This window comes from Mycolicibacterium bacteremicum (genome assembly GCF_002086115.1).
Lineage (GTDB): Bacteria > Actinomycetota > Actinomycetes > Mycobacteriales > Mycobacteriaceae > Mycobacterium > Mycobacterium bacteremicum.
Genome location: NZ_MVHJ01000012.1, coordinates 1 through 56,410, shown reverse-complemented (window position 1 = coordinate 56,410; position 56,410 = coordinate 1). Strand labels below are relative to the sequence as shown.

The following is a 56,410-nucleotide window of genomic DNA, read 5'->3' as shown; positions in this document are numbered from 1 at the left end:
TAGTGGAAATCGAACAGCCGCTCGACGCGGGGCCGGAAGAAGATGAGCGGATCGAACGGGCAGAGCAGGGCGGTGCCGCTGTCGCGCCGCGGGATCGACCGGCCGGGAAGCACATACGCCGGCGCACCCCAGCCCTCGACGTCGACGGCCTCCAACTCGCCGGCCGCCACCAGTTCCGCCAGCGCGGGCTTGCTCGACTTCGGGCTGAGCCGGAAGTAGTCGCGCAGGTCGGGTTCGGTGGCCACCCCGAGTGCCCCGGCGGCCCGCAGCAACAACTCCCGGATGGCCTCCTCATCGGAGACCGTACGGGCCAGCACCTCCGGCGGCAGGACGCGTTCGGTGAGGTCGTAGTGCCGGGCGAAGCCGACCCGGGTCGCGGTGGTGAGCACACCGGCCGACCACAGCGCCTCGGCCACCCACTTGGTGTCGCTGCGGTCCCACCACGGCCCCTTGCGACCGCGCGGCTCGGTCTCCAGGTGCGCCTCGATCTGGCCGGCCGTGCTGGGACCGAGCTCGGCGAGCGCGGTGACGATGTCCTCGGCCAGCCGGCCGTTGCGCTTGACGATGTCGCGACCCCAGCGGCCGTGCTCGAATTCACGCATCCGCCAGCGCATCAGCGGCCAGTCCTCGACGGACATCAACGCGGCCTCGTGGGCCCAGTATTCGGTCAGCAGGCGTGGGGACCGGGCGCTGTGACTCCAGGCCGCGCGATCCAGGACGTCGCGGTCATAGGGGCCCAGCCTGCTGAAGACCGGCGCGTAGTGGGCGCGCACCGCGACCGACACCGAGTCCAGCTGCAGCACCTGGATGCGGGATATCAGCCGTTTGAGGTGGGCCCGGGTGACGGCGCCACGCGGTTTGGGCTCGTGAAATCCCTGCGCGGCCACGGCGATGCGCCGGGCCTGCGCTGCGGTCAGAGTCGGCACCCGGCCATCGTGCCGTACGGCACCGACACCCGCGTCAGCGCACGTAGCTGGAGAAGCGGTACCGCAGGCCCGAGCTGCTGGTCAGCCACGGCCCGGCCGTACCGATCCAGGCCTCGTCGAGCACCGGTGCCATCGCATCCTCGTCCTCGCGTGCCAGGTCGATGTCGATCTCGGTGACCTCGCACCGGTCGGCCGACGCCAGCGCCTGTCCGTAGAGCTGCGCCCCGCCGATCACCCAACCGTCGATAGCGGTGGGCAACTCGGGGACCACCTCGGCACCATCGGCGGAATAGTCCGGGTTGCGGGACACCACGATGTTGCGCCGCTCGGGCAGCGGACGCACCGCGGCCGGCAGCGACTCCCAGGTCAGCCTGCCCATCACGACGGTCTGGCCGAGTGTGAGCTCCTTGAAGCGGGCCTGATCCTCGGGCAGCCGCCACGGGATGCCGTTGGCCCGGCCGATCACCCCGGACAGCGACTGTGCCCAGATCAGCTTCACACTGCCACCGGGGCCTTGATGCCCGGGTGCGGGTCGTAGTTGACGATGGCGATGTCCTCATAGGTGTAGTCGAAGATCGAATCACGCGGCGACAGAACGAGTTCGGGATACGGCCGCGGGTCGCGCGACAATTGCAGGGTGACCTGGTCGACATGGTTGTCGTAGATGTGGCAGTCCCCGCCGGTCCAGATGAACTCACCCACCCGCAGGCCCGCCTGGGCGGCCATCATGTGGGTCAGCAGCGCGTAGCTGGCGATGTTGAACGGCACGCCCAGAAACAGGTCCGCGCTGCGTTGATAGAGCTGGCAGGACAGGGCGCCGTCGGCGACGTAGAACTGAAAGAACGCGTGGCACGGTGGCAGCGCCATCTGCGGGATCTCCCCGACGTTCCAGGCCGAGACGATGTTGCGCCGCGAGTCCGGGTCGCGCTTGAGCAGCTCCAGCGCGGCACTGATCTGATCGATGTGTTCGCCGGACGGGGTCGGCCAGGACCGCCACTGGACGCCGTAGACCGGTCCCAGATCACCTGTCTCGGAGGCCCATTCGTCCCAGATGGTGACACCGCGGTCCTGCAGCCAGCGCACGTTGGAGTCCCCGCGCAGGAACCACAGCAGTTCGTAGATGATGGACTTGGTGTGCACCTTCTTGGTGGTGATCAGCGGGAACCCGGCACTCAGGTCGTAGCGCATCTGGTGGCCGAACAGGCTGCGGGTGCCGGTACCGGTGCGATCGGATTTGGGGGTGCCCCGCTCGAGCACCAGACGCAGCAGATCCTCGTACGGGGTCACAACCGGGGCCACGGGCTCAGCTTACGTCGCCTGGCTCCCGACGACGGCGTGGCGCACCCACCCGATCGGGTAGAACGGTCCTATGCCGACTTCCACCGAGACCATCACCACTGCGGACGGCACCTGCCGGGTCACCGTGGCGACGCCCGACGGTGCGGGCCCCTGGCCCGGGATCGTCATGTATCCCGATGCCGGCGGGGCGCGCGCCACCTTCGACGAGATGGCCGCCCAGCTCGCCGGCTACGGGTATGTGGTGCTGGTACCGGACGTCTACTACCGCGACGCCGACTGGGCGCCGTTCGACATGGCGACGGTGTTCGGCGACGAGGCCGAGCGCCGGCGGCTGTTCGGGATGATCAAGACCATCACCCCCGACATCATGGCCGCCGACGCGGCGGCGTTCTTCGACCATCTGACCGCACGCGAGGATGTGATCGGCGACCGGTTCGGCACCACCGGGTACTGCATGGGCGGGCGCACCTCTCTGGTGGTCGCCGGGCGGGTGCCCGAGCGGGTGGCCGCGGCGATGTCGTTCCATGGCGGTGGCCTGGCCGCCGATGACCCGGGTAGCCCGCACCTGCTGGCCGGGGAGATCAAGGCCGTGGTGTACGTGGGTGGGGCGCAGGATGATGCGTCGTTCACCGCCGAGCAGGCGGCGACGCTGGATCGGGCATTGACCGCGGCCGGTGTCGAGCACACCATCGAGTTCTATTCGGCCGCACATGGTTTCGCGGTGCCCGACAACGCACCCTATGACGCCGCGGCCGCGCAGCGGCACTGGGATGCGATGGCCGCGGTGTTCGGCCGCGCGCTCGGCTGACTCAGGGGGTCGTGCGGCGGGCGTGCAGGAACGCCGCGAACGCCCGGAAGATGCCGCGGGAGGCGTAGATCGCGGCGACGATCGACAGGATGATCAGCAGGACGAACATCACCAGCCAGTTGCTGCGGGCATGGCTGACGTTCCACCACACGATGGCGAACAGCACCGTGCAGATGAACACCACGATGTCGCGCCAGTTGCCGTCGTAGGATGCCGCCAGCTGCCGGATCTCACGCTGCTTCTCGACGGCACCGACGATGTCGTCGATGCGGATGTCGATGGATCGCTGTAGCGCCGCGCGGCGCTCGACCTGATCGAGCGGGATCTTCTCCAACAGTTCCATATCGGCCTTGATGTTGCCGCGGATGTCGGGTCCCTTGAACGCCCCGGCCGCCAGGCCCAGTAGCGCACCGCCGGCGATCGGTGCGGCGCCCAGCGCGATTTCGGCGATTCCCGGCATAGCCCCTCCGTTACTGGGTCGACGTCGCGGTCAGTGTTGTCCGACTCGGCTTCGCCGACAGTGTGCCATCCCGTCAGGTCCAATCGGTTACGGCCGGCCAGGAATTCCGATCGGCCGGGTCGGGCGCCCACACAACGTGATCGAGCACTTCGGTGAGGTCGAGCTCGCCGCCGCCGGACAGCTCGAAGCTCACGGTCACACCGGGTGCGACCGTGATGGCCGCCTCGTCGGCCGGCCGGGAGACATGGCGGAAACCGTCGCGCCCGCCGATGTCGACGGGGACGGTGAACACCTCGATCCGGTCACCGCCCGCGCTGCGGTGCTCGGGAAACTCGTCCGATGCCCACAGCCGGATGTCCAATGTCTGCGACGCGGTGCCCCCGTATCCGAACGACAGCGTGTGCGGGCTGTTCTCGCCTTCGATGATCTCGGTCAGCGGCATGTCGAGCGGCAGCGTCTGCAGGCTCAGCGGGTATCGGATCGGCTCGCGTTGCGCGGTGTCGAGCCGGGTGGCGACCTCCTGGAGTCGGGCCGGGTCGCCGGTCGATTCCGTCATGGCGTGCACGGTCGCCCAGGAACTGGTGTCGTACTGCCAGGCGAGCACCGGGCCGGCGGGCCAGCGTGGTGGCAGGACGTGACCCTCGTGGTCCGCCACCGTGGCCGGCTCCCCCGTCCTGACCGCCGCCGAGTCGAAGGCGCCGCGCGCATAGACGGCCAGCGCGGCCGTGTGCGCCGGATGGTTGCAGGCGGTGCACTCGTTGGGATAGACGTAGGTCTCATCGGCGGGCCGCAGGCCGTAGTGGACCCGGTCCCGGTCGACACCGCGGTACACGACCCGCCAGGCGCCGTCGCCGTCGTCGAAGGCGATCCAGCGCGGATCGATGACGGAGCGTACCGCCGGACCGGCCGATGCCGTGCTCGGCGCCGAGGTCGTCGAGCTGGCCGGGTCGGGCGGCTGCTGCGGTCCCGCACACCCCGCGAAGACCGCGGTTGCCGCGGCGAGCGTGATGATCAGACGTGCCGGCGAATCCCCCATCGGCACATCATCGTCATTGCATCAGCTGCGCGGCAACGGTTGCGCCGAGATTCCAGCAGGCCTCCAGATCGTCCTTGGTCGGTTTACCCGAGACGAGCACATGGTCGGCGGCCTGGCACCAACCCAGCCCGCGAGTGATGCCGTCGAGCGCGCGCACCGCACCCTCGGTGCCCTCGTTGCCGTGCAGGTACAGCCCGAACGGGCGGCCGCGGGTGCTGTCGAGCAGCTGGTAGTAGCTCTGATCGAAGGCGTGCTTGAGCGCCCCGGAGATGTACCCCAGATTCGCCGGTGTGCCGAGCAGGTAGCCGTCGGCCGCCAGCATCTCCGCCGTCGAGACCGTCAGCGCCGGCCGGCGGATCACCTCCACACCCTCGATGTCCGGATCGGACGCACCGGCCAGGACGGCCTCGAACATCGCCTGGCAGTGCGGGCTCGGGGTGTGGTGCACGATCAGCAGCCTCATCGCGCGGCGCGTTCCATCTCGACGGCGGTGCGCATGGTCTCGCGGGCCCGGCCGCGGTCCCCGGCGTAATCGTAGGCGCGGGCCAGCCGGTACCAGCGCACCCAGTTGTCCCGGTCGGCCTCCAGCTCGTCGCGGGTCCGCTCGAACAGGGCGTCGGCGGCATCGCGTTCGATACGTCCCGACGGCCGGCGCGGGAGATCGCTGACGTCGAGGTCCATGCCGGCCGCCCGGGCCAACCGGACCAGGCGTTGATGGGCCAGCCCGGCACGCAGCGTGGCGACCAGCGCCCACAGCCCGATGACCGGCAGCACCAGTAGCGCCACCCCCAGGCCGATCGGTGCCGGCTCGCCGGAGGCGATGAGCGCCAGCGCGGTGCGGCCCAGCATCACGAAGTACGCGAGCAGAGCCAGGCTCATGAATCCGATCAGCAGCTGGATCCGCAGGGCGCGTCCGCCGTCGTCGCTCATGACAGATCGAGCAGCGGCTCAATCCCGATGGTCAGGCCGGGCCGCTCGGCCACCTTGCGCACCCCGAGCAGCACACCGGGAACGAACGAGGTGCGGTCCAGGCTGTCGTGCCGGATGGTCAGCGTCTCGCCCAGCGTGCCGAAGAGCACCTCCTGGTGTGCGATCAACCCCGACAGCCGGATCGAATGCACCGGCACCCCGTCCACGTCGGCGCCGCGCGCGCCATCGAGCCCGGTGCTGGTGGCATCCGGGTTGGGCGGCAGACCTTTTCGCGCCTCGGCGATCAGCTTGGCGGTGCGCGCGGCGGTACCCGACGGCGCGTCGGCCTTGTGCGGGTGGTGCAGCTCGATCACCTCGACGGACTCGAAGTGCCGGGCCGCCTGCTTGGCGAAATGCATGCTCAGCACCGCCCCGATGGCGAAGTTCGGGGCGATCAGCACGGCCGCGCCGGGTTTGGCCGACAACCATTGCTGCACCTGCGCGATGCGCTCGTCGGTGAACCCGGTGGTGCCGACGACCGCGTGAATACCGTTGTCGATCACGAATTTCAGGTTGTCCATCACCACATCCGGGTGGGTGAAGTCGATGACGACCTCGGTGCCGCCGTCGGTCAACAGGCTCATCGGGTCGCCGGCGTCCACCTCGGCGGACAGCTCCATATCCGCGGCCTCGGTGACGGCCTTGACCATGGTGGCGCCGACCTTGCCCCGGGCGCCCAGCACTGCGACTCGCATGCAGGGCAGCCTACTGCGCGTGGTCCTCGGTACCGTGGGCACATGCGCCTTGCCCCGCTCGTCCTCACCGGCTTGGCGGTGGTCGGCTGCGGCGGCACTGCCGGCGCCGAGGAGCCGACGCCCGCCGGCCGCACCTTCGTATCGGTCGGCGTCGTCGGCGAGCCCATCCCCGGCGGCGGTCCCTTGACGCTGGAGTTCGTCGACGGCCGGGTCTCGGCGTTCGCTGGCTGCAACCGCGGCTCCGCAACGGCCGATCTGTCCGGCGGTCACCTGGCCGTCGGTGAGCTGGCGACCACCATGATGGCCTGCCCGCCGCCGTTCGACGGTGCCGACGCCTGGATGACCCGGCTGCTGCAGGCCCGCCCGGAGTGGACGCTGACCGGCGCCGACCTCACCCTGAGCACCGCAGCCGGCACGGTCACGCTGCGTGACAGGCAGGTGCTCGACCCGGACCGGCCGATCATCGACACCAGTTGGCGGGTGGACACCCTGATCTCCGGTGCCGCGGCGACCACATCGGTGGCGCTGGAACAGGCCAGGCCCGGTCTGACCCTGCGCGCCGATCAGAGTGTCGTCGGATGGACGGGCTGCAACACCTTCTACGGCCGCGCCGAGGTCGTCGGCGAGACGGTGACGTTCTCCGCGGTCAACCCCGGCGGGCCGCCGTGTCCCGGTGAGCTCGGCGAGATCGAGCGTGCGGTGCTGCGGACACTACGCGGTGCGGTGCACGCTTCCGTCGACGCCGATCGGCTCACCCTGACCGGTGCCGAAGGCCACGGATTGGTGCTGCGCGCCGAGTAGCATCCGGCCATGCGTGGTTACAAGATCCTCGTCACCGGCCCGACCGGACAGGTCGCCGCCCCCATCGCGACATCGCTGGCCGCCGAGAACGAGGTGTGGGGTATCGCCCGGTTCACCGACACTGCGGCCCGGGAACGGCTGGAGCAGGCCGGGATCCGCTGCGAACAGGTCAATCTGGCGGCCGGCGATTTCAGCGCGCTGCCATCAGATTTCGACTATGTGCTCAACCTCGCCGTGGCCAAGAGCGGGCGCTGGGACAAGGATCTGGGCGCCAACGCCGAATCGGTGGGCCTGCTGATGGCGCACTGCGCCGACGCGAAGGCATTCCTGCACTGCTCGTCGGCCGCGGTGTACGACCCGCCCGATGACGAACCGCGCACCGAGTCCGCGGCGCTGGGCGACAACCACAAGCCGCTGTTTCCGACGTACTCGATCTCCAAGATCGCCGGCGAGGTGGTGGCGCGCACGATGGCGCGTGCGCTCGGGGTGCCGACGGTGATCGCGCGGCTGAACGTGCCCTACGGCAACAACGGCGGCTGGCCGTTCTATCAGATGGAGATGCTGCTGGCCGGTATGCCGATCCCGGTGCCGCCCGGCGGCCCAGCGCGTTACAACCCGATCCACGAGGACGACCTGATCGCGATGCTGCCCAAGATGCTCGATGCCGCATCGGTGCCGGCGACGACGGTCAACTGGTGTGGTGATCAGACGGTCGGACTGCAGGAATGGTGTTCCTACATCGGCGAACTCGTGGGCCGTGAACCGGTGTTCGAGGTCAGCGAGCAGGCGCTGCGCAGCGGTCCCACCGACACCACCCGCATGCATGAGCTGGTGGGGCGGACGTCGGTGGACTGGCGCGACGGCATCCGCCGGATGGTCGCCACCTTCCATCCGGAGTTGGTTCAGCCGACCTCGGTGTAGTGCCCGGCGGACAGATCCTCGATCAGTCCGGCGCGCTCGGGACGCCAGCCCAGTAGTGTGCGAGTGAACGCACTGGATGTCGGATTATCCAGCGCCGCAATGGTTCCCACGAAGCCCAGTTCGTCGGTGGCCTGCTCGGCCGTGACGCTGACGGTGGGCACCCCGAGCAGGTCGCCGATCGCCGCGGCGATGAGCCTGAACTCGATCCCCTCCTCGGCGGCACCGTGCAGCACGGTGCCGGCCGGTGCGGACTCCAGCGCCAGCCGGTACAGCCGCGCCGCATCGAGGTTGTGTACGGCCGGCCAGCGGTTGGCACCCTCGCCGATATAGAGCGATCGGCCGGTGCGGCGGGCATTGGCGATCAGGGTGGGCACGAAGCCGCGCCGATCGGTCGGCCCGTGCACCGTGGGCGCCAGCCGGATGACCGCGGAGCGTACACCGTTCGCGGCCAGCCCGATCGTCGCGCGCTCGGAGGCCACCCGGGGCCCGTCGGGGTCGACCACGCTGTCCTCGGTGCCGAGCGCGCCGCGGCGCCCGAAGGCGAGCATCGCGGTGCCCGAGGTGGTGACGAACGGTTTCGTCGATCCCGCCAGGGCCGCGCCGATCGTCTCGATGGCCGCCAGATCGGTGGCCCCCGCCGCGGCGTACTCGGTGAAATCGTGGATGAAGGCCAGGTGGATCACCCCGTCGGCGGCGGCCGCGGCGGCGGCGAGCACCTCGGGATCCTGCAGTGATCCGCGCAGCACCCGGGCTCCGGCGGACCGCACGATCTCCTCGGCCGCCGCGGACCGGGCCAGACCGGTCACCTCGTGTCCGGCATCCAGCAGTTCCCCGACCACCAGCGACCCGATGTGGCCGCTGGCGCCGGTGACGAAAACGCGCATGCGCCCTCCCCTTGTGATGTCAGTCAATGTCATCAGCGACGGTACACGCGATGTCAGTTGCTGTCATCACCTAGACTTCCGGCATGGGTCGTTGGGAACCGGATGCGCAGGGGCGCCTCGAACAGGCGGCCCTGCAGCTGTATCTGGAACGCGGGTTCGATCAGACGACGGTCGCCGAGATCGCCCAGCGCGCCGGGCTCACCGAACGCACCTTTTTCCGGCACTTCGCCGACAAGCGCGAGGTCCTGTTCCGGGGCCAGGTCCTCGTCGACGCCATGACCGCGGCCGTGGCAGCGGCACCGGAGGGTACGGCACCGCTGGATGTCGTTGCGGCGGCGCTGGAATCGACATCGGACTTCTTCGCCGACCGCCGCGAACACGCTCGGCGCCGCCAGCAGGTCATCAATTCGAATCCGGGTCTGCAGGAACGCGAACTGATCAAGCTGGCGTCCATGGCGACGGCGCTGGCCGATGCGCTGCGCGGACGCGGCGTCGCCACCGATACGGCGGCCCTGGTGGCAGAGGCCGGCATCGCGGTGTTCAAGGTCGCGTTCGAGCGATGGCTCGCCGACCCGGATGGCCGACCACTGGCCGACCACATCGGCCGGGCCCTCGACGAGCTCAGGACCGCGACCGGCCGCTGATGGCCTGCAGCGCCGAGTCAGCCTGTGCCAGCTCGGCTTCGGCCCGCCTGACCTCCGACTCCGCCACTTCCTGCTCATGCCGGGCCGCGGTCAGGTCGGCATCGGCGAGGTCCACGTCGTGTTCGGCGGTGGCCAGCAGCTCGAGCACCTGCTCATGACGTCGGCGCGCGGTGATCAGCGCAGCCCGGCGATCGGTGACGGAATCACCGGCGGCACGGTGGGCCTGTTCGGCGCGCTCCAGCGCCGCGGCCGCCGCGGCACGCCGGTCGGTCAGGATGCGCAGTCGTTCGCCGGCGGCGGATTCGGTGTCGGAATCGGGTGCCGGCCGGCCCGCCGGCGTATCGGCGGCAGGGGTGGACCGCCGCGATCCCACCGCGGTCGATACCCCGAAGTCACCGAATCCGGACCATTCCTCCGCCTTTTCCAGCCGACCCAACCGCGCGGCCACATCGGGATCGGCGATCGCGGCCTGCAGCGTATTCGTGACATCGTCACGCAGGGCGGCCGTCGGGTTCGCCACGCCGGCGACGGCGAATCCGGCCCGGGTGAGCTCGGTGACCAGTGCGCGCTGCGCGGCGGTCAACTCGCGGATCCGGGCGCCGTCCATGGCGGCGTGCGCGGCCCGCAGCTGCGCCCGCAGTTCCGCCAGTCGGTCACGGGCATCCGAGTGGTGGCGCACCAGCGCGTTGACCACCCAGGCCGCCGCGGTCGGCCGGCGGGCCGCGGCGATCGTCCTGGCCCCCTCGGCGTCACCGCGCTTCTTCGCCGCGGAAACCAATTCCTTGCGCCGCGTGGTGAATTCGGCGGGCGGCACGCCGTAGAGAACGTCGAGACCATCATCGACGCTCATAGCGGCGAGGCCCCCCGCAGGTGTTCGAAGATCAGCGAGGTCTGGGTGCCTGCCACATCGGCATCGGCGTTGAGGTTCTCGACGACGAACGCCCGCAGATCCTCGGTGTCCCGCGCGGCCACGTGCAGGATGAAATCGTCGCCGCCGGCCAGGAAGTACACATCCATCACCTGCGGGCGTCGGCGGATCTGGGCGATGAAATCACGGATGCGGCCCCGCGCATTGGACTGCAGGCTCACCGAGATCATCGCCTGCAGGGTCAGACCCACCGCCGCGGGATTGATATCGGTGTAGAAGCCCCGGATCACACCGATCTCCTGCAACCGGCGCAGCCGTCCGTGGCAGGTCGACGGGGCGATCCCGACGGCCTCGGCCAGCGCGCTGTTGGACATCCGGGCGTCGGCGTGCAGGGCCAGCAGCATGCGGCGGTCGACATCGTCGAGATCGGAGGGTCGAACATCCTTCGGCGTCGGCACCAAACGTTGACCTCGGGTTGATGATCGTTCAGCCATAGCGAAATCTTAGCGAATTATCGACAAGATGATTGTGGACTTGCCGACGTTTCTTCACAATTGAGGGCACACCCCTGACTCAAGGAGCGATCATGCTCGTCGGTATCCCGACCGAGATCAAGAACAACGAATACCGCGTCGCCATCACGCCCGCCGGCGTCGCCGAACTGACCAAACGCGGTCATGACGTCATCATCCAGGCCGGCGCCGGTGAGGGTTCGGCCATCACCGACAACGACTTCAAGGCCGCCGGCGCCGAGATCGTCGAGACCGCCGAAAAGGTCTGGGGCGACGCCGAACTGCTACTGAAGGTCAAGGAGCCGATCGAGGCCGAGTACGCCCGGCTGCGCAAAGGCCAGACGCTGTTCACCTATCTGCACCTGGCCGCGTCCAGGCCGTGCACCGATGCGCTGCTGGCCTCCGGCACCACCTCGATCGCCTACGAGACGGTACAGACCGCCGACAATGCGCTGCCGCTGCTGGCCCCGATGAGTGAGGTCGCCGGACGCCTGGCCGCGCAGGTCGGCGCGTACCACCTGATGCGCACGCAGGGGGGTCGCGGCGTGCTAATGGGCGGCGTCCCCGGTGTCGCCCCCGCCAAGGTCGTCGTCATCGGTGGCGGGATGGCCGGCGACAACGCCGCCGCCGTCGCCTGGGGCATGGGTGCACACGTCACCGTGTTCGATCTGAACATCAACACCCTGCGCAAGATCGATGCCGAATACGGCGGCGCCATCGAAACCCGCTACTCGTCCAGCCTGGATCTGGAGGATGCCGTCAAGCAGGCCGACCTGGTGATCGGCGCGGTGCTGGTCCCCGGCGCCAAGGCCCCCAAACTGGTCACCAACGCGACCGTGGCGCAGATGAAATCCGGTGCGGTGCTGGTGGATATCGCCATCGACCAGGGCGGCTGCTTCGAGGACTCGCGGCCCACCACCCACGATGACCCGACGTTCGCGGTACACGACACCGTGTTCTACTGCGTGGCCAACATGCCCGGCGCCGTGCCGCGCACCTCCACCTACGCGCTGACCAACGCCACCATGCCCTACGTGCTCAAGCTGGCCGACAAGGGCTGGCGCGAAGCATGCCGCGCCGATGCGGCGCTGGCCAAGGGGTTGTCCACGCACGAGGGTGGCCTGCTGTCCGAGCAGGTGGCGGCCGACCTGGGCCTGCCGTTCACCGATCCGGCTGCGCTACTGGCTTGATTCCCGCTCCGCCGGTCGGTGTGTGCTCCATCCCGGCCGGCGGACGGCCCACATCATCGCTGTTCGAGCAGATGCGGCAGCACCAGCGCCGCGACCTCACCGATCAGCGGGCGCAGCCCCTCGGCCTCGGGATCGGCGGACTGGGTGCGGGTCATGATCGAGAGCAGCACGCGCGTGCCGGCGGGACCGTAGGCGACGCCCACGTCGTTGGTGGTGGCGTAGTCACCGCTGCCGGTCTTGTCCGCCGTCGTCCAATCCGGCGGTAGACCCGCACGCATGCTGGACGTCTGGTTGGCCCGCATCCAGCCGTCCAGCAGATCACGCTGCGCGGGCGGTAATGCCGTGCCCGCCAACAGGTTCCGGTACCCATGACCCAGCGCCTCGGGTGTGCTGGTGTCCCGCGGATCGCCCGGGATCGCCGAGTTGAGCTCCACCTCCCAGCGATCCAGCCGGGTTTTGTCATCACCGATGCTGCGGGCGAAATCGGTGATCGCGCGCGGCCCGCCGAGGGTGGCCAGCAGCAGGTTGGCGGCGAGGTTGTCACTGCGCTGCAGCGCGGCCTGACACAGCTCGGCCAGCGTCATCTGCCCGCCGGCGCGTTCCTCGGTCACCGGCGAGTTGGGAAGGATGCCGGCCGGGTCGACGAACACCGGCTTGTCCAGGGACAACTCGCCCTCGGCGACCCGGCGCAGTACCGCGGCCGCCGCGTAGCCCTTGAACGTGGAGCACATCGCGAAAGGCTCGTCGGGCCGGTTGCGCACCGACGAGCCCGAATCCAGATTGACCCCGTACACCCCGATGAAGGCGTTGTGCCGGGCTTCCAGCTCGCGGAACTGTTCGGGCAGCGAGGTCGCGGGAGCAGCCAGGGCGGATTCGTCCGCGCAGCCGGCCGCCGCCCCCACCGCCGCCAGCGTCAGACCTCCGATGAGGAGATCGCGTCGGGACAGGCGCATGACCCGACTGTAACCCACTATCCGGCGATATCCCGAAGGCGCTGCGGCAATGACCTTTTCGACTTGTACGGGCCCAGGACCGCCGCACCGAGTGGTTTGGACAGCAAACGCCGGGCAACGGCGTTCACCTCCTCGAGGGTGACGGCGTCGATCTGTTCCAGAGTTTGCGCGATGGTGCGGTGTGTGCCGAAATTCAGTTCGCTGCGTCCGATCCGGTGCATCCGCGACCCGGAGTCCTCCAGTCCGAGCACCAGCCCACCGCGCAGCGAGCCCTTGGCGATGGCGCATTCGGATTCGGTGATACCGTCGCGAGCCACCTCGGCCAGCACATCGGTGGCGACGCGCACCACCTCGTCGAACCGTTCCGGCAGGCACGCCGCGTAGACCGAGAACGCCCCGGCGTCGGAGAACGTGTCGACACCCGAGTACACCGAGTACGCCAGCCCGCGGCTTTCCCGGATCTGTTGGAACAGACGCGAACTCAGCCCGCCGCCGAGCGCGGTGTTGAGCACCGACAGCGCCCAGCGGTGCTCCCAGTACCGGCCCGGGCTTCGCACACCGGCCAGCAGATGACTCTGCTCGGCGTCGCGGCTGACCAGCTCCAGCGCCGGCTTGCCCGGCACCCGGCCGGTCCCTTTGCGGTGCGGCGCCGCCGTGCGACCGCGCACCAGCCGCGGCCCGAAGTACTCCCGGGCCAGAGCAACGACCTCGTCATGGTCGACGTTGCCTGCGACGGCCAGCACCATCCGCTCGGGCGTGTAGCGCCGGACGTGGAAGGAGTGCAACTGCGCGCGCGTCATGCCCTCGATCGATTCGACGCTGCCGATCACCGGCCGGCCCACCGGGTGATTGCCGAACATGGCCGAGAGGAACACATCCCCCAGGGTGTCCTCGGGATCGTCGTCGCGCATCGCGATCTCTTCGAGCACGACATCGCGTTCGACCTCGACGTCCTCGGCGGCACACCGCCCGCGCAGCACGACGTCGGCAACCAGATCGACGGCCAGCTCCAGATCGGAATCGAGCACGTGCGCGTAGTAGCAGGTGTGCTCGCGGGCGGTGAAGGCGTTGAGCTCCCCGCCGACCGCATCGACGGCCTGGGCGATCTGGACGGCCGAACGCGTCGGGGTCGATTTGAACAGCAGGTGTTCCAGGAAGTGGGCCGCGCCGGCGACCGACGCGCCCTCGTCCCGGGAACCGACGCCCACCCAGACACCCACCGAAGCCGAATGCACCGACGGGATGAACTCGGTGACCACCCGCAATCCTCCGGGCAGTGCGGTCACCCGCACTGCCTCGGAGGTGTCGGCGCCGCGGGATCCGCGGCGCAGGGCAGGATCAGGCGTCAGCGGTCGCGGCATCGGCCGGTGCGGTGACCTCGGCGGGAGCCTCCGCAGCTTCTTCGTCGACGAGCACCAGCGAGATCTTGCCGCGGTTGTCGATATCGGCGATCTCGACGCGCAGCTTGTCGCCCACCTTGGCCACATCCTCGACCTTGGCGATGCGCTTGCCCCGGCCCAGCTTGCTGATGTGCACCAGCCCGTCGCGACCCGGCAGCAAGGAGACGAAGGCGCCGAAATCGGTGGTCTTCACCACGGTTCCGAGGAATCGCTCGCCGACCTTGGGCAGCTGCGGGTTGGCGATGGCGTTGATCTTGTCGATCGCCGCCTGCGCGGCCTCGCCGTTGCTGGCGCCGACGAACACGGTGCCGTCGTCCTCGATGGAGATCGACGCGCCGGTCTCCTCGGTGATCGAGTTGATCATCTTGCCCTTGGGCCCGATGACCTCACCGATCTTGTCCACCGGCACCTTGATGGTGGTGATGCGCGGGGCGTACGGGCTCATCTCGTCCGGGGTGTCGATGGCCTCGGCCATGACCTCGAGGATCGTGATGCGCGCGTCCTTGGCCTGGGCCAGCGCGCCGGCGAGCACCTGCGAGGGGATGCCGTCGAGCTTGGTGTCCAGCTGCAGGGCGGTGACGAACTCCTTGGTGCCCGCGCACTTGAAGTCCATGTCGCCGAAGGCATCCTCGGCGCCCAGGATGTCGGTCAGCGTGACGAAGCGGGTCTCACCGTCGACCTGATCGGAGACCAGGCCCATGGCGATACCGGCGACCGGCGCCTTGAGCGGCACACCGGCGTTCAGCAGCGACAGGGTCGAGGCGCAGACCGAACCCATCGAGGTGGAACCGTTGGAGCCCAACGCTTCCGAGACCTGACGGATGGCGTAGGGGAACTCCTCGACGCTCGGCAGCACCGGGACCAGGGCCCGCTCGGCCAGCGCGCCGTGGCCGATCTCGCGGCGTTTGGGCGAGCCCACCCGGCCGGTCTCGCCGGTGGAGAACGGCGGGAAGTTGTAGTGGTGCATGTAGCGCTTGGAGGTCTCGGGGCCCAGCGAATCGATCTGCTGGGCCATCTTGACCATGTCGAGGGTGGTGACACCCATGATCTGGGTCTCGCCGCGCTCGAACAGGGCGCTACCGTGCGCGCGCGGGATGACCGCGACCTCGGCCGACAGGGCGCGGATGTCGGTGACGCCGCGACCGTCGATACGGAAGTGGTCGGTCAGGATGCGCTGGCGCACCAGCTTCTTGGTCAGCGACCGGTAGGCGGCGCCGATCTCCTTCTCGCGGCCTTCGAACTGACCGGCCAGGCGTTCGAGCACCTCACCCTTGATCTCGTCGGTGCGGCCGTCGCGCTCGGCCTTGCCGGCGATGGTCAGCGCCTGCGACAGCACGTCGGTGGCCACCGCGGCGACCTGGTCGTACACATCGGCCTGGTAATCGGGGAAGAGCGGGTACTCCACGGTCGCCTTACCGGCGGCGGCGTGCAACTCCTCCTGCGCGGTGCACAGCGCGGAGATGAACGGCTTGGCCGCCTCCAGGCCTTCGGCGACAACGGTTTCGGTGGGTGCGACGGCACCGCCGGCCACCAGCTCGATGACCTTCTCGGTGGCCTCGGCCTCGACCATCATGATGGCGACATCGCCCTCGACCTTGCGGCCGGCGACGACCATGTCGAACACCGCGTCCTCGAGCTGCTCGACGGTCGGGAACGCAACCCACTGGCCGTTGATGAGCGCGACGCGCACGCCACCGACGGGGCCGGAGAACGGCAGGCCGGAGATCTGGGTGGATGCCGACGCGGCGTTGATGGCCAGCACGTCGTACAGGTCCTTGGGATCCAGGCTCAGCACGGTCACCACGACCTGGATCTCGTTGCGCAGACCCGAGACGAAGGTCGGGCGCAGCGGCCGGTCGATCAGGCGACAGGTCAGGATCGCGTCGGTGGAGGGCCGGCCCTCACGACGGAAGAACGAACCGGGGATACGACCCGCGGCGTACATCCGCTCCTCGACATCGATGGTCAGCGGGAAGAAGTCGAAATGATCCTTGGGCGACTTGCTGGCGGTGGTGGCGCTCAGCAGCATCGTCTCCTCGTCGAGGTAGGCCACGACGGATCCGGCGGCCTGCCGGGCCAGCCGGCCGGTCTCGAAGCGGATGGTGCGGGTGCCGAAGCTCCCGTTGTCGATGACGGCGGTGGACTCGAACACACCCTCGTCGGTTTCAACTGCAGACATTGCAGCCTTTCTGGGTATTCAGCTGTTTTGCGCGCTCACGCGCCAGCGGTCCCCTGAACTCGGCTACGGCCGTCGATCGAAGCGGCCGGGGTTTCACTACACCCCGGCAGCCACTACCGAAGACCGCCCGATCAGTCGGGCACTGCTTGTGACGCGCAGGAACGGTGCACGCGGATCTGCGCGAACCGCACCTTCTTGCTCGGGCCGATACGGCCCAAAACACCTTCATGCTACACCGGCGCACATCGAGGACCGTCAGCCGACGTCGTCGACACACACCGTGAACTCGCGTTGATCGTAGGCGTAGCCGATCCCGCTGGGACACTCGTCGACGTTGGCCACGCCGTGCAGCACCTCGGTCGCCCGCTGGCGATGCGGCTGACCCGCATCGGCGCAATCGACACGCAGCGGGTCGCGCCCGTTGTCCGGGTCGACGCTCATGCACTGGCCGATCACCCAGTCGACATCCATGCAGATGGTGCTGCTGGTGTCGCTGAAGGTGCTGTGGGTGGAGTAGTAGGAATCCACATCGGCCGGGCAGCCGTCACTGGAGGTCGCCGTGGCGATCACCTTGAACGTCGAATCGGCACTGCCACAGGCCGTTTTGACCGCATCGGGGCGGTCGGGGGTACCGACCACCTTGAGACAGTCGCCGACCTGTAGAGCCGCCGCGGCCGCCGATGAGCAGCCGGTGATGAGTCCCCCCGACACGCACCCGAGGGTGCAGATCGCGGCCAGAGCCGCGGTCCGGAGCGTCAGCGGCGCAGACCGAGGCGCTCGATCAGCGAGCGGTAGCGCTCGACGTCGACCTGGGCGACGTACTTGAGCAACCGACGCCGGCGACCGACCAGCAGCAGCAACCCCCGCCGCGAGTGGTGATCGTGCTTGTGAGCCTTGAGGTGCTCGGTGAGATCCTGGATCCGCTTGGTCAGCAGTGCGACCTGCGCCTCCGGCGAGCCGGTATCGGTGTCATGCAGACCGTACTGGCCGAGGATTTCCTTCTTCTGTTCGGCAGTGAGCGCCACGAAACAACTCCATCAAAAAGGTCCGCGAGGAACATCTGGGGCGCGGCCGCCGCGAACTGCAGCACGCGCTGGGTCGGGAAGGAATACTAACAGGGCATCAGCCCGCAGCGAGAATCGCGCGGGCCCGCTCGGTATCCGCCCCCATCTGGACCACCAGCTCATCGACCGAATCGAACTTCTCCTGACCGCGGATGCGGGCGATGAAGTCGACGGCCACGTGCTGGCCGTAGAGGTCGGCCTCGGTGTCCAGGACGAAAGCCTCCACGGTGCGGGTGCGTCCGGAGAAGGTCGGGTTGGTGCCCACCGACACCGCCGCCTGATAGCGCTCACCGGGGGTGACGGTGCCGACCACCGGCCCGTGCCCGAGCACGGTGAACCAGGCCGCGTACACCCCGTCGGCCGGGATGGCCGAATGCATGGGCGGTGCGACGTTGGCGGTCGGGAAGCCGAGGACCCGGCCGCGGCCGTCACCGCGCACCACGACGCCTTCCACCCGGTGCGGGCGGCCCAGTGCCTCGGCGGCGGCGACCACGTCGCCGGCGTCCACGCAGGAGCGGATGTAGGTGGAGGAGAAGGTGACCGACTCGTCGCGGGCGAATTCCTCGGACACCAGCGTCATTCCTTCCACAGCGAAACCGAATCGCTCGCCGGCCTTGCGCAGCAGGTTCACGTTGCCCGCCGCCTTGCGGCCGAAGGTGAAGTTCTCCCCCACCACGACCTCGACCACGTGCAGGCTCTCCACGAGCAGTTCATGGATGTAGCGCTCGGGGGTCAGCTTCATGAAATCGGCGGTGAACGGCATCACCAGGAAGACGTCGATACCGGTTTCCTCGACGAGTTCGGCACGCCGGGTCAGAGTCGTCAGCTGCGCGGGATGACTGCCCGGGAACACCACTTCCATGGGATGGGGGTCGAACGTCATCAGCACCGTGGGAACGCCGCGGGAACGGCCGGACTTCACGGCATGGCTGATCAACTCGGCGTGGCCACGGTGTACACCGTCGAACACGCCGATCGTCAGGACGCATCGGCCCCAGTCTGTGGGGATGTCTTCCCGGCCCCGCCACCGCTGCACAGCCGCAAGCCTACGGCGCGCGGGCGCCGCCGTCTGCTCCGGATCCCCGCAAGAAGCAAAGATTGCCTAAACTCAGTCCTCGTGCACCCCAACAGCAACCCGCAGGATCTGTCGACGGTTGCCCAGGACTACCTCAAGGTCATCTGGACGGCGCAGGAATGGTCGCCGGACAAGGTGAGCACCAAGCTGCTCGCCGAACGTATGGGGGTGTCGGCGAGTACCGCCTCGGAGTCCATTCGCAAGCTCGCCGATCAGGGTCTGGTCGACCATGCCAAGTACGGCGCGGTGACGCTCACCGAGGCGGGCCGCCAGGCCGCCCTGGCCATGGTGCGCCGGCACCGCCTGATGGAGACGTTCCTGGTGCGCGAACTCGGTTACGGCTGGGACGAGGTGCACGACGAGGCGGAGATCCTGGAGCACGCGGTCTCCGATCGCATGCTCGACCGCATCGACGCCAAGCTCGGATTCCCGACCCGCGATCCGCACGGTGATCCGATCCCGGCACCGGACGGCCGGGTTCCCACTCCGCCGGCCCGGCAGCTCTCGGTCTGCGCCGACGGCGAGGACGGCACGGTGGCGCGGATCTCCGACGCCGACCCGGAGATGCTGCGCTATTTCGACAGTGTGGGCATTGCGCTGGATTCGCACCTGCAGGTGGTGGCGCGCCGCGATTTCGCGGGCATGATCTCGGTGGCCGTGCAGAGCCCGTCCGACCGCGACGGTGCACCCACCACGGTGGATCTGGGCAGCCCGGCCGCCGAAGCGATCTGGGTCGTCTGAGGGACCTGGTGGTCTAGCGGACCGCGCGCAGGCGCGGCGCGGGCCGCATGGTCGCGGCCTCGGTGTCCGTTTCCGGGTCGGTGCCGGCGGCCGAGTGCACCAGGCGCAGCGCCGGACGTTCCCGCATCACCGGCGCGGCGGCCAGCCCCCGCAGGTTCTGCACACTGCGCTCCAACTGCTCGGCACCGTCGCGCTCGATCGCAGTGATCAGCCCGGCGGTCAACAGCTCACCGGCGATCTCGCTGGTGACGGTCAGCTGCGAACCGCCCTCGGCCGGGTTGATCAGGAAGGTGAACCGGGTGCGCAGGCCGGCCTCGCCGGTGCCGATCAACACCAGGGTGCCCGGAGCGATCGCGGATTCCACGGTCCATTCGACAGTGCCCGCGACGCCGAGCATCAGCGTCTCGGCCGTCATCCGCGCGCCCGGAACGAAACGCGTCCGCGGTGAGCCGACCCAGCGATGGTGCACGGTCAGCCAGTCGGCCCAGGTGCGCGGATCCGACAGCACCGCCCACAGGGCCGCCGGCGCGATCGGCAGATCGGCGTTGTGGGTGACGTGGCCGACGGGCGCTCCCTGCTCACCGTGCGCCCAGGCGGGCTGATAGGTGAACAACGGATGGTCGCAGACCGGTGCGTGCTCGCTCATGTCATGTCCAACGCCCGCCGACCCCGGAAAGTTCGCCGAAAACCTGGGATTTGGCTAATAAAAACCCGGCTTGGTTAGGGAAAACCTGATAAGCGCCTGCGGTGTTTCACACACCGATCGCAGGGGTAGTTACGACTGTTGCAGGGTGGCCGGAAGTTAGCGTCCATTCATTCCAGCAAACGTGTGAGCGGTCACGTCGGCGCCCCTACAGCGTCGCCGGACGCAGCACGACCACCGGCGTGGTGCGCGACGGGCCGTCCTCCAGCAGCGCGACGACCCGCCCGTCCGGTCCGACCGCCGCATAGACCCCGTCGATCCCGGCCGGCCGCAGCGGACGGCCATGACTGGTGTCGACCGTCTCCTTGTCGGTGAGGTCCCGGCGCGCGAATCCCAGCAGGCAGGCCTGATCCAGGCTGTAGGACAGCCGCGCCGCCGCGGCGAGGTCGTCGAGCGTGCGGGCCTCCTGCAGGCCGTACCGCCCGACCGCGGTGCGGCGCAGTGCGGTCAGATGCCCACCCACCGCGAGCGCGACACCGACGTCGCGGGCCAGCGCGCGGATGTAGGTACCCGAGGAACAGTCCACCTCGACGTCGACATCGGTGAACCCACCGGCCCTGCGCACCGCGAGCACGTCGAAGCGGGTGATGCGCACCGGCCGGGCCGGCAGGTCCACGGCGCGTCCCTCGCGGGCGAGTTTGTAGGACCGCTCGCCGGCGACCTTGATCGCGCTGACCGCGGACGGCACCTGCTCGATGTCACCGCGCAACCGCGCCACGGCATCCTCGATGTCGGCGTCGGTGACATGCTCGGCGGGCACCGTGTCGAGCACCTCGCCCTCGGCATCGTCGGTGGATGTGGTCTGTCCGAGCCGGATGGTGGCCGCATAGGACTTGTCGGTGCCGGTGATCAGGCCGAGCAGTTTGGTGGCGCGTTCGATGCCGATGACCAGCACCCCGGTGGCCATCGGGTCCAGCGTGCCGGCGTGGCCGACCTTGCGGGTCCCGAACAACCGTCGGCAGCGGCCCACGACGTCATGACTGGTCATGCCCGCCGGTTTGTCGACGATCACCAGGCCCGGTTCGGGCACAGGCTTGCTCACAGCGTGATCGCCGTCAGCACGATTCCCCCGGCCACCGACCACCGGCCGTCCAGTGCGCTCAACGGCGGGCCGTGCTCGGCGGCGGGATCGATCAGGATGGCCGAGCGGAAGGTGCCCGCGCTGCCGGTCGCGTCGGCGGTGAAGGTGATGTGCGCGTCCTCGAACCCCAGCCAGCGGTGCGTCAGCGGATACCACGCCTTGTAGGTCGCCTCCTTGGCGCAGAACAGGATCCGGTCCCAGTGCAGGCCCCGGGGCAGCCCGGCCAGCTGATGCCGCTCGACCGGCAGGCTGATGGCGTCCAGCACGCCCTTGGGCAGCACATCGTGGGGCTCGGCGTCGATACCGACCGACCGCACCTCCGCCTGCCTGCCGACCACAGCGCCGCGGAAACCCTCGCAGTGGGTCAGGCTGCCGACCACCCCGACGGGCCAGCACGGTTCACCCTTGTCGCCCTTGAGGATCGGGACCGGGGGCACCCCGATCTCGCCGAGCGCAAGGCGGGCGCAGTGGCGCACGGTGACGAACTCGTTGCGCCGCTTGGCCACCGACCGCGCCACCAGCGGCGCCTCCTCGGGCAGTGGCATCAGGTCCGGCGGGTCGTCGTACAGCTCGGCGGTGAAGACCAGGTCACCGACGACGGCGGGTAGCAGCATCTACACCCCCCGGCGCGATTTGATCCGGTCCGACATCTTCGCCGCGTTCTCCCGCATCTCCTCGGTGATCTCGAAGTGCCCGCCGAACTCGTTGAGGTAGCCGGGTGCGTACTTCGGGTCCGGCAGGATCTGCCGCAACCAGCGATAAGGCTTGCGCCGCCGCCATTCTCGCGGGTAACCCACCGACACCTCCTCGAAGCGCACGTCGTCGTACCAGGTGGTGCGCGGGATGTGCAGATGCCCGTACACCGAGCAGATCGCGTTGTACCGGGTGTGCCAGTCCCGGGTGGCGGTGGTACCGCACCACAGCGCGAACTCCGGGTAGAACATCGCATCGCAGGGTTCGCGCACCAGCGGGAAGTGATTGACCAGCACCGTGGGCGTCATCCAGTCCAGATCCTCGAGCCGTTTACGGGTGTAGGCCACCCGGTCACGGCACCACGCGTCACGCGTGGCGTAGGGCTCCGAGGACAGCAGGTACTCGTCGGTGCCGACGATATTGCGCTCCTTGGCCAGCGCCAGACCCTCGGCCTTGGTGCCGGTGCCCTCGGGCAGGAACGAGTAGTCGTAGAGCAGGAACATCGGCACGATGGTCGCCGGTCCGCCCTGTTCGTTCCACACCGGGAACGGGTGCTCGGGGGTGATGATGCCCATCTGATCGCACATGTCGACCAGGTAGTCGTACCGCGCGCGGCCGAAGATCTGCATCGGGTCACGGGTGGTGGTCCACAGTTCGTGGTTGCCCGGCACCCAGATCACCTTGGCGAACCGTTTGCGCAGCAGGTCCAGCGCCCAGCGGATCTCGTCGGTGCGTTCGCCGACATCGCCGGCGACGATCAGCCAGTCGTCGGGGCTCGACGGGTACAGCGCTTCGGTGACCGGCTTGTTGCCGGTATGCCCGGTGTGCAGGTCGCTGATCGCCCACAGCACCGGTCGTCGTTGTTCTCGTGACGGCTTCAAGTAGGGGGACGACACAACCGACCAGCCTACTTGCCGGCCCCGGCGCCGTGGAGATGACCGAAGCCGGGAAACTAGAACCTGTTCTCGTTTAGACTCCCGGCAGGGTTCGGTCCGGACCCGCGGGTCGGATGACGATATTGGGGGTTTGATGGGTGCCAAACTGCGCCTGCTGTCGGCGTTGAGTGCGCTCGTCGCGGCGGTGATCGTGGTGTGGCAGGCCACCCCGGCCGGCGCTCCGATCCAGGTGAACGCCACCGACCTGCCGATGACCAATGTGTCGACGACGATCAAATGGCCCGTCATCGAGACGACCGATCCGCGCCCGTTCGACCCCTGCGCGGACATCCCGATCGACGTGGTGCAGCGCATCGGGCTGGCCGTCTCACCGCCGGTGCCCGAGGACGGGCTGCGCTGCAAGTACGACGCCGGCAACTATCAGATGGCCATCGAGGCGTTCGTGTGGCGGACCTACGAGGCGACGCTGCCCGCCGACGCCGTCGAACTCGACATCGCCGGGCATCGCGCCGCGCAGTTCTGGATCATGAAGCCGACGGACTGGAACGACCGCTGGTGGGTCACCTGCATGATCGCCTTCAAGACCAGCTACGGCGTGCTGCAACAGTCGGTGTTCTACTCGCCGATCTACTCCCCGGACCGCCCGGACTGCCTGCAGGTCAACCTGCAGCGGGCCAACGAGTTGGTGCCGTACTACACGTTCTGACCGGCCACGTACGGTGGCCTGGGTGAGCTCACGCGCGTCCCGCCTCGCCCGGCAGGTGATCAGCCGGGCCCTGCAGCTGCCCGCCCCCACCAACGACTTCGTCGTCCACCGGCGGGTGCCGGTGCCGATGCGCGACGGCGTCGAGCTGTTGGCCGATCACTACGAACCGCTGACCGCCACCCCGGCGGGCACCCTGCTGGTCCGGGCGCCCTACGGGCGTCGGTTCCCGTTCACGGTGCTCTTCGGCAGCGTCTATGCCACCCGCGGCTACCACGTCGTGTTCCAGAGTGTGCGTGGCACATTCGGCTCCGGCGGCGAGTTCACCCCGATGGTCAACGAGATCGCCGATGGTGCGGACACCGCGGCGTGGCTGCGCGACCAACCGTGGTTCACCGGCAGCTTCGCCACCGTGGGCCTGTCCTATCTGGGCTACACCCAGTGGGCGTTGCTGACCGACCCGCCACCGGAACTGACCGCCGCCGTGATCACCGTCGGGCCGCACGATTTCGCCCAATCCTCCTGGGGCACCGGGGCATTCTCGCTCAACGACTTCCTCGGCTGGACCGATATGGTGTCCCGCCAGGAGGAGCCCGGCCTGGTCAAGGCACTGGTGCGCCAAGCCACCTCCGGCCGCCGGATCGGCACCGCGGCGCTGGATCTGCCGCTGGGTGCGGGCGGTCGCGCCCTGCTCGGCGAGGGCGCCCGGTGGTACGAGTCCTGGTTGCAGCCACCGCAGGAGAACCCCGCGCACTGGCAGCGACTGGCCGCGACTGCGGCCCTGGACCGCACGACCGTGCCGGTGCTGCTGCTCAGCGGCTGGCAGGACCTCTTCCTGGAACAGACGCTGGCCCAGTATCGGCACCTGCGTGACCGTGGCGTCGAGACGGCGCTGACCGTCGGGCCGTGGACGCATACCCAGATGATGACCCGCGGCGGCGCGAACGTCATCCGGGAGACCTTGGACTGGCTGGGTACCCATCTGGGTGGCGCACCCGCGCCCGGGCGCACCCCGGTCCGGGTGAACATCCACTCCGCACCCGGCGACGGCTGGATCGAACTCGACGATTGGCCGCCGGCCATGCCGACCCGGGTGCTGTTCCCGCATGCCGACGGCTCGCTGACCGACGCCCCGGCCGGCGGGCAATCGGTCTTCACCTACCGGCCCACCGACCCCACACCGACCGTCGGCGGCCGGCTGCTGTCCCCGGACGGTGGCTACCGCGACGATTCGGCACTCGCGGAGCGCGCCGATGTGCTCGCCTTCACCGGCGAACCGCTGCCGACCGACCTCTACCTGGTCGGCACCCCGGTGATCGAACTCGCCCATCACGCCGACAACCCGCACCACGATGTGTTCGTGCGGATCAGTGAGGTCGACCCCGCGGGCCGATCACACAACGTCAGCGACGGATACCGAAGGTATGCGACGACTTCCGACACGGATGCGATCAGCATCGACCTCGACGCGGTTGCCCACCGGTTCGCGGCCGGGTCCCGGATCCGGGTTCTGGTGGCCGGCGGCTCGCACCCGCGCTATGCGCGCAACCTCGGCACCGGCGATCCGGCGGTGTCGGGTACCGCGATGCGCCCGGCCACCCACACGCTCACCCTGGACGAGCGGACCCGCGTGCTGCTGCCCGCCGACACCCGGCCGCCGTCACCCCACTGAGTCGCGCACCCGGTCCGCCACCGCCAGCACGGTATCCAGGCTGTGTACCGGTGCGGCATAGGTGAATTCGGGCACCGGTAGCTGCACCCAGCTGGCGCAGCCGCGATATTCGGGGGTGCGCGGCAGCCGCACCGGCTCGGTCAGCGGGCGAGCCTGCACCACCAGCACCGTCAGCCGGTGCCGAGGCCGGAAGTCCAGCCGGTCGGTACGCACCGACTCCGCGGTCCAGATGTGCAGATCGGCGATCTGATCGATCCGTTCGGGACGCTGCACCTGGACCGCGGCAACCACTTTCGCGCCGGCGCGCACCACCACGTCGTGCTCGGTGCTGTCGGCCGAGCCGGCGAGGGTGTCGCGGTGTTCCGGGCGTACCCGCTCGGCGTGGCTGTGCGCCACCGTCGGGAACAGCAGGAACTCCCCCGCACTCACCTCGAAGCGTTTCTCACCGATGCCGCCCTTGCGCAGCAGCACGGTCTGCCGCCCGTCGAGCAGCGCGTGCACGGCCGCGCCCCACTCCTTGAGCGCGGGTGTGCTCACAGACCGAGCCGGGCCCGCACCTCGGGGCGGCGCAGCGGCGGCACGGTCTTCGGCGGCTGCCGCCGCGGCGGCAACTGCGCCAACAGTCGCTCGGTGGTGGCGGTGACCTCGGCGACGGCCGCCTCGAACGCGTCGACATTGGCCGCGGTCGGGCGGGTGACCCCGCTGATCTTGCGGATGTACTGACGGGCGGCGGCCTCGATCTCCGCAGGTGTCGCCGCCGGTTCCAGCCCGCGCAACTCGGTGATGTTTCGGCACATGGGTCCACGATAGGCCCGCCCGCGGGTCATTGACACCTGTCGATACGGTGTGCAAATGACCGATACGCCCGTCTTGTTGATCGATACCACCGACCGGGTCCGCACCCTGACCTTCAACCGCCCGCAGGCACGCAATGCGCTCTCGGCCCAGCTGCGCGACGAGTTCATCACCGCACTGCGCGCCGCCGAGGCCGATGACGAGGTGGACGTCATCATCCTGACCGGTGCCGACCCGGTGTTCTGCGCCGGACTGGACCTCAAGGAGCTCGGCGACACCACCGAACTGCCGGACATCTCCCCGAAGTGGCCCCCGATGCGCAAACCCGTCATCGGCGCCATCAACGGTGCGGCCGTCACCGGCGGGCTGGAGATGGCGCTGTACTGCGATGTGCTGATCGCCTCGGAGCGGGCGAAATTCGCCGACACCCACGCCCGTGTCGGGCTGCTGCCGACCTGGGGCCTGTCGGTCCGGCTGCCGCAGAAGGTCGGCGTCGGGCTGGCCCGCCGGATGAGTTTGACCGGGGACTACCTGTCGGCACAGGACGCGCTGCGGGCCGGGCTGGTGACCGAGGTGGTGGCGCACGAGGAGCTGCTGCCGACCGCGCGGCGGATCGCGGCGACCATCGTCGGCAACAACCAGAAGGCCGTCCGGGCGCTGCTGGATTCCTATCACCGCATCGACGCCGAACAGACCCAGGCCGGGCTGTGGATCGAGGCCGAATCGGCGCGGGCCTGGATGGCCACGACGACCGGTGATGACATCGCCGCCAGCCGCGGTTCGGTCATCGAGCGGGGTCGCTCGCAGGTGTAACCGCTGTCCAGCGCCCTACCCGAACCTCGCTTTGCTCATATGAGCAAAGATATGCGCATACGTTGACGTAACCTCACGGTCATTCCTACGGTGATGGGCGTCACGCGCTTCGACGCCGAAGCGCACGTAAGGAGTAGCAATGAGGTTCGCAAAGGTCGTCACCGGATTCGCGATCTCGGCCGCACTGGCGATCGGCACCACCGCGTGCTCGATGCCCGGCGAGAACGGATCCGCCACCAACGCCGCCACCACCGACGGCGCCGTCGTCATCGGTTTCAGCCAGGCCACCCAACAGAGCCCCTTCTATGTGGCGCTCTCCGACGCCGCCCGCCAGACCGCGGAGAGCGATGGCAACGAGTTCTACTTCGCCGACGCCAACGGCGATGTGACCAAGCAGAACAACGATGTGCAGGACCTCATCACCCGCGGCATCAATGTGCTGGTCATCAATCCGGTCGACCCGAAGGGCATCGCCCCGTCGCTGGCGGCCGCCGACGCCGCCGGCATCAAAGTCGTCACCGTCGACCGGCCGGTGGAGTCCGGTGCGGCGGCCTTCGTCGGCCGGGACAACAAGGCCATGGGCGAGATCGTGGGCGAGGCGGCCGTTGCCGCACTGGGCCCGGCCGGCGGCAAGATCATCGAGATCCAGGGCGATGCCGGCGGCGCGGTCGCCCGCGACCGGCACGACGGGTTCGCCGCCGCGGTGGCCGCGCAACCCAACATCACCGTGATCGCCGGCCCCTACAGCGACTACATCCGCTCCAATGCCGTCACCGCCATGCAGGATCTGCTGCAGGCCCACCCCGATCTCAAGGCCGTGTACGCACAGAACGACGATATGGCCCTCGGCGCCCTGCAGGTGCTGGCCGAGAACAACCGCGCCGACGTCAAGGTGTTCGGCGTCGACGGTCTGATGGAGGCCGTGCGCGCCATCGCCGACGGGGACGAGTACGTCGCCACCGCGCTGAACGACCCCAACGCCGAGGGCGCGCTGGCCGTGCAGACCGCCGTCAAGGTCGCCCGCGGCGAGACCGTCGAGGAGTTCATCGACGCCGGAACGGGTCTGGTCGACAAGACCAATGCGGCATCGCTGCTCGGCGACACCACCTTCGCGCAGGCCCCGCAGCCGCCGGCCTGAACCCGGCACGCCCTCGAACCGCGAAAGACCAAGAGAGAGAAATCATGACGACCGAAGCACCGGCGCGCGACCTGACGCCGCAGCAGAACATTCCGCAGACCATGACGGCCGCCGTCATGCACGCACCCGGCGACATCAGGGTCGAGGAGGTGGCCACTCCGCGGCCCGGCCCCGGCCAGGTACTGCTGAAGATCGCGGCGTGCGGTGTCTGCGGGTCCGACATCCCGCGGATGCTACGCAACGGTGGCTACATCATGCCGATCATCTGTGGCCACGAGTTCTCCGGCTGGGTGGTCGAACTCGGCGAGGGTGTCACCGGATTCGAACTGGGCGAACTGGTGTCGGTGCCGCCGCTGATCCCGTGCCGCACCTGCGATTTCTGCCTCAAGGGCGCATTCGGGCTGTGCGAGAACTACGACTACTTCGGCAGTCGCTGCGACGGCGCGTACGCGCAGTACGCGGTGTCGCCGGTGGGCAACCTGCTCAAGCTGCCCGCCGGTATCGATCCGCGCGCCGCGGCCATGCTCGACCCGGCCGCCATCGCCCTGCACGGCCTGTGGAAGACCGGACTGCGGGCCGGACACCGGGTGCTGGTGATCGGCGCCGGGCCCATCGGCCTGTTCGGTGTCCAGTGGGCACGACTGCACGGTGCCACCGAGGTGGTCGCCGTCGACCTCAGCGAGGAGAAGGCGGCGATGGCCCGCCAGGCCGGTGCCGACCACGCCGTCCAGGGTGTCGAGGAGGCCAGGGCGATCGGTGGGCGCGGGTTCGACATCGTGCTGGAATCGGCGGGCGTGCCGGCGACCGCCGATATGGCCGCCAACCTGACCGGCCCGCACGGGCACGCCGTGTTCATCGGTATCCCGCACGCGCCGGTACCGCTGGCGAAGGAGACGTTCAACCAGTTCATGCGCCTGGAGGCCACCCTGCACGGGTCGTGGAACTCGTTCTCGGCACCGTTCCCCGGCGACGAGTGGCGCACATCGGCGAAGATGATGTCGACCGGCCAACTCGAGTGGGAGTTCATGATCACTCACGAGCTGCCACTGTCGGCACTCCCGCAGACGATGCATCAACTCGGCGAGCGATCGATCTTCTCCTCGAAGGTTCTTTTCCTGCCCAACGAGGACTGATCATGGGAATTCTGTTGTCGATCGACCTGGGCACCGAGGGCGCCCGTGTCGGCGCGTTCACCGAGGACGGCCGGGCGCTGGGCACCGCGCACCGGCCCTATGCCACCCGGTTCCCGCGACCGGGCTGGGCCGAACAGGACCCGCGCGACTGGTGGGCGGCGCTGACCGCTGCGAGCCGAGAGTTGTTGAGCGGCGACGCATGTCGCGGTGCCGGTGCGGTGGTGGCGATCGCCGCGTCCACGACGGCCTCCACCGTCGCGGTGCTCGACGAGGCCGGCGAGCCGTTGCGGCCCGCCATCCTGTGGATGGATTGCCGCAGCGGCGCCGAGTCCGCGTTCACCGCCGAACTCGCCCACGCCCATCCCATCCTGAAATGGTCCGGGGGCTCGGACGCCGCGGAATGGCTGGTGCCCAAGGCGATGTGGCTGCACACCCACGAACCGGACATCTACCGGTCGGCGGCGCGCATCGTGGAGGCCGTCGACTATGTCACCTTCCGGCTCACCGGCCAATGGGTGGGCTCGCAGATGAACGCGGTGTGCAAGTACAACTACGACACCCTGGCCGGGCGATTCCCAGACGAGTTGTACCGCGCCCTCGGGGTGGCGGACCTGACCGCCAAACTCCCCGACCGCATCGTCGCCGTCGGCGGCACGGCCGGAACGCTGCATCCGGCCGCTGCCGCCGACCTCGGGATCACCGGTAGCCCGGTGGTCGCCGTCGGCGGCATCGACGCCCACGTGTCATTGCTGGCCTGCGGCGCCGAACTGGACGGACTGGTCTCGCTGGTCTCGGGCACCTCCTCGGCGATCATCGCCGAGGTCGGCGATCCGACCGACACCCGCGAGATCTGGGGCCCCTATCCCCGGGCGCTGCACCAGGACAGGTGGCTCGTCGAGGGCGGGCAGGTCGCCAGCGGCTCGGTGCTCAAATGGGCGGGCGAATCCATCATGGGTGTTGCCCGCGAAGACCTTCCGGCGTTGATCGATGAGGCCGCCGCGGTCGATCCGGCCGCGCACGGGCTGCACGCACTGGACTACTTCATGGGCAACCGCACGCCCTACCGCGAGCCCCGGTTGCGCGGGACGGTGGTCGGCCTGTCGCTGGGCACCACCAAGGCCGAGCTCTACCGGGCGATGGTGGAGGCCGTCGCCTGCGGCACCCGCAGCGTCATCGACTCCTTCGAGCGGGCCGGGGTGTCCTGCGAGCGCCTGGTGTTCTCCGGCGGCATCGAACGCAACACGTTGTGGCAGCAGGTGACCGTCGATGTGCTGGGCCGGCCCGCCGAACTGGTGGTCGGTGAGAACCTGACCCTGCGCGCCTGCGCGGTGATCGCGGCCACGGCCGCCGGCGTCACCGGATCGCTGGACGAGGGCTCGGCCCTGTTCGCGCCGACGGTGCGGGTGCTCGAACCGGATCCCGCGCGAATCCCGGTGTATCAGAACACCTTCGCCGAGTACCTGCGGCTGACCGAGATCCTGGCGCCGTTCATGCGCGCGGGCGCCGATGCGCTGACCGGGCGGACCACCGTCGTACCGGCCGGGGTGTCGTCCTGATGGCGCGACCGACCGAACCCAGCCACACCCAGTTGATGCTGCACGTCGCGCAGAGCTACTACGAACAGGGCCGCACCCAGGAGGACATCGGCCGGGAACTGCACCTGACCCGCTGGAAGGTGGGGCGCCTGCTCGACGAGGCCCGCGAGGTGGGCATCGTGCAGATCAAGATCGTGCACCCACAGGCTCGGCGTACCCCGCTGGAGGTGAGCATGCGCAGCGAGTTCGGGCTGCGTGAGTGCATCGTGGTGCCCGGTCCGGAAAACCCCGGCTCCGACGACCACATCGCCGCCGCGGCAGCGGGTTATCTCAAGGCCAACGCCGGCTGGATCACCACGCTGGCGGTCTCCTGGGGCAACACCCTGCAGCATGTGGCGGCGGTGCTGCCGGCCGGGTGGACCAGCAATATCGAGGTCATCCAGGCCAACGGCGGGGTCAGTCGTTCGGTACGGCCCACCACGGCGGCCAACATCGCCACCAGCATCGCGCACAGCGGCAACGGCCGGGCCACCCTGCTACCGGTGCCCGCCATCGTCGAGCGCATCGAGACCCGGGATGCGTTGTACGCCGAGGGTTTCGTCGTCGACGTGCTCAACGGTGCCCGGCAGGCCGACGCGCTTCTGTTCTCCCTCGGCGCGTCCGGGCCCACCTCCGTGCTGGTCGAGTCCGGCGCCGTCACCCCGGCCGAACTTCGAGAACTCGATGCGGCCGGGGCGTGCGGTGACGTGCTGGCCCACTTCCTGACCACCGACGGGCAGATCGCCCATCCCGGTATCGACAGCAGGACCGTCGGGCTGGGACTCGACGATGTCCGCAACGCCAACTGTGCGATCGCCGTCGCCGCCGGACCGGCGAAGGTGCCGATGGTCCGGGCGGCACTGCGCAGCGGGCTCTGTTCGGTGCTGATCACCGACGAACCCACCGCGATGGCAGTTCTGGAGCAGGCCGCCAAGGCTGGAGGCATGGCATGACCTATCTCGATTCCACCCCATCGTCGCCCGCGACAGGTCCCCGACCGCACCGGGCGGACCGCCCCACCGCGCTGCGCATGGCCGGCATCGTCAAGTCGTTCCCGGGCACCAGGGCGTGCAACGGCGCCGGCCTGGAGGTCGCCGAGGGCGAGGTGCACTGCCTGCTCGGCGAGAACGGCGCCGGCAAATCCACGATGATGAAGATCCTGTCCGGTTCCTACACACCGGATTCGGGGACCATCACCCTGGGCGGGCAGACCGTGTCGTTCAACTCCCCCATCGACGGGGTGCGCGCCGGTATCAACACCATCTACCAGGAGCTCGATCTGGTACCCGACATGACGGTGTCGCAGAACCTGTTTCTCGGACACGAGCCGCGCCGTGGCCCGTTCGTCAACCGCAGGGAGCGGGACCGCCGGGCGGCCGCGGCGATCGCCCGGGTCGGAGGCACGTTCGCACCGACGGCCGTCGTGGGCGAACTGTCGGTGTCGGACCAACAGCTCACCGCGATCGCCAAGGCGCTCACCACCGAGGCCCGCATCGTCATCATGGACGAGCCCAGCGCCACCCTGACCGATCACGACCTCGCGGCCGTCTTCACGGTGATCCGCGAACTGACCGCCGAGGGCAAATCGGTCATCTACATCTCCCATCGACTCGACGAGATCAAGGCGATCGGCGACCGCGCCACCGTGATGCGCGACGGCACCACCGTCGGCGTCTTCGATATCGCATCGGTGTCCAAAGAGGAGTTGGTGGAGGCCATGATCGGGCGCGCCGTGCAGGCACGTCCGCCGCGGCAACCGCGCGCGCTGTCCGGCGCTCCCCTGCTGCACGTGCGCCGGGCCACCATCGACGGCGTCATCGACATCCGTGACATCACCGTCGGCCGCGGCGAGATCGTCGGCCTGGCAGGTCTGGGCGGGGCCGGTCGATCGACCCTGCTGGCCACCATCTTCGGCGACCGCAAGGCCACGCTGGACATGACGTTCAACGATCGCCACATCACCGCGCTGACACCGCGGTCGGCGGTCGGTCGCGGTATCGGGCTGGTGCCCGAGGACCGCAAACGCCAGGGCCTGTTCTTGGAGCAGTCCATCCTGCGCAACGCCGCCATCGCCGCGCTGCAGCCGCGGCGGATCAACCCGATGGCCCGGGCCCGCGCGGTCTGCGGCCCACCGCTGGAGCGTCTCGGGGTGAAGTTCGCCAGCGTCGAGCAGCCCGTGGGGCAACTGTCCGGCGGCAACCAGCAGAAGGTGGTGCTGGCCAAGTGGATCGCCCGCGGTATCGACCTGCTGCTGCTCGACGAGCCGACCCGCGGGTTGGACATCGGCGCCAAGGCCGACCTGTTCGAACAGGTCCAAGCGCTGGCCGAGACCGGCGTCGGTGTCGTGATGGCATCCAGCGAACTGAGCGAGCTCACCGAGAACTGTCACCGGATCTGGGTCCTGCACGAGGGCCGCAACATCGCGCAGTTCGAGCCCGCCACCACCCCATCAGCGGACATCGCCCGCTGCATCGTCACCGGAAGAACGAAGACTGACAATGACTGACCTGATGGACCGGCCCGCCGACTCGGCCGCCGGCACAACGAAATCGAGCCGCCGCGCCGTCTTCATGCGGTTCAACCTGCTGTTCATCTTCATCGCGTTGTTCGCGGTGGCCTCGGTGTCGGCACCGCAGTTCCTCACCACGCAGAACATGGCGAACCTGCTGCAGCAGTCCAGCCTGACCGGCATCGTCGCGATCGGGATGACCATGGTCATCCTGACCTCGGGCATCGACCTGTCGGTCGGCAGCGTCGCCGCGCTGTCGGGGATGCTCGTCGCCATCTTCATCGGGATGGGACTGCCCTGGCCGGTGGCGATGGCGCTGGCGATCGCCTCCGGGCTGTTGCTCGGCGGCGTGATGGGTAGCCTGAGCGCCTATCTGGTGCTGCCGGCCTTCATGGTCACCCTGGCCGGTATGCAGAGCATCCGGGGCCTGACGTATCTGACCACCAACGGCACACCGACCACCGCGGAGATCCCGATGGGTCTGCGCTTCCTGGGCGCCGGGTCGATCGCCGGCATCCCGGTCGTCGGCATCATCTTCGTGGCGACCACGATCATCGTGGGACTCGTGCTGCGCCGCACCACATTCGGCGAACACATCTATGCCGTGGGTAGCAACGCCCAGGCCGCCCGGCTGTCCGGTCTGCCCGTGCAACGGATCACCACCATGGCCTACGTGATCAGCGGTGGCCTGGCCGCACTGACCGGGGTGCTGCTCACCGCGCGGCTCACCATCGGCCAGCCGACCGCCAACGCCGGCCTGGAACTCGACGCGATCGCCGCGGTCGTACTCGGCGGCACCAGCCTGTTCGGCGGCAAGGGTGGCGTGCTGGGCACCTTCATCGCCGTACTGTTGCTGTCGGTGCTGCGCAACCTGTTCAACCTGCTGGGACTCAGCTCGTTCTTCCAGATGCTGGTCACCGGCCTGATCCTGATCGCGGCGCTCATCATGAACTACCTGCTGGACCGCCAGTCCAAGAGCGCCGCGTGACGACCGCAATGACAACCGAAGGAAACATGAGCACCCCTACCGCACCCACCGCTGCCGATATCGCCGCGATGATCGACCACACGCTGCTCAAACCGGAGGCCACCGCCGCCGACGTCGCCGCGCTGGTGGCCGAGGCCGCCGAACTGAGCACCTACTCGGTCTGCGTCTCCCCGTCGATGCTGCCGATCACCGTGCCCGACAATCTGAAAGTGGCGGTGGTGTGCGGTTTTCCGAGCGGTAAGCACACCTCGGCGGTGAAGGCGGCCGAGGCCGCCGAGGCCATCGGCCACGGCGCCGACGAGATCGACATGGTGATCGATGTCGGCGCCGCCAAGGCGGGCGACTTCGACGCCGTCCACGCCGACATCACCGCGGTGCGCGCCGCCGCGCCCGCACCGGTGGTGCTCAAGGTGATCATCGAGTCCGCGGCGCTCACCGACGACGAGATCATCGGGGTGTGCCGGGCCGCGGTCGACGCCGGAGCCGATTTCGTCAAGACCTCCACCGGATTTCACCCGACCGGCGGCGCCAGCGTGCACGCCGTCGAGTTGATGCACCGCACCGTGTCCGGGGCGGGCCTGCAGGTGAAGGCCTCCGGCGGGGTTCGCACCCTGGCGCAGGCCCGCGAGATGATCGCCGCCGGAGCGACCCGCCTCGGGGTGTCCGGGTCGCGGGCGCTGCTGACCGCGGGAGACCAGGGGTCTGGCTCAGGGTACTGAGTCGTCGCGGTGTTCGGCGGCCAGCGCCGCCACGCTGTCGCCGTCGACGAGGCGGTCCAGCGCGCCCATCATCGTCGGGCAGTCCTGAGCGGGGTGATCGCTCGGGCAGTTCATCGCGTGGGTCAGGAACTGCTGGGCGTCGCGGGCCCGCGCGATCACCTCGTCTAGGTGGGTGATCTGGTCGCGCACCGCGGCGCGCCAGCGGTCGGCCGGCTCGTCGAGTACCGCGGCGGCGGTATCCAGCGGCAACCCCAGCTGATGCACGATCTTGAGGAACGCCAACCGTCGCAACTCGACCGGTCCGTACATGCGCCGACCGGCGTGGCGCTGCCGCGGGCGCACCAATCCGCGCTCGTCGTAATAGCGCAAGGCGGACGTGCGCATCTGTAGTCTGGCCGCCGCCGCACCGATGGGGATCAGGTCCATCTCGACATTTGACTTCAAGCCGGCTTGAACCGGCAAGGTCGTGGCATGAGTGAGGACGCACCAGCGGTCAACCATCACGCCGAACACCCCGGATTCGCCGGTCCGACCGGCGCGGTGTTCGGGTTGCTATTCCTGCTGACCGGCAAACGTAATGCCCAGGTGGCAGTGCGAGCCGCCCGGGTCGAGGCCGGTGACCACGTGGTGGATATCGGTTGTGGTCCCGGCACGGCCGCCCGGCGGGCGGCCCGGTGTGGCGCCCGCGTCAGCGGGATCGACCCGTCATCGGTGATGTTGAGGCTGGCACGGGCTGCCACGCGTGGGCGTGCGGGCATTGTCTGGGCGCAGGGCTGCGCCGAGGCGCTGCCGGTTCCCGACGGCGCCGCCACCGTGGTCTGGGCGCTATCGACCGTGCACCATTGGCACGATGTGACGCGGGGGCTGGCCGAGGCCGTCCGCGTGCTTGCGCACGGCGGCCGGCTGCTGGCCGTGGAGCGGGTGTCACCGCCGGGTGCCACCGGCGTTGCCGGTCACGGCTGGACCACGGCGCAGGCCGAGGCGTTCGCCGACCACTGCCGGGCCGCCGGACTTATCGAAGTGACCGTGCGCGAACAGGATTCACGGTGGACAGTATTGGCCCGCCGGCCGTGATCGGTCGGATGTCAGCGGTCGGATCGGCGGGCGACAGCCGATCCGGCGGCGTACAGCCAGCGCCGCGGATCCGCCATCGCGGCATCCGGGGAGCCGGCCAACTCCGACAGCGAGACCGTCGGTACACCGGCGCCGGCGCTGACCTGGCCGGCCACCACCACCGCCGGTACCCCGGCCTGCCCGGCAGCGGCCAGCAGATGCCCGACCAGCTTGCCCGTCCAGGAGGTGCCGTCGAATCGGCCCTCCCCGGTGAGCAGCAGGTCCGCCCGGGCCAGTTGGCTTTTTAGCCCGGTGATGGACGCGATGCGCTCCGATCCCGAGACCGCGCGGGCACCCCAGGCCATCAGCCCGAAACCCACCCCGCCGGCCGCACCGGCACCCGGACTGTCCGGATCGGCGTGCAGGCCGGCTGCTCGTAGTACCCGGCACCAGCGCAGCAGCCCGTCATCCAGCCGCGCGACATCGGCGGGCCGCGCGCCCTTCTGCGGCCCGAACACCGCTGCCGCACCCCGTGGGCCGGCCAGCGGTGCCGCGGTGTCGACCAGGATCTCGACGCCGCCGGGTGGTAACGGCGCCAGCCCGTCCACCTCGACCCGGTCAACCTCGCGCAGCCCGTGGGCACCCGCACCGACCGGCACTCCGTGGCGATCGAATGCCTTGAGCCCTAGGGCCATCAGTGCGCCGGCCCCACCGTCGGTGCTTGCCGAACCGCCGAGGCCGACCTGAATGGACCGGACGCCTTCGCGCAGCGCGGCGTCGATCACCTGCCCGAGGCCGCGGCTGTCGGCCCGCCAGGGATCCAGTCGCGGCATCAGGGCGATACCGGAGGACTCGGCGAGCTCCACCAGCGCGCGGGGCTGCGGACCGCCGGCGTCGAGCAACCATCGGGCCAGTACCGGGCGGCCGTCGGGGCCGTCCACCACCGTCTGGCGCCAGCGCCATGCAGCCGAGGCGGCGACCGCGCTCAGTGTGCCCTCACCGCCGTCGGCCTGCGGCAATGTGCTGATGTCATCGTTGCCGCGCACCGCCTTCCAGCCCGCGGCCAGCGCCTCGGCGACCTCGATCGCCGTCGCGGTGCCCTTGAACGAGTCCGGCGCGATCAGGATTCTCACAGCGCGGGCAGCACCAGGTCGCGGTATCGACTCTTCATCGTCTCCAGCACGGCGTGCCCGTCGGTGGCCCACACCGCCTCGTTGAAGATCTCGACCTCAACGTCTCCGGCGTATCCGGCGGCCGACACCAGGGCGGTGATGGCCCCGAAGTCGATGACACCGTCGCCCATCATGCCGCGCGAGACCAACGGGTCCGGTGTCATCGGGACCAGCCAGTCACAGATCTGGTAGGAGCTGATCCGCCCCTGCGCCCCGGCATCGGCAACCCGTTGTGCGAGTTCGGGATCCCACCAGACGTGGAAGGTGTCGACGACGACGCCGACCGCCTCGGCGGGGTGCGGCGCGGCCAGTTCCAGCGCCTGCCCCAGGGTGGAGATCACCGCGCGGTCGGCGCAGAACATCGGGTGCAGCGGTTCCAGGGCCAGCCGTACGTCCCGCTGCGCGGCATACGGCACCAGCGTCGCGATCCGGTCGGCGAGGCGGGCCCGGGCGCCGGTCAGATCCCGGTCCGGCACCCCACCGGCCACCAGCACCAGTTCGCGCGCGCCCAGGGTTGCCGCCTCGTCGATGGCGCGACGGTTGTCCGCCAACGCCGCCTCACCATCGTCGAGGCCGGTGAGAAAGCCGCCCCGGCACAGGCTGGACACCCGCAGGCCGTTGTCGCGGACCAGTTTCGCCGCCTCGTCGACCCCGGTCTCGGCGACCCGGTCCCGCCAGAGGCCGATGGCCGGCAGACCCGCGGCCGCTGTGCCCTCGACGGCCTGGCGCAGCGTCCAGGATTTGGTCGTCATGGTGTTCAGCGACAGCCGACCGAAGGGATCGGTCATCGCGCGATTCCGTTCAGCGCCAGGTAGGTCCGCATCCGGTCGGCGGCCAGCTGCGGATCGTCGAGCAGACCGGCCCGGTCGGCGAGCACGAACAGCTCGCACAGGTGCCCGACCGAGCGGCCTGCGGTCAGACCGTTGACCATCGTGAAGCCGGGCTGATGCCCGTTGAGCCAGGACAGGAAGGCGATACCGGTCTTGTAGTAGTAGGTCGGTGCGGCGAAGATGTGCCGACCCAACGCCCGGGTCGATTCCAGGATGTCGTGTGCCGCGGCCGTATTGCCGGCATCGAGTTCCTGCAGCGCCGTGGAGGCCGCCGGGTAGATGGCGGCGAAGATTCCCAGCAGGGCATCGGAATGGCCGTCCTCGTCACCGATGATGAGCTCCGGATAGTTGAAATCGTCACCGGTGTAGAGCCGCACGCCGGCGGGCAGGGCGCGGCGCAGCGCCACCTCGTGGGCCGCGTCGAGCAGCGAGACCTTCACGCCGTCGATCTTGTCGGCGTGGGAGCCCAGCAGTTCGCGGAAGGTGGCGGTGGCCGCGTCGATGTCGGTGTCGCCCCAGTATCCGCGCAACGCGGGGTCGAACATCGCGCCCAGCCAGTGCAGGATGACCGGCCGGTCGACCTCGGTGAGCAGCGTGCCGTAGACCGCGAGGTAGTCCGCAGGCGACTGCGCGACACGGGCCAGCGCCCGCGAGGCCATCAAGATGACCTCGGCCCCGGCGTCGCGGACGACCTCGATCTGCTCGCGGTAGGCGTCGGCGACGACGGTCAGTCCGGCCGAACCACCTGGGAGGTGGTCCAGGTCGAGCTGATCGGTACCGGCGCCGCAGGCCAGCCGGCCGCCCACGGTGGCGGCCGCACGGCCGCTGCGGGCGATCAGTTCCCTGGTGGCGGCCCAATCCAGACCCATGCCGCGCTGGGCGGTGTCCATCGCCTCGGCGACTCCGAGCCCGTAGGACCACAGCTCGTGCCGGTAGGCCATGGTGACGTCCCAGTCCAGCTGCGCCGGCGCGCCGGGGGTGCAATCGGCATCGATGGCCGGCACCACATGGGCTGCGGCATAGGCGATCCGGGAGGTGATGGGCGCGGTGGGCCGGCGCCAGGCGGCCGGACCGGTGAGCTCATGGGATCCGTACCCGGGCAGGTTGAGCACCACCCCGGTGCCCGCGCTCGTCACCGTCACAGCACGATCTCCGGCACGCTCAGGCGGCGACCCTCGGCCGAACTCTGCAGACCCAGTTCGGCCAGCTGCACACCGCGCGCGGCCGAGAGCAGACCGAACCGGTGCGGGCGGCCGGCCAGCACATCGCGCAGGTACTCCTCCCACTGCAGCTTGAACCCGTTGTCCAGATCGGCGTTGGCCGGCACCTCCAGCCACTGGTCGCGGAACTTCTCGGTGACCGGCAGGTCCGGGTTCCACACCGGCTTGGGGGTGTGCGCGCGCTGTTGGGCCACGCACTGCCGCAGACCGGCGACCGCCGAACCGTGCGTACCGTCGATCTGGAATTCCACCAGTTCGTCGCGGTGCACCCGGACCGCCCAGGACGAGTTGATCTGGGCGATGACACCACCCTCGATCTCGAAGATGCCGTAGGCGGCGTCATCGGCGGTGGCCTCGTAGGCCTTGCCCTGCTCGTCCCACCGGGTGGGGATGTGGGTGACGGTGCGTGCGGTCACGGCTTCGACGGTGCCGAGCAGGCCCTCCATCACGTAGTTCCAGTGGCAGAACATGTCGACGGTGATCCCGCCGCCGTCCTGGGAGCGGTAGTTCCAGCTGGGCCGCTGGGCGGGCTGATGATCACCCTCGAAGACCCAGTAGCCGAACTCGCCGCGCATCGACAGGATGCGGCCGAAGAAGCCCTCGTCGACGAGCCGGCGCAGCTTCACCAGCCCGGGCAGGTACAGCTTGTCGTGCACCACGCCGGCCACCACTCCGGCGTTCTCCGCCATGCGTGCCAGTTCGATTGCCTCGGTGAGGGTTTCGGCGGTCGGCTTCTCGGTGTAGACATGCTTGCCCGCCTTGATGGCGGTGGAGAGGGCCTCCATGCGCCGCGAGGTGACCTGCGCGTCGAAATAGACGTCCACCGTCGGATCGGCGATCACGGAGGCGACATCGGTGGTCCAGGACTCGATTCCGTGCTCGGCGGCCAGGTCGGCGAGCTTGTCGGCGTTGCGGCCCACCAGGATGGGTTCGATGCCCACCCGGGTGCCGTCCTCGAGCAGCAACCCCGAGTCGCGCAACGGGAGGATCGAACGCAGCAGGTGCTGCCGATAGCCCATCCGCCCGGTGACACCGTTCATCGCGATGCGCACGGTGCGGCGGCCGGTCGATTCAGCTGAAGACATGTGCAGATTCCTTGTCTGAGGAGACTGTGAAAGGGGTGCGGACCCGACGCCACGGCCGAACTCGCCAGGCGGGCGACGGCGGCGTCTGCACTTCGGAATGCGCTTTCCAAGGTAAGCTGTCGGGACGCTCCGGTCAACCCCGGGGTCCGGCGGCAAAGGGCGGGACGGCATGGCGGCGGTGACTCTGCAGGACGTGGCGATGCGTGCGGGTGTATCGCAGGCGACGGCATCACGGGTGCTCAACGGTTCCAATCGAGTCCCCGGCGAGGGCGTGGCCGACAGAGTGCGTACGGCCGCACGCGAATTGGGCTATGTGCCCAATGCCCAGGCCCAGGCCCTGGCCCGGGCGTCCACCGGCCTGCTCGGACTGATCGTGCACGATATCGCCGACCCGTACTTCTCCTCGATCGCCCGCGGGGTGCAGGCCGCCGCGCGGGCCGCCCGCAAGCAGGTGCTGCTGGCCGGCACCGATCGCGACTTCGACATCGAGCGAGAGGCGGTCAGCACGTTCATCGCCCACCGCGCCGATGCCATCGTGCTGGCCGGATCGCGGCAGAGCGGTGACCTCGACCGTGAACTGGAAGCCGAGTTCGGCCGCTACCGCGCCAACGGCGGCCGGGTGGTGGTGATCGGGCAGCCACTAGCCTTCGGCGGCGCCGTCGAACCCGAAAACCACTTTGCCTCAGCAGAATTGGCGGATGCCCTGGTGGCCGCCGGGCACCGGCAGTTCGCGGTGATCGGTGGCCCGGGCAACATCCGGACCTCGGTGGACCGCCGCAACGGTTTCGTCGAGGCGCTCGGCAGACATGGGCTGACACCGTTGGTGGAGGTCTCCGGCGACTTCGATCGCGACGGTGGCCACTCGGCCGCCCGCCGGCTGGCCGCCGCCCTGGAACTGCAACCCGGCGCCGCGGCGCCGCCGGTCTGCGTCTTCGCGGTCACCGACGTGATGGCCATCGGCGCCATCGCCGCGTGGCGGGAGTTGGGCCTGAGCGTCCCGCGCGATATCTGCGTGGCCGGGTTCGACGATATCCCGACCCTGCGCGACCACACCCCCAGCCTCACCACGGTGGTGCTACCGCTGGAGGAGATCGGTTCCCGCGCAGTCGATCTGGCACTGCGCAATCATGACGATGCCGATGATCTGCGCGAGCGGATCCCGGGGCGGATCGTGCTGCGCGACAGCACCAAACTGAGTTGATTCTCAGTTAGGGGCGACGCGCGCCACGACGCGGTTGACAGTGTGCGCCACGTCACGTTAGTGTCGGAATTGCTTCGGAAAGCGCATTCCCAACGGGTCACCCCCGTTCACTGCGAACTAGAGGACATTCCATGGCGGTAACCGCATCGGCCCGCGTCCAGTCACCGGACCCCGGCACGCGGGCAGAATCCACCAGAAAGCCCGCCCGGGCGCGCGGGTCATTCTCACCACGACGCACCCTGGCCAACACCTGGCGCCCGATCGTGCTGGTACTCGCACTGCTGGCCGGCTGGTGGGCAGTCACCGAGGCCGAACTGGTCGCGCCCTACATCCTGCCCTCCCCGGCCGACACCTGGGCGGCCACCCAGCAGAACGCCGCCTACCTGGCTGCCAACACCTGGGTGACCACCTGGGAAACCGTGATCGGCTTCATCATCGCCGCAGTCGTCGGCGTCTTCGTCGCGGTCATGATGATCTACTCCACCAGCTTCGAGAAGACCGTCTACCCGCTGATCCTGTTCGCCCAGGTGATCCCGAAAATCGCGATCGCGCCGCTGTTCATCGTCTGGCTGGGCTTCGGCCCCTCCCCCAAGATCCTGGTCGCCGTGCTGATGGCGTTCTTCCCCATCGTGATCTCCGGACTGGCCGGACTGCGCTCGGTGGACCCCGAGATCCTGGAGCTGACCTCCACCATGGGCGCCAGCCGATTCAAGACCTTCATGAAGGTCCGCTTCCCCGCCTCGCTGCCGCAGCTGATGTCCGGCCTGAAGGTCGCCGCCACGCTGGCGGTCACCGGTGCGGTGGTCGGCGAATTCGTGGGCGCCAATGAGGGTCTGGGTTATGTGATCCTGCAGGCCAACGGAAGCCTGGATACCGCAATGCTTTTCGCCGCCCTGATCATCATGTCGATTCTCGGGATCGTGCTCTTCGCGATCATCGAGATCGCCGAGAAGCTGCTCATCCCCTGGCACGCCTCCCGGCGTACCTCCACCTCCGCCTCGACCGCGGCCGTCTGACCCCACCCCTGAAACAGGAGACCCGAATGTTTTCACTCAATCGCCGCGCCGCCGGCGCGATCGCCGCGACCACCGCCATGCTCACCCTCGCAGCCTGCGGCGGTGGCGGTGCGGGCCAGAACAATTCGGCCGCCGAGGGCGGCGAGGGCAGCACCCCGGTGACGCTAATGCTCAACTGGTACCCCTACGGCGAACATGCCCCGCTCTACCACGGGGTCAAAGAGGGCATCTTCGCCAAGCACGGTATCGACCTGACCATCGACCCGGGCCAGGGTTCGACCCGCACCGCTCAGGCGGTCGGCGGCAAGCAGGTCGACTTCGGCTGGTCGGACACCGCCGCGGTGTTGAGCAACATCGACCAGGGCGTCGACATCAAGAGCGTCGGGGTGTTCCTGCAGACCACGCCGTCGGCGGTGCAGGTGTTCGCCGACTCCGGGATCGAGGAGCCCGCCGACCTGGCCGGGCGCACCATCGCCGTGTCCGCCGGCGATGCCCCCACCACCACCTTCCCGATGTTCCTGGCCGATGTCGGTCTGGAGCCGGGCGCGGTGCAGGAGCAGAACCTGGACTCGGCCGGCAAGATGGCCGCACTGATGGCCGGCCGCGTCGACGGACTGATCGGGTTCGCCCACGACCAGGGCCCCACCATCGCCAACAAGAGCGGCCGCGAGATGCGCTACTTCCGCTACTCCGACGCCGGGCTGAACTTCTACAGCAACGGGCTGATCACCCACAACTCCACCATCGGTGACAATCCGGAGCTGGTGCAGTCGATGCTCGACGCGGTCAGCGAGTCCTACGAGGCGGCCAAGAACGATCCCGAGGCCGCGGCCAAGGCCATGGTCGGCGTCGATCCGCAGACCCCGCCGGAGAACGTGCTGCTGCAGCAGTGGCAGGAGACCATCCCGCTGCTGAACACCCCGGCCACCACCGGCAAGGTTCCCGGCACCAACGCCGAGCAGGACTGGACCTCGACCATCGCCACCCTGAACGAGGCCGGCCTGCTCAAGACCAACAAGGCCCCGGCCGACTACTGGGCATCGTCGTTCGTGCCCGCCGCCGCGGGACAATAGGGAGCGCCCGATCATGACCTCCGCAACGATCACCGCACCGAGGACCACCGTGACCTCAGACGCCATCTCCATCGACAAGCTGACCGTCACGTTCTCCTCGAAGCGGTCCACCGTGACCGCCGTCGACAACGTCGACCTGTCGGTCGCCGAAGGGGAATTCGTCTCCATCGCCGGGCCCTCGGGCTGCGGCAAGTCGACCCTGCTGAAGGTGGTGGCCGGCCTCACCAACGCCACCTCCGGAGACGTCCGGCTGCGCGGTAAGCAGGTCAAGGGGCCGCAGCGCGAGATCGGGTACGTCTTCCAGCGGGCCGCGCTGCTGGAATGGCGTTCGGTACGGCGCAACATCCTGCTGCAGGCCGAGATGCGGGGCATGCCCCGCAAGGAGGCGCAGTCGCGCTGCGACTACCTGATCGAGATGACCGGGCTCAGCGGATTCGAGAACGCGCTGCCCCACGAGCTCTCCGGCGGTATGCAGCAACGTGTCTCGCTGTGCCGGGCGCTGCTGCACCAGCCCGGCGTGCTGCTGATGGACGAGCCCTTCGGCGCACTGGACGCACTGACCCGCGAGAAGATGAACGTCGAACTGCACCGGATCTGGCGGGAGACCGGCACCACGGTGGTGCTGGTGACGCACTCGGTGGCCGAGGCGGTGTACCTGGCCAACCGCGTCGTGGTGATGAGCCCCCGGCCGGGTCGCATTATCGAGACCCTCGACGTCGACCTGCCCGCCGAACGGCAGTACGCCGAGACCATGGAACGTCCGGAGTTCATCAAGGTGGCCAACCGGGTGCGTGATCTGCTGGGCAGCACCAGCGCCGCAGACTGACGATCCCCTCCCCGCCGCCCCTCCCCGACGCCCGACGTGCTCAGCGCGTCGGGCGTTCGAGTATCCGGCCCCAGCGCACCAGCACCACGCCGCAGGGAAAACGCATCGGTGCGGCGGCCGGGGCGAAACCGGAGATCGCCGCGCCGTCGGGGAACAACCGGCGACCCCCGCCCTGCACGAACGGATAGCTGAACAGCCGGAACTCGTCCACCAGATCGGCGGCGATCAGGGCGTGGCACAGCGTGATGCTGCCGGTGACCACGATGTCGCCCCCGTCGGTCGCCTTGAGCGCACGGACCTGCTCGACCGGGTCGCCGGCCAGCACGGTGGAGTTCTGCCAGGCCGGGTCGGTCATGGTGGCGGACACCACATACTTGTGCACCGTGTTCAGGTAATCGGTCACGCCGGTGCTGTCGTCGCGCTGCGCGGGCCAGAAGCCGCGGAAGTCCTCGAAGGTCTGCCGTCCCAGCAGCACCGCATCCGCCGTGGCGTCCTGTCGGTGCAGTTCAGCGGTCAATTCCCCGTCCTGAGCCTGCGGGTCGAACCAGTCCGCCAGCATCTCGATCGAACCGTCCAGGGTGATGTTCTGCGTGATGATCAGTGAGCGCATACCCATACCGACCGTTCGCCGACAGAGAACTCATCGGCGTAACGAAATGTGCTCACACGACGACGTATTGAGCGATGAACGATGCGCGCCTCGGGGGGCTCGCCCTGATCAAGGACGGGAAGATCTCGATGAAGAACGTGTCCACACCCACCCGCCGGCTGCTGACCGGCCTGCTCAGCGCGCTACTGCTGGTCGGGCTGATCCAACCGGGCACCGCCTCGGCGTTCTCGCGCCCCGGCCTGCCGGTCGAGACGTTGATGGTTCCCTCGGCCGCCATGGGTCGCGACATCCCGGTCCGTTTCCAGGGCGGCGGCCCGCGCGCGGTGTATCTGCTCGACGGCCTGCGCGCCCGCGACGACAACAGCGGCTGGGACATCGAGACCGCGGCGTTCGAGACCTTTTTCGAATCCGGTGTCTCGGTCGTCATGCCGGTCGGCGGCATGTCGAGCTTCTACACCAACTGGCAGGGGCCCGCGGTCGGCAACGGCCAGACCTACAACTACCAGTGGGAGACCTTCCTGACCTCCGAGCTGCCGAACTACCTGGCCGCCAACAAGGGCATCTCGCCGAGCGGCAACGCCGTTGTCGGCCTGTCGATGTCGGGCAGTGCGGCGCTGACCATGGCCGCCTACCACCCCGGCCAGTTCAGCTACGCGGCCTCGCTGTCGGGCTATCTGAACCTGTCGCAGGGCCTGTGGCCGCTGCTGGTCACCTTCGCCATGGCCGACGCCGGCGGGTTCAACGCGGTCAACATGTGGGGCCTGGGGGGCGGCCCGGCCTGGCGACGCAACGACCCGACTGTCAACGTCGGCAAGCTGGTCGCCAACGGCACCCGGATCTGGGTGTACTGCGGTACCGGCCGGCCCGGTGAGCTCGGCGGCGGCGGTGACGTGGCCGGGCAGGTACTGGAGACCATCACGCTGGACAGCAACAAGAACTTCCAGCGCCAGTACGAGAGCGCGGGCGGCGCCAACGGCACCTTCAACTTCCCGCCCAACGGCACGCACGGCTGGGGCTACTGGGGCGGCCAGCTCAACGCCATGAAGGGCGACATCCAGCGCACGCTGGGAGCCTGAGCAGCCATCGACACCGCGGTGCGGGCGTGCACGTACCAGTGGCACGCGCCCGCACCGCGGCGTCAGCGGGTGGTGCCGGCCACCAGCCAGCGGCCCGAGAGGGTGCGCCAGCCGACGAACACCAGCCGCAGCACCATGAACAACGACAGCCCCGACCAGATGCCGGCCAGGCCCCATCCGAAGACCAGCGACAGCCAGATCAGCGGCAGGAAGCCGATGAGCGCGCTGCACACGGTGGCATTGCGCATGAACCGGGCATCCCCGGCGCCCAGCAGCACCCCGTCGAGCGCGAAGACGATTCCGGCGACGACGAGCTGGCCGACCAGGAACCACCAGGGCACGCCGATCTGATCGAGCACCGCCCGGTCGGTGGTGAACAGCCGCGGGATCACCTGCGAACCGGCGGCGAAGAGTAGCGCGAAGACCGCCGCGGCCGCGGTGGAGAAGACGGTGACGCGGGTGGCCACCGACTTCGCGTGGGTCAACTGTCCGCCGCCCAGCGCCGCGCCGACCAGTGACTGGGCGGCGATCGCCAGCGAATCCAGCACCAGGGCAAGGAAACTCCACAGCTGCAGCACCACCTGGTGGGCGGCCACCGATGCCGCGCCGAACCGGGCGGCCACCGCCGCCGCGGACACGAAGCAGGCCTGGAACGCCAGCGAACGCACCAGTAGGTCGCGGCCCATCGACAACTGGGCGCCGAGCACCCGGGGTTCTGCGCGCAGCGGCACCTTCTCGGCCAGCAGTGCACGGCAGAACAGCAGCGCCGCCAGCCATTGCCCGACCAGGTTCGCCACCGCCGACCCTGCGAGTTCCCATCGCGGCAAGCCGAGCCAACCGAACACCAGCAGCGGGCACAGTACCGCCGACACGGCGAACCCGAACACCACATAACGCAGCGGTCGGACGGTGTCCTGCACACCGCGCATCCAGCCGTTGCCCGCCAACGAGATCAGCAGTGCCGGAGCGCCGCAGATCGCGATCCGCAACCATGGCAGTGTCTCGGCCGCCAGATCACCGCCGTCGGCGAGCACCGCGAGCAGGGGGTGGGCGAAGACCTGCACCACCGCCACGATCAGCAGCCCCAGCCCGACGGCCAGCCAGGTGGCCTGCACACCCTCACGCACCGCGTCGGCCCGATCGCCGGCACCGAAGAAGCGTGCCGAGCGCGCGGTCGTGCCGTAGGACAGGAACGTCCCCTGCGAGGCGACCAGCGAGATCACCAGTCCGCCGATGGCCAGGCCGGCCAGGCTCAGGGCGCCCAACCGTCCCACCACCGCCAGGTCGAACAACAGGTAAAGGGGTTCGGCGGCAAGCACTCCCAGTGCGGGCAGCGCCAGCCCGGCGATGCGCCGGGCGGTGACCGGCTCGTCAGCCAAGAGCGGCCTGCAGGGCTGCGATCACGTCGCCGGCCGTACCGGTCGCCGAGTATCCGGCCGCCTTGCGGTGCCCACCGCCACCGAAACCGCCGGCCACCGCCGAGACGTCGAAGGACTTCGAACGCATCGACACCGACCAGTGCCGCGGCTCGATCTCCTTGAACACCGCCGCGACCTCGGCCTGGGCGGTGGTGCGCACGATGTCGACGATGCTCTCCACCTCCTCGGGGCGCGCCATGGCCCATTCCTGGTGGTCGACGACGGCATACACCAGCCCGCGCCCGGCGGCGGCGTCGTCGACCAGCCGGGCCGAACCCAGCACTCGCGACAACATCGGCAGCCATGCGAACGGGTGGGTGTCCATCAGGTCACGACTGATCGCGGCGTTGTCCACCCCGATCTCGAGCAGCCGGGAGGCCAGTCGGTGTGCCCGGGCGCTGGCCCACCGGAACGACCCGGTGTCGGTGGTCAACCCGGCGTACAGGCAGTGCGCCACCGGTTCGTCGATCGGCTTGTCCCACGCGTCCATTAGGTCGGCGACCAGCATGGTGGTCGAATCCGCTTTGGGATCCACGAAGTTCGCGGTCCCGAAGAGCGTGTTGGATGCGTGGTGGTCGATCACCAGGACCGCCCGCGCACCGAGAGCGAGCTCGCTGAGACTGCCGAGCCGGTGCACCGACGGGATGTCGACGGTGACGACCAGGTCCGGGTCGCGACGCACCTCGCCCGGCGCGACGAGCAGGTGCACACCGGGCAGGGTGGCCAGCGATTCGGGCAGGTCGTCCGGGGCGGCGAAGCTGACCTGGACATCCTTGCCCGCCGCCGCAGCCACCTGCGCCAGCGCCAGTCCGGCACCGACGGTGTCGGCGTCGGGATAGACGTGCGCGATGATGACGATGGTGTCGGCGCGGCTCAGCACGGCAGCGGCCCCGTCCGCGTCGACGCGGGAGCCCACGGTGGCCGTGTCAGTCATCGGATCGATCGCCGTCATCGTTGTCCTCGGTGTCAGTACGCCTCTGTTCCCCCGTCACCCCCACCTCCGTGACCACGGTACGGGTCCGTGCCCGATGCCGGCACCGGTACCCACCCGGACCGCAAAGGTCCCGCACACTCGGCGTGTGCGGGACCTCTGGTTGGTCCGAGGGCGCTGTGGCCCCGGATTACGTGGTGGGCGCCCCGGGTTGACCGTTGATTCCGGGGGTGCCGTCGGCCTGACCAGCACCGCCGGCGCCGCCCGGCCCGCCGGTGCCGCCGGTGTTGATCGATGCGCCACCCACCCCGCCGGCACCGCCGGCACCGGTGAGGACGGCGCTGACGTAGGTGCTGCCGGCTCCACCGTCGCCGCCGTCGCCGCCCGTGCCGCTGACGCCGTTGCTGTGCCGGATGCTCGCCACACCACCGGCGCCACCGCTGCCGCCGACGGCCCCGCCCGTTCCCGCGGCACCACCGGCGCCGCCGTCACCGCCGGTCGCGGCCCCGGCACGGGTCACGAACCCGCTGCCCGCCGCGCGGACCTGACCCTGTCCGCCGGCACCACCGGCGCCACTGTCACCCGCGCCGCCGGCACCGCCGATGGCATCGGCGTCGATGATCGCGCCGCCCCCGGTGGCCTCCACCGATGCGGCACCGCCCACACCACCGAGGCCGCCGGCGGCCCCGGTGACACCGGATGCACCGGCGATCGCCGAGCTGTCGGTGATCGACCCCGTGGCGGTGTTCAGGCTCGCCGCCGCGCCGGCGACCGCACCGACCCCCGCGGAACCGCTGGCGACGCCGCCGGTAATGGCATCGTTGGTCTGCCGTGCGGTGATGCTGGAGCCACCGCCGCTGCCGCCGGTAACGCCGTTCGCGCCGTCCCCGCCCGCCCCACCGGTGGCGACGCCCTGGGCGATGCTGTTCAGGCCGGCCCCCGAGCTCTGCCCCGAACCGATGACGGCTTGGCCGCCCGCCCCGCCCGTGGCGCCGACACCGCTGCCGCCCGCACCGGCGGTGACGATGCCACCGGCCGTGGACCCGTTGCCCTGCGCGGTGATCTGCGCCCGCGCACCTGCCCCGCCGGTGCCACCCGCGGAGCCCGCACCCCCGGCGCCACCGAAGGCGCTGCCGGTCGCAGTGGACCCGGTGCCGGAGGCGATCACAGTGGCGAATCCACCGGCACCGCCCCGGCCCCCGGTCGTCGCAGCACCGCCGGCACCACCGATCGCGGTACCGGTCGCCTCGGTGTCGGCCCCGATACCCGCGGTGAGGCCGGTCTGCACGGTGCCGTTGGCCCCGGCACCACCGACGCTGCCGGCACCGTCTGCGGTGCCACCGGCACCGCCTGTCGCCGTGCCCGCCGCCGTGCTGCCCGCACGCTGCGCGATGACCGCACCGTTGCCGCCGGCCCCGCCAGTACCGCCGTTGCTGCCGGCACCGCCGTCGCCACCGGCCGCCACCGCACCGAGGACGGCGCCGCCGGCGGTGGCCGACACGGTGGCCGTTCCCCCGGCCCCGCCGGTCCCGCCGGCCGCATCTCCGCTGCCGGCGTCACCACCGGTCGCCGCCGCGTCGGTGACCGAACTGCCGCTGCCCACGGCGCTGACGGTGGCGCTGCCCCCGGCGGCGGTGGCACTGTTGGCGCCACCGACCGCGTCGCTGTCGGCGATGGTGCCACCATCGGCCGCGTTGACCGTGGCATTGCCGCCCAGCCCACCGGCTCCACCGTCGGCGCCCGTCGCACTGCTGTCGACGACCGTGCCGTTGACCGCGGTGATCTGGGCGATCCCGCCGTTGAGGACGGTCGCATCGCCACCGACGGCGCTGCTGCCGGTGATGACGCCCGCGCTGCCGGGCACGCCGAACGTGCCGGCGAAGACGTAGGCCTGCCCGCCGAGGGCCGTCGCATGGTTGGCTCCGTCGGTGGCGTCGCCGCCTGCCCCGCCGGTGGCGGTGTTGTCGGTGGCGATGCTGCCGGTCGCGTTCGCGACGATCCGGCCCTGCCCACCGGTGCCGCCACGACCACCGGCCGCGGCCGCACCGCCGTCGCCACCGGTGGCGGTGCCGCCGGCCGCACTGTTGATCCCGAAGGCCTGGATGTTGCCGATGGTGCCGTTGCCGCCGACGCTGCCGGCCCCGGTCGCGTCACCACCGTCGCCGCTGCGGCCGGTGCCGGTGGCGGTCGCTCCGGCGGCGAAGGCGCCCACCTGCCCGGCGCTGCCGTTGCCGCCGATGCCGCCGGCCAGACCGCTGCCGCCGCTACCGCCGATCCCCTGACCGCCGGCCACGGCACCGATCCCGCCGGCCACCACGCTGCCGGTGCCGCCGTTGCCGCCGGTTCCCCCACCGGTGGCGTCGCCGCCCGCACCGCCGGTTCCGGCACCGGTGGCGGTGCCGTCGTTGCCGCCGATGTCGGGCCGGACGAAACCGGCCTGTACATTGCCGCTGCCACCGTTTCCGCCGACGCTGCCGGCCCCGGTCGCGTCACCGCCGGCACCGCCGGAACCCGTGCCGGACGCAAAGCCGCCGGTTCCGCCCTGCAGACCGGCGGTGACCTCGGAGTAGCCACCCTTACCGCCGGTGCCACCGTCGATACCGGCGCCGCCGGCACCGCCGGTGGCGGTGCCGGTCACCACGCCACCCGGGCCGGCGGCAACGACGGCCGCGCCACCGGCACCGCCCGTGCCCGTCCCGGTGGCCGACCCGCCCGTGCCGCCGGTGGCGACCGCGGAGCTCACATTGCTGCCCGCCCCGTCGGCCCGGACGGCGGCATCACCGCCGGTCCCGCCGACACCGGCGGCCGCGTCGGCGCCGGCACCACCGGCACCACCGAGCGCGGTGCTCGCGGCGACGACACCGGTGTTGGTGGCGCGCACCGTCGCACCGCCGCCACCGCCACCGCCGCCACCACCAAGACCGGCTGCGGTTGCCGTCGCGGCGCCCCCGGCACCCCCGGCGCCCCCCGCTCCGCCGAGGGCGCCGGGCCCGAAACTGCCACCGGTGCCGCCCGTTCCGCCGGCACCACCGGCGCCGAATCCGGCGTCGGTGTTGACCACGAACAACAACCGGCCGCTGCCACCGGTACCACCGGCGCCACCGCGGCCGCCCGCACCGCCGGCGCCGGCGGCCACCGTCTCGGAGCCGGCGAAGCCGGTACCGCCTCGACCGCCGCGACCGCCGACACCGGCCAGTCCGCCGAGTCCGATGATCAGGCTTGCAGTGCCACCGTTGCCGCCGACACCACCCATGCCACCCGGACCGGCCGCCGAAACAGCGGTTCCGGCAACACCTTCGGCTCCCGCACCACCGGCGCCACCGGCGCCACCGTTACCGAACAACGACAGCGCACCGACATTGCCGCCGCGACCGCCGGCACCACCGATGCCGGCCACGTCGAGGGCCTCGCCACCGGCACCACCGGCGCCACCACCGCCGGCGAGGAGTCCCCCGGTGCCGCCCGCGCCGCCCACTCCACCGGTGCCACCGACACCGCCGACACCACCGGTCCCGCCCACACTGATCAGACCGAGCACACCGGCGTCGCCGCCCGCGCCGCCGGCACCGCCGACACCGTCGAGAGCGCCCGTCCCGCCGACACCGCCGGTCCCGGGTGCGGCGAACAGCCCGATCAGTCCGCCGGCACCACCGGTTCCGCCGACTCCGCCGTCCTCACCCGCACCACCTGCGCCGCCGCGGCCACCGGACCCGAAGACCGCCAGCAGACCGGCGTTGCCACCGTTGCCACCCGCACCGCCGGTGCCGGTCGCGACGTCCACCCCCGCGCCACCGGTGCCGCCGGTTCCGAAGAACAGTCCGCCGGAGCCCCCGTCGCCACCGCGGCCGCTGTTGAACAGGACGACACCGGCTCCGCCGGCACCGCCGTTACCGAACCATCCGGCCGACCCGCCGTTGCCGCCGTTGAAACCGCCCCCGCCGTTGCCCAGCACACCGCTGTTGCCACCGGTACAGATCACCGCGACACAGGTGGCCGCCGTCCACGTGTAACCGTTACCGATCAGCAGTCCGCCGTTGGGATGTGCAGCCGTACCGTTGCCGATGAGCAGCACCTGCCCGATCCAGACCTGGAACGGTGCCGGCGACGAACCTGCCAGCACCGGCACCGCGGCGGCATCGACCAATCCCAGTGGCGCCTCGTCGGCGGTGTCGGTGGTCGCGGCACGGCGGGCCGGGTTCGGCACCGCGGCCACCACCACGGGGTCGGTGACCTCCCCGGCCGCCTGCTCGAGTTCGATCGTTGGGCTGGTGTTTCCCGGCACCGACGGCGTCGGTACCGCGCGAGCCTGCCGCGCGCCGGCTCGCTTTTCGGCCTGCGCCAGTGCGATGTCCGCGGCGTCGGGTTCGTCACCGTCCTGGTCGTCGGCCAGTTCGTCATCCTTCGGGCCGGCGTCGGGCAGGCGGCCGCCCGCCGGGGTGCCGCTGCTCGGCGCGCCTGCCGACGCCGTCGGCCTCTCCGACGCGTCACCGGCAGCGTTCCCGTCACCCGGAGCTTCGGCGCCGCCGGGCGCAGGGTCCGCCGAGGAGGAACCCGCGCCGCCCGAGGTCGCGCCACCTCCGGTGGGATCAGCCAGCGCTGTGGGCGCCCAGCCGGTGATCGCCGCGCCGATTCCCAGCGCGACCGCCAGCGCGCCCACCCGTCCGATGTAGTTCGCCGGGCTCGGCGTCGCCCTGACCTGCGCATGTTTTGCCCCGGAGCGGCGTGGTCGTGCATTTCGTCCGTCGGGGCGGCGTGCGGCCGCCTCTTCGAGATCGATTTCCGGCAGGCCGAACGGACTCATCAGCAATCCCCCAGATCGCTAGAAAGTGCTTGAACTTGCACTTATGTCCGGCAGCGTGCCGAACTAGCGAAGGACTCTATACACCAGATAACGGCCGATTCGGCAAAATCGACATTTCCGGAAAACTGATGACCGATTTTGCCACTTATTTGCTGTAACGTCAGGGCGGCGACGTTGCCTGCACCCATCCGGCGAAGCGACGCCGAGCATCACCGGCACGACAAGACAACGCTTCCCGCCTCGAACGGTGTCGAAGCGGGAAGCGTTGTCGTCAGATGTGGTGCGTTTTCAGTCCGAACGAGGGTCGTCGTCCTCGTCGTCATCGTCGCGCGGGACCCGGTACGGGTCGGCGTCGCCTGCCGGCACCGCACCCTCGCGGATACGGGCCAGATCGGCGTCGGCCTCGCGCGCCTTGGCCAGCAGCGCCTCCATGTGCGCCGAGACCTCGGGCACCTTGTCGAGCACGAAGGACAGCGTCGGGGTGAAGCGCACACCGGTGGCGGCACCGACCTTGCTGCGCAGAATGCCCCGCGCCCGGTCCAGCGCCGCAGCGGCCGCGTCGAAATCGGGTTCGTCCTGCAACGTCGCCCCGCGAACCGTGTAGTACACGGTGGCGTCATGCAGGTCCCCGGTGACCTTCGTGTCCGTGACGGTCACGAAGGCCAGCGGGGGATCCTTGATCTCGAACTCGATGGCTGACGCCACGACCGTGCCGATGCGCTTGGCCAGCCGGCGTGCGCGTGCTGGATCAGCCATCGCTAGGTCCGCGCCTTCTCGACCAGCTCGTAGGTCTCGATGACGTCGCCTTCCTTGATGTCGGAGTACGTCAGCGTCAGACCGCATTCGTAACCCTCGCGCACCTCGGTGGCGTCATCCTTCTCCCGCTTGAGCGAGGAGATGGTGAGGTTCTCGGCGACCACGACGTTGTCACGCAGCAGGCGGGCCTTGGCGTTACGCCGCATGATGCCCGACTGCACGAGGCAACCCGCGATGTTGCCGACCTTCGAGCTGCGGAAGATGGCGCGGATCTCGGCGCGGCCGAGCTCCTTCTCCTCGTAGACCGGCTTGAGCATGCCCTTGAGGGCGCTCTCGATCTCATCGATGGCCTGGTAGATGATCGAGTAGTACCGGATCTCCACCCCGTCGCGGTTGGCCAACTCGGTGGCCTTGCCCTCGGCGCGCACGTTGAAGCCGATGATGATGGCGTCCGAGGCCGAGGCCAGGTTGACGTTGGTCTCGGTGACGCCACCGACACCGCGGTCGATGACGCGCAGCTGCACCTCGTCGTCGATCTCGATGTTCATCAAGGCCTCTTCCAGCGCCTCGACGGTACCGGCGTTGTCGCCCTTCAGGATCAGGTTCAGCTGGCTGGTTTCCTTCAGCGCCGAATCCAGGTCCTCCAGGCTGATCCGCTTGCGGCTGCGCGCGGCCAGGGCGTTGCGCTTGCGCGCGCTGCGCCGGTCGGCGATCTGGCGGGCGATGCGGTCCTCGTCGACGACCAGCAGGTTGTCACCGGCACCGGGCACCGACGTGAAGCCGATGACCTGCACCGGACGCGAGGGCAGTGCCTCCTCGACGTCCTCGCCGTGCTCGTCGACCATGCGACGGACGCGCCCGTAGGCGTCGCCGGCCACGATCGAGTCGCCCACCCGCAGGGTGCCGCGCTGGATCAGCACGGTCGCCACCGGGCCGCGACCGCGGTCCAGGTGCGCCTCGATGGCCACACCCTGGGCCTCCATGTCCGGGTTGGCCCGCAGGTCCAGCGCCGCATCCGCGGTCAGCAGGACCGCTTCTTCCAGCGACTGGATGCCGATCCCGTTCTTGGCCGAGATGTCGACGAACATGGTGTCGCCGCCGTAGTCCTCGGCCACCAGGTTGTACTCGGTGAGCTGAGCCCGGATCTTCTGCGGATCCGCACCCTCCTTGTCGATCTTGTTGACCGCCACCACGATCGGCACATCGGCGGCCTGGGCGTGGTTGATCGCCTCGACCGTCTGCGGCATCACGCCGTCGTCGGCGGCGACCACCAGGATCGCGATATCGGTGGCCTTCGCGCCGCGGGCACGCATGGCGGTGAACGCCTCGTGACCGGGGGTGTCGATGAAGGTGATGAGTCGCTCGGCACCGTCGTGCTCGACGGCGACCTGGTAGGCACCGATGTGCTGGGTGATACCGCCGGCCTCGCCCTCGCGGACATTGGCCTTGCGGATGGTGTCCAGCAGGCGGGTCTTGCCGTGGTCGACGTGACCCATGACGGTGACCACCGGCGGGCGGGACTCAAGGTCCTCCTCGGTGCCCTCGTCCTCGCCGTAGGTGAGGTCGAAGGATTCGAGCAGCTCGCGGTCCTCGTCCTCCGGGGACACGACCTGCACGACGTAGTTCATCTCGCTGCCCAGCAGCTCGAGGGTCTCATCCCCCACCGACTGGGTGGCGGTCACCATCTCGCCGAGGTTGAACAGCGCCTGCACCAGCGCGGCCGGGTTGGCGTTGATCTTGTCGGCGAAATCGCTCAGCGAGGCACCGCGGGCCAGCCGGATGGTCTCGCCGTTGCCGTGCGGCAACCGCACACCACCGACGACCGGGGCCTGCATGTTCTCGTATTCGGCCCTTTTCGCGCGCTTGCTCTTACGGCCACGACGCGGAGCGCCACCGGGACGACCGAAGGCACCTGCGGCACCGCCGCGCTGGCCGGGACGGCCACCGCCGCCGCCACCACCGGGACGACCACGGAAACCGCCGGCCGCACCGCCGCCGCCACCGGCGCCTGCTCCGGCGCCGCCACCGCGGTAGTTACCGCCGCCGCCACCGCCGGGACGACCACCGGGCGCAGGACGACCGCCGGGTCCGGGACGCGGACCGCCGGGACGGCCGGTCGCACCGGGACGGGCACCGGGCGGGCGGGGCGGCATGTTGCCGGGTGAGGCAGCACCGGGGCGCGGCGCACCCGGACGCGGACCACCGGGGCCGGGACCCGGACGGGGTCCGCCGGGACCGGCGGCCGGCCGCGGAGCCGGCCGTTCGACCGGTGCCTGCGATGAGAACGGGTTGTTACCGACCCGCGGCGCGCGCGGAGCGGGCTTGGGGCCCGGACGCGGACCGGGACGCGCGTCGGACGGTGCGGCCGAGGCGGCCGGCGCCGCGGGGGCGGCCGGGGCAGCCGGAGCTGCGGGCGCCGCCGGAGCCGGACCGGGCCGGGGACCCGGACGCTGTGCCGCGGGCGCCGGGGTCGACGCTGCCGGGGCCTCCGGGGCGGCCG

Annotated in this window: 56 protein-coding genes (1 of these 56 cut by a window edge); 22 read left to right on the top strand and 34 right to left on the bottom strand. The window is 69.8% G+C overall.

What is annotated here, in order from left to right; genetic code table 11:
• The 3 genes in view from BST17_RS15905 to BST17_RS15895 are tightly spaced (at most 34 nt apart) and all read right to left on the bottom strand, a layout consistent with a single transcriptional unit that may run on beyond the window.
• Positions 1-926: the 5' portion of a winged helix-turn-helix domain-containing protein gene (locus BST17_RS15905; protein WP_083059694.1), read on the bottom strand. 289 nt of this gene lie to the left of the window's left edge; only the first 926 of its 1,215 coding nucleotides appear in the window; the start codon lies at positions 924-926; the stop codon falls past the left edge of the window.
• 34 nt (positions 927-960) lie between these two features.
• Entirely contained in the window at positions 961-1,425 is a 465-nt protein-coding gene (locus tag BST17_RS15900) for a dihydrofolate reductase (protein ID WP_083059693.1), read from the bottom strand.
• Entirely contained in the window at positions 1,422-2,225 is an 804-nt protein-coding gene (locus BST17_RS15895; protein ID WP_083059691.1) for a thymidylate synthase, read from the bottom strand. Before BST17_RS15895 ends, BST17_RS15900 begins: the two co-directional genes overlap by 4 nt.
• Before the next feature lie 70 nt (positions 2,226-2,295).
• Between BST17_RS15895 and BST17_RS15890 the strand changes: the two genes are divergently transcribed.
• Entirely contained in the window at positions 2,296-3,033 is a 738-nt protein-coding gene (locus BST17_RS15890) for a dienelactone hydrolase family protein (protein ID WP_083059689.1), read from the top strand.
• Position 3,034: 1 nt separating this feature from the next.
• Here the strand turns inward: BST17_RS15890 and BST17_RS15885 are convergent, their stop codons facing one another.
• The 5 genes from BST17_RS15885 to dapB all read right to left on the bottom strand — a co-directional run bounded on the left by BST17_RS15885 (position 3,035) and on the right by dapB (position 6,193).
• Positions 3,035-3,493, bottom strand: a complete 459-nt coding sequence (locus tag BST17_RS15885) for a hypothetical protein (RefSeq protein ID WP_083059688.1) — start codon at positions 3,491-3,493, stop codon at positions 3,035-3,037.
• A 73-nt stretch (positions 3,494-3,566) separates the two neighbouring features.
• Positions 3,567-4,529 carry a hypothetical protein gene (locus BST17_RS15880; RefSeq protein WP_083059686.1) on the bottom strand — a complete coding sequence of 321 codons (963 nt, stop codon included), beginning with the start codon at positions 4,527-4,529 and terminating at the stop codon, positions 3,567-3,569.
• 13 nt (positions 4,530-4,542) lie between these two features.
• The gene (locus BST17_RS15875; protein WP_083059684.1) at positions 4,543-4,992 is read right to left on the bottom strand and encodes a flavodoxin family protein; all 450 of its coding nucleotides are present in this window, start codon (positions 4,990-4,992) and stop codon (positions 4,543-4,545) included.
• A complete protein-coding gene (locus BST17_RS15870) occupies positions 4,989-5,459 on the bottom strand; it encodes a hypothetical protein (protein WP_083059683.1) in 471 nt (156 codons plus the stop codon). The genes BST17_RS15875 and BST17_RS15870 overlap by 4 nt, the downstream gene beginning before the upstream one ends.
• Complete coding sequence (gene dapB / locus BST17_RS15865) at positions 5,456-6,193, bottom strand: 4-hydroxy-tetrahydrodipicolinate reductase (RefSeq protein WP_083059681.1); 738 nt, start codon at positions 6,191-6,193, stop codon at positions 5,456-5,458. The genes BST17_RS15870 and dapB overlap by 4 nt, the downstream gene beginning before the upstream one ends.
• A gap of 42 nt (positions 6,194-6,235) precedes the next feature.
• Between dapB and BST17_RS15860 the strand changes: the two genes are divergently transcribed.
• On the top strand, positions 6,236-6,994 hold the full coding sequence (locus BST17_RS15860; protein ID WP_083059679.1) for an META domain-containing protein: 759 nt from the start codon (positions 6,236-6,238) through the stop codon (positions 6,992-6,994).
• Positions 6,995-7,003: 9 nt separating this feature from the next.
• Positions 7,004-7,915, top strand: a complete 912-nt coding sequence (locus BST17_RS15855) for an NAD-dependent epimerase/dehydratase family protein (protein ID WP_083059678.1) — start codon at positions 7,004-7,006, stop codon at positions 7,913-7,915.
• Here BST17_RS15855 and BST17_RS15850 read toward each other — a convergent pair.
• On the bottom strand, positions 7,897-8,799 hold the full coding sequence (locus tag BST17_RS15850; protein WP_083059676.1) for an SDR family oxidoreductase: 903 nt from the start codon (positions 8,797-8,799) through the stop codon (positions 7,897-7,899). The genes BST17_RS15855 and BST17_RS15850 overlap by 19 nt on opposite strands.
• Before the next feature lie 83 nt (positions 8,800-8,882).
• Between BST17_RS15850 and BST17_RS15845 the strand changes: the two genes are divergently transcribed.
• Positions 8,883-9,443 carry a TetR family transcriptional regulator gene (locus BST17_RS15845; protein WP_083059675.1) on the top strand — a complete coding sequence of 187 codons (561 nt, stop codon included), beginning with the start codon at positions 8,883-8,885 and terminating at the stop codon, positions 9,441-9,443.
• On the opposite strand, the gene BST17_RS15840 is transcribed toward BST17_RS15845, so the two are convergent.
• Together BST17_RS15840 and BST17_RS15835 are read right to left on the bottom strand one after the other, a co-directional pair.
• Positions 9,421-10,293 (bottom strand): hypothetical protein, encoded by an 873-nt coding sequence (locus BST17_RS15840; RefSeq protein WP_083059673.1) that lies wholly within the window; start codon positions 10,291-10,293, stop codon positions 9,421-9,423. The genes BST17_RS15845 and BST17_RS15840 overlap by 23 nt on opposite strands.
• The gene (locus BST17_RS15835) at positions 10,290-10,805 is read right to left on the bottom strand and encodes an HTH-type transcriptional regulator AldR (RefSeq protein WP_083059672.1); all 516 of its coding nucleotides are present in this window, start codon (positions 10,803-10,805) and stop codon (positions 10,290-10,292) included. Before BST17_RS15835 ends, BST17_RS15840 begins: the two co-directional genes overlap by 4 nt.
• A gap of 92 nt (positions 10,806-10,897) precedes the next feature.
• On the opposite strand from BST17_RS15835, the gene ald reads away from it, so the two are divergent.
• Positions 10,898-12,013, top strand: coding sequence for an alanine dehydrogenase (ald, locus tag BST17_RS15830; protein WP_083059670.1), 1,116 nt, complete (start codon positions 10,898-10,900; stop codon positions 12,011-12,013).
• Positions 12,014-12,066: 53 nt separating this feature from the next.
• Here ald and bla read toward each other — a convergent pair whose 3' ends face one another.
• From bla to BST17_RS15800, 6 genes are all read right to left on the bottom strand, one after another.
• A complete protein-coding gene (gene bla / locus BST17_RS15825; RefSeq protein WP_083059869.1) occupies positions 12,067-12,966 on the bottom strand; it encodes a class A beta-lactamase in 900 nt (299 codons plus the stop codon).
• Between the two features lie 17 nt (positions 12,967-12,983).
• On the bottom strand, positions 12,984-14,327 hold the full coding sequence (locus tag BST17_RS15820; RefSeq protein ID WP_083059669.1) for a M16 family metallopeptidase: 1,344 nt from the start codon (positions 14,325-14,327) through the stop codon (positions 12,984-12,986).
• Positions 14,305-16,545: a polyribonucleotide nucleotidyltransferase gene (locus tag BST17_RS15815; protein WP_083059667.1), complete on the bottom strand. Its 2,241-nt coding sequence runs from the start codon at positions 16,543-16,545 to the stop codon at positions 14,305-14,307. Before BST17_RS15815 ends, BST17_RS15820 begins: the two co-directional genes overlap by 23 nt.
• Positions 16,546-16,800: 255 nt before the next feature.
• On the bottom strand, positions 16,801-17,256 hold the full coding sequence (gene lppU, locus BST17_RS15810; RefSeq protein ID WP_083059666.1) for an LppU family putative lipoprotein: 456 nt from the start codon (positions 17,254-17,256) through the stop codon (positions 16,801-16,803).
• A 44-nt stretch (positions 17,257-17,300) separates the two neighbouring features.
• On the bottom strand, positions 17,301-17,570 hold the full coding sequence (gene rpsO, locus BST17_RS15805) for a 30S ribosomal protein S15 (RefSeq protein WP_083059664.1): 270 nt from the start codon (positions 17,568-17,570) through the stop codon (positions 17,301-17,303).
• Between the two features lie 97 nt (positions 17,571-17,667).
• A complete protein-coding gene (locus BST17_RS15800; protein ID WP_083059663.1) occupies positions 17,668-18,645 on the bottom strand; it encodes a bifunctional riboflavin kinase/FAD synthetase in 978 nt (325 codons plus the stop codon).
• Positions 18,646-18,726: 81 nt separating this feature from the next.
• On the opposite strand from BST17_RS15800, the gene mntR reads away from it, so the two are divergent.
• On the top strand, positions 18,727-19,425 hold the full coding sequence (gene mntR, locus BST17_RS15795; protein ID WP_083059661.1) for a manganese-binding transcriptional regulator MntR: 699 nt from the start codon (positions 18,727-18,729) through the stop codon (positions 19,423-19,425).
• A gap of 13 nt (positions 19,426-19,438) precedes the next feature.
• Here mntR and BST17_RS15790 read toward each other — a convergent pair whose 3' ends face one another.
• From BST17_RS15790 to BST17_RS15775, 4 genes are all read right to left on the bottom strand, one after another.
• Entirely contained in the window at positions 19,439-20,071 is a 633-nt protein-coding gene (locus BST17_RS15790) for a type II toxin-antitoxin system Rv0910 family toxin (RefSeq protein WP_083059659.1), read from the bottom strand.
• 205 nt (positions 20,072-20,276) lie between these two features.
• Positions 20,277-21,170 carry a tRNA pseudouridine(55) synthase TruB gene (gene truB / locus BST17_RS15785; RefSeq protein ID WP_083059658.1) on the bottom strand — a complete coding sequence of 298 codons (894 nt, stop codon included), beginning with the start codon at positions 21,168-21,170 and terminating at the stop codon, positions 20,277-20,279.
• Positions 21,167-21,823, bottom strand: coding sequence for a 4'-phosphopantetheinyl transferase PptT (gene pptT / locus BST17_RS15780; protein WP_083059656.1), 657 nt, complete (start codon positions 21,821-21,823; stop codon positions 21,167-21,169). The genes truB and pptT overlap by 4 nt, the downstream gene beginning before the upstream one ends.
• Entirely contained in the window at positions 21,824-22,783 is a 960-nt protein-coding gene (locus tag BST17_RS15775; RefSeq protein ID WP_083059867.1) for an ACP phosphodiesterase PptH, read from the bottom strand.
• 148 nt (positions 22,784-22,931) lie between these two features.
• Here BST17_RS15775 and BST17_RS15770 point away from each other — a divergent pair, with 148 nt between their 5' ends.
• Positions 22,932-23,504, top strand: coding sequence for a DUF3558 domain-containing protein (locus BST17_RS15770; protein WP_083059655.1), 573 nt, complete (start codon positions 22,932-22,934; stop codon positions 23,502-23,504).
• Positions 23,505-23,526: 22 nt separating this feature from the next.
• Positions 23,527-25,173, top strand: a complete 1,647-nt coding sequence (locus tag BST17_RS15765; RefSeq protein ID WP_083059866.1) for a CocE/NonD family hydrolase — start codon at positions 23,527-23,529, stop codon at positions 25,171-25,173.
• Here BST17_RS15765 and BST17_RS15760 read toward each other — a convergent pair.
• Both BST17_RS15760 and BST17_RS15755 read right to left on the bottom strand, forming a co-directional pair.
• A complete protein-coding gene (locus BST17_RS15760) occupies positions 25,162-25,710 on the bottom strand; it encodes a DUF1802 family protein (RefSeq protein ID WP_083059653.1) in 549 nt (182 codons plus the stop codon). The two genes, BST17_RS15765 and BST17_RS15760, sit on opposite strands and share 12 nt — an antisense overlap.
• Complete coding sequence (locus BST17_RS15755; protein ID WP_083059652.1) at positions 25,707-25,970, bottom strand: DUF2277 domain-containing protein; 264 nt, start codon at positions 25,968-25,970, stop codon at positions 25,707-25,709. The genes BST17_RS15760 and BST17_RS15755 overlap by 4 nt, the downstream gene beginning before the upstream one ends.
• A gap of 55 nt (positions 25,971-26,025) precedes the next feature.
• Here BST17_RS15755 and BST17_RS15750 point away from each other — a divergent pair, with 55 nt between their 5' ends.
• From BST17_RS15750 to deoC, 8 genes are all read left to right on the top strand, one after another.
• Positions 26,026-26,781 carry an enoyl-CoA hydratase gene (locus tag BST17_RS15750; RefSeq protein WP_083059650.1) on the top strand — a complete coding sequence of 252 codons (756 nt, stop codon included), beginning with the start codon at positions 26,026-26,028 and terminating at the stop codon, positions 26,779-26,781.
• A 139-nt stretch (positions 26,782-26,920) separates the two neighbouring features.
• Positions 26,921-27,919, top strand: a complete 999-nt coding sequence (locus BST17_RS15745; protein WP_083059648.1) for a substrate-binding domain-containing protein — start codon at positions 26,921-26,923, stop codon at positions 27,917-27,919.
• 44 nt (positions 27,920-27,963) lie between these two features.
• On the top strand, positions 27,964-29,052 hold the full coding sequence (locus tag BST17_RS15740) for a galactitol-1-phosphate 5-dehydrogenase (RefSeq protein WP_083059646.1): 1,089 nt from the start codon (positions 27,964-27,966) through the stop codon (positions 29,050-29,052).
• A gap of 2 nt (positions 29,053-29,054) precedes the next feature.
• The gene (locus BST17_RS15735) at positions 29,055-30,608 is read left to right on the top strand and encodes an FGGY-family carbohydrate kinase (RefSeq protein ID WP_083059645.1); all 1,554 of its coding nucleotides are present in this window, start codon (positions 29,055-29,057) and stop codon (positions 30,606-30,608) included.
• Positions 30,608-31,579 carry a sugar-binding transcriptional regulator gene (locus BST17_RS15730; RefSeq protein ID WP_083059643.1) on the top strand — a complete coding sequence of 324 codons (972 nt, stop codon included), beginning with the start codon at positions 30,608-30,610 and terminating at the stop codon, positions 31,577-31,579. Before BST17_RS15735 ends, BST17_RS15730 begins: the two co-directional genes overlap by 1 nt.
• Positions 31,576-33,132 (top strand): sugar ABC transporter ATP-binding protein, encoded by a 1,557-nt coding sequence (locus BST17_RS15725; RefSeq protein WP_083059642.1) that lies wholly within the window; start codon positions 31,576-31,578, stop codon positions 33,130-33,132. The genes BST17_RS15730 and BST17_RS15725 overlap by 4 nt, the downstream gene beginning before the upstream one ends.
• Positions 33,125-34,123: an ABC transporter permease gene (locus BST17_RS15720; protein ID WP_083059640.1), complete on the top strand. Its 999-nt coding sequence runs from the start codon at positions 33,125-33,127 to the stop codon at positions 34,121-34,123. Before BST17_RS15725 ends, BST17_RS15720 begins: the two co-directional genes overlap by 8 nt.
• Positions 34,124-34,149: 26 nt before the next feature.
• Positions 34,150-34,842, top strand: coding sequence for a deoxyribose-phosphate aldolase (deoC, locus tag BST17_RS15715; protein WP_109750160.1), 693 nt, complete (start codon positions 34,150-34,152; stop codon positions 34,840-34,842).
• On the opposite strand, the gene BST17_RS15710 is transcribed toward deoC, so the two are convergent.
• Positions 34,831-35,268 (bottom strand): MerR family transcriptional regulator, encoded by a 438-nt coding sequence (locus tag BST17_RS15710; RefSeq protein ID WP_083059637.1) that lies wholly within the window; start codon positions 35,266-35,268, stop codon positions 34,831-34,833. The two genes, deoC and BST17_RS15710, sit on opposite strands and share 12 nt — an antisense overlap.
• A 45-nt stretch (positions 35,269-35,313) precedes the next feature.
• Here BST17_RS15710 and BST17_RS15705 point away from each other — a divergent pair, with 45 nt between their 5' ends.
• Positions 35,314-35,916, top strand: a complete 603-nt coding sequence (locus BST17_RS15705) for a class I SAM-dependent methyltransferase (RefSeq protein WP_083059635.1) — start codon at positions 35,314-35,316, stop codon at positions 35,914-35,916.
• An 11-nt stretch (positions 35,917-35,927) separates the two neighbouring features.
• On the opposite strand, the gene BST17_RS15700 is transcribed toward BST17_RS15705, so the two are convergent.
• The 4 genes from BST17_RS15700 to BST17_RS15685 are packed head-to-tail and all read right to left on the bottom strand — an operon-like array spanning position 35,928 to position 40,202.
• Positions 35,928-37,028 carry a glycerate kinase gene (locus tag BST17_RS15700; protein ID WP_083059633.1) on the bottom strand — a complete coding sequence of 367 codons (1,101 nt, stop codon included), beginning with the start codon at positions 37,026-37,028 and terminating at the stop codon, positions 35,928-35,930.
• Entirely contained in the window at positions 37,025-37,855 is an 831-nt protein-coding gene (locus BST17_RS15695) for a sugar phosphate isomerase/epimerase family protein (RefSeq protein WP_083059632.1), read from the bottom strand. Before BST17_RS15695 ends, BST17_RS15700 begins: the two co-directional genes overlap by 4 nt.
• Entirely contained in the window at positions 37,852-39,033 is a 1,182-nt protein-coding gene (locus tag BST17_RS15690) for a dihydrodipicolinate synthase family protein (RefSeq protein ID WP_083059864.1), read from the bottom strand. The genes BST17_RS15695 and BST17_RS15690 overlap by 4 nt, the downstream gene beginning before the upstream one ends.
• A gap of 2 nt (positions 39,034-39,035) precedes the next feature.
• Entirely contained in the window at positions 39,036-40,202 is a 1,167-nt protein-coding gene (locus tag BST17_RS15685) for a Gfo/Idh/MocA family protein (protein WP_083059630.1), read from the bottom strand.
• A 169-nt stretch (positions 40,203-40,371) separates the two neighbouring features.
• Here BST17_RS15685 and BST17_RS15680 point away from each other — a divergent pair, with 169 nt between their 5' ends.
• The 4 genes from BST17_RS15680 (at position 40,372) to BST17_RS15665 (ending at position 44,318) form a co-directional block, all read left to right on the top strand.
• Entirely contained in the window at positions 40,372-41,403 is a 1,032-nt protein-coding gene (locus BST17_RS15680) for a LacI family DNA-binding transcriptional regulator (RefSeq protein ID WP_083059629.1), read from the top strand.
• Between the two features lie 131 nt (positions 41,404-41,534).
• Positions 41,535-42,419 (top strand): ABC transporter permease, encoded by an 885-nt coding sequence (locus BST17_RS15675; protein WP_083059627.1) that lies wholly within the window; start codon positions 41,535-41,537, stop codon positions 42,417-42,419.
• Between the two features lie 26 nt (positions 42,420-42,445).
• Positions 42,446-43,492, top strand: a complete 1,047-nt coding sequence (locus tag BST17_RS15670; protein ID WP_083059626.1) for an ABC transporter substrate-binding protein — start codon at positions 42,446-42,448, stop codon at positions 43,490-43,492.
• 13 nt (positions 43,493-43,505) lie between these two features.
• On the top strand, positions 43,506-44,318 hold the full coding sequence (locus BST17_RS15665; RefSeq protein WP_083059624.1) for an ABC transporter ATP-binding protein: 813 nt from the start codon (positions 43,506-43,508) through the stop codon (positions 44,316-44,318).
• A 40-nt stretch (positions 44,319-44,358) separates the two neighbouring features.
• Here the strand turns inward: BST17_RS15665 and BST17_RS15660 are convergent, their stop codons facing one another.
• Complete coding sequence (locus BST17_RS15660; RefSeq protein WP_083059862.1) at positions 44,359-44,928, bottom strand: dihydrofolate reductase family protein; 570 nt, start codon at positions 44,926-44,928, stop codon at positions 44,359-44,361.
• 128 nt (positions 44,929-45,056) lie between these two features.
• On the opposite strand from BST17_RS15660, the gene BST17_RS15655 reads away from it, so the two are divergent.
• Positions 45,057-46,004 carry an alpha/beta hydrolase gene (locus tag BST17_RS15655; protein WP_083059860.1) on the top strand — a complete coding sequence of 316 codons (948 nt, stop codon included), beginning with the start codon at positions 45,057-45,059 and terminating at the stop codon, positions 46,002-46,004.
• 62 nt (positions 46,005-46,066) lie between these two features.
• Here BST17_RS15655 and BST17_RS15650 read toward each other — a convergent pair whose 3' ends face one another.
• The 5 genes from BST17_RS15650 to infB form a co-directional block, all read right to left on the bottom strand.
• A complete protein-coding gene (locus BST17_RS15650) occupies positions 46,067-47,383 on the bottom strand; it encodes an MATE family efflux transporter (protein ID WP_083059622.1) in 1,317 nt (438 codons plus the stop codon).
• The gene (locus tag BST17_RS15645) at positions 47,376-48,374 is read right to left on the bottom strand and encodes a DHH family phosphoesterase (protein ID WP_083059621.1); all 999 of its coding nucleotides are present in this window, start codon (positions 48,372-48,374) and stop codon (positions 47,376-47,378) included. The genes BST17_RS15650 and BST17_RS15645 overlap by 8 nt, the downstream gene beginning before the upstream one ends.
• A gap of 169 nt (positions 48,375-48,543) precedes the next feature.
• Positions 48,544-53,154: a hypothetical protein gene (locus tag BST17_RS29870; RefSeq protein WP_165762287.1), complete on the bottom strand. Its 4,611-nt coding sequence runs from the start codon at positions 53,152-53,154 to the stop codon at positions 48,544-48,546.
• A 288-nt stretch (positions 53,155-53,442) separates the two neighbouring features.
• Positions 53,443-53,910 (bottom strand): 30S ribosome-binding factor RbfA, encoded by a 468-nt coding sequence (gene rbfA / locus BST17_RS15635; RefSeq protein WP_083059619.1) that lies wholly within the window; start codon positions 53,908-53,910, stop codon positions 53,443-53,445.
• Between the two features lie 2 nt (positions 53,911-53,912).
• The coding region (infB, locus tag BST17_RS15630; RefSeq protein WP_109750167.1) for a translation initiation factor IF-2 at positions 53,913-56,410 on the bottom strand (2,498 nt) is incomplete at its 5' end.

Coding starts and splice junctions, on each gene's coding strand:
- BST17_RS15890 (WP_083059689.1), top strand. CDS start 2,296: ATGCCGACTTCCACCGAGACCATCACCACTGCGGACGGCACCTGCCGG.
- BST17_RS15885 (WP_083059688.1), bottom strand. CDS start 3,493: ATGCCGGGAATCGCCGAAATCGCGCTGGGCGCCGCACCGATCGCCGGC.
- BST17_RS15880 (WP_083059686.1), bottom strand. CDS start 4,529: ATGGGGGATTCGCCGGCACGTCTGATCATCACGCTCGCCGCGGCAACC.
- BST17_RS15875 (WP_083059684.1), bottom strand. CDS start 4,992: ATGAGGCTGCTGATCGTGCACCACACCCCGAGCCCGCACTGCCAGGCG.
- BST17_RS15870 (WP_083059683.1), bottom strand. CDS start 5,459: ATGAGCGACGACGGCGGACGCGCCCTGCGGATCCAGCTGCTGATCGGA.
- dapB (WP_083059681.1), bottom strand. CDS start 6,193: ATGCGAGTCGCAGTGCTGGGCGCCCGGGGCAAGGTCGGCGCCACCATG.
- BST17_RS15860 (WP_083059679.1), top strand. CDS start 6,236: ATGCGCCTTGCCCCGCTCGTCCTCACCGGCTTGGCGGTGGTCGGCTGC.
- BST17_RS15855 (WP_083059678.1), top strand. CDS start 7,004: ATGCGTGGTTACAAGATCCTCGTCACCGGCCCGACCGGACAGGTCGCC.
- BST17_RS15850 (WP_083059676.1), bottom strand. CDS start 8,799: ATGCGCGTTTTCGTCACCGGCGCCAGCGGCCACATCGGGTCGCTGGTG.
- BST17_RS15845 (WP_083059675.1), top strand. CDS start 8,883: ATGGGTCGTTGGGAACCGGATGCGCAGGGGCGCCTCGAACAGGCGGCC.
- BST17_RS15840 (WP_083059673.1), bottom strand. CDS start 10,293: ATGAGCGTCGATGATGGTCTCGACGTTCTCTACGGCGTGCCGCCCGCC.
- BST17_RS15835 (WP_083059672.1), bottom strand. CDS start 10,805: ATGGCTGAACGATCATCAACCCGAGGTCAACGTTTGGTGCCGACGCCG.
- ald (WP_083059670.1), top strand. CDS start 10,898: ATGCTCGTCGGTATCCCGACCGAGATCAAGAACAACGAATACCGCGTC.
- bla (WP_083059869.1), bottom strand. CDS start 12,966: ATGCGCCTGTCCCGACGCGATCTCCTCATCGGAGGTCTGACGCTGGCG.
- BST17_RS15820 (WP_083059669.1), bottom strand. CDS start 14,327: ATGCCGCGACCGCTGACGCCTGATCCTGCCCTGCGCCGCGGATCCCGC.
- BST17_RS15815 (WP_083059667.1), bottom strand. CDS start 16,545: ATGTCTGCAGTTGAAACCGACGAGGGTGTGTTCGAGTCCACCGCCGTC.
- BST17_RS15790 (WP_083059659.1), bottom strand. CDS start 20,071: ATGAGCGAGCACGCACCGGTCTGCGACCATCCGTTGTTCACCTATCAG.
- pptT (WP_083059656.1), bottom strand. CDS start 21,823: ATGCTGCTACCCGCCGTCGTCGGTGACCTGGTCTTCACCGCCGAGCTG.
- BST17_RS15770 (WP_083059655.1), top strand. CDS start 22,932: ATGGGTGCCAAACTGCGCCTGCTGTCGGCGTTGAGTGCGCTCGTCGCG.
- BST17_RS15755 (WP_083059652.1), bottom strand. CDS start 25,970: ATGTGCCGAAACATCACCGAGTTGCGCGGGCTGGAACCGGCGGCGACA.
- BST17_RS15750 (WP_083059650.1), top strand. CDS start 26,026: ATGACCGATACGCCCGTCTTGTTGATCGATACCACCGACCGGGTCCGC.
- BST17_RS15745 (WP_083059648.1), top strand. CDS start 26,921: ATGAGGTTCGCAAAGGTCGTCACCGGATTCGCGATCTCGGCCGCACTG.
- BST17_RS15740 (WP_083059646.1), top strand. CDS start 27,964: ATGACGACCGAAGCACCGGCGCGCGACCTGACGCCGCAGCAGAACATT.
- BST17_RS15735 (WP_083059645.1), top strand. CDS start 29,055: ATGGGAATTCTGTTGTCGATCGACCTGGGCACCGAGGGCGCCCGTGTC.
- BST17_RS15730 (WP_083059643.1), top strand. CDS start 30,608: ATGGCGCGACCGACCGAACCCAGCCACACCCAGTTGATGCTGCACGTC.
- BST17_RS15725 (WP_083059642.1), top strand. CDS start 31,576: ATGACCTATCTCGATTCCACCCCATCGTCGCCCGCGACAGGTCCCCGA.
- BST17_RS15720 (WP_083059640.1), top strand. CDS start 33,125: ATGACTGACCTGATGGACCGGCCCGCCGACTCGGCCGCCGGCACAACG.
- deoC (WP_109750160.1), top strand. CDS start 34,150: ATGAGCACCCCTACCGCACCCACCGCTGCCGATATCGCCGCGATGATC.
- BST17_RS15710 (WP_083059637.1), bottom strand. CDS start 35,268: ATGGACCTGATCCCCATCGGTGCGGCGGCGGCCAGACTACAGATGCGC.
- BST17_RS15705 (WP_083059635.1), top strand. CDS start 35,314: ATGAGTGAGGACGCACCAGCGGTCAACCATCACGCCGAACACCCCGGA.
- BST17_RS15695 (WP_083059632.1), bottom strand. CDS start 37,855: ATGACCGATCCCTTCGGTCGGCTGTCGCTGAACACCATGACGACCAAA.
- BST17_RS15685 (WP_083059630.1), bottom strand. CDS start 40,202: ATGTCTTCAGCTGAATCGACCGGCCGCCGCACCGTGCGCATCGCGATG.
- BST17_RS15680 (WP_083059629.1), top strand. CDS start 40,372: ATGGCGGCGGTGACTCTGCAGGACGTGGCGATGCGTGCGGGTGTATCG.
- BST17_RS15675 (WP_083059627.1), top strand. CDS start 41,535: ATGGCGGTAACCGCATCGGCCCGCGTCCAGTCACCGGACCCCGGCACG.
- BST17_RS15670 (WP_083059626.1), top strand. CDS start 42,446: ATGTTTTCACTCAATCGCCGCGCCGCCGGCGCGATCGCCGCGACCACC.
- BST17_RS15665 (WP_083059624.1), top strand. CDS start 43,506: ATGACCTCCGCAACGATCACCGCACCGAGGACCACCGTGACCTCAGAC.
- BST17_RS15660 (WP_083059862.1), bottom strand. CDS start 44,928: ATGCGCTCACTGATCATCACGCAGAACATCACCCTGGACGGTTCGATC.
- BST17_RS15655 (WP_083059860.1), top strand. CDS start 45,057: ATGAAGAACGTGTCCACACCCACCCGCCGGCTGCTGACCGGCCTGCTC.
- BST17_RS15645 (WP_083059621.1), bottom strand. CDS start 48,374: ATGACGGCGATCGATCCGATGACTGACACGGCCACCGTGGGCTCCCGC.
- BST17_RS29870 (WP_165762287.1), bottom strand. CDS start 53,154: ATGAGTCCGTTCGGCCTGCCGGAAATCGATCTCGAAGAGGCGGCCGCA.
- rbfA (WP_083059619.1), bottom strand. CDS start 53,910: ATGGCTGATCCAGCACGCGCACGCCGGCTGGCCAAGCGCATCGGCACG.